The sequence below is a fragment of the Rhodospira trueperi genome (assembly GCF_900101965.1).
In the GTDB taxonomy this organism is placed as follows: Bacteria; Pseudomonadota; Alphaproteobacteria; order Rhodospirillales; family Rhodospirillaceae; genus Rhodospira; species Rhodospira trueperi.
This window is the reverse complement of the sequence record NZ_FNAP01000012.1, coordinates 57,672-115,342: the sequence shown is the minus strand read 5'-3', so window position 1 is coordinate 115,342 and position 57,671 is coordinate 57,672. Positions and strand designations below refer to the sequence as shown.

Annotated in this window: 44 protein-coding genes (1 of these 44 only partly in view); 35 read left to right on the top strand and 9 right to left on the bottom strand. The window is 66.8% G+C overall.

From position 1 onward, the window contains the following. The first annotated feature begins 173 nt into the window (after positions 1-173). A complete protein-coding gene (locus BLS85_RS19640; protein ID WP_176793775.1) occupies positions 174-1,469 on the top strand; it encodes a glycosyltransferase in 1,296 nt (431 codons plus the stop codon). Then, positions 1,466-2,491 (top strand): lysylphosphatidylglycerol synthase transmembrane domain-containing protein, encoded by a 1,026-nt coding sequence (locus BLS85_RS14630; protein WP_092787475.1) that lies wholly within the window; start codon positions 1,466-1,468, stop codon positions 2,489-2,491. Before BLS85_RS19640 ends, BLS85_RS14630 begins: the two co-directional genes overlap by 4 nt. 70 nt (positions 2,492-2,561) lie before the next feature. Here the strand turns inward: BLS85_RS14630 and BLS85_RS14625 are convergent, their stop codons facing one another. Together BLS85_RS14625 and BLS85_RS14620 are read right to left on the bottom strand one after the other, a co-directional pair. Further along, on the bottom strand, positions 2,562-3,977 hold the full coding sequence (locus BLS85_RS14625; protein WP_092787474.1) for a TolC family outer membrane protein: 1,416 nt from the start codon (positions 3,975-3,977) through the stop codon (positions 2,562-2,564). A gap of 645 nt (positions 3,978-4,622) precedes the next feature. After that, positions 4,623-6,755 (bottom strand): HD domain-containing phosphohydrolase, encoded by a 2,133-nt coding sequence (locus BLS85_RS14620; RefSeq protein ID WP_176793773.1) that lies wholly within the window; start codon positions 6,753-6,755, stop codon positions 4,623-4,625. A gap of 317 nt (positions 6,756-7,072) precedes the next feature. On the opposite strand from BLS85_RS14620, the gene BLS85_RS14615 reads away from it, so the two are divergent. The 5 genes from BLS85_RS14615 to BLS85_RS14595 all read left to right on the top strand — a co-directional run bounded on the left by BLS85_RS14615 (position 7,073) and on the right by BLS85_RS14595 (position 14,886). Beyond that, on the top strand, positions 7,073-8,146 hold the full coding sequence (locus BLS85_RS14615) for a helix-turn-helix transcriptional regulator (RefSeq protein ID WP_092787472.1): 1,074 nt from the start codon (positions 7,073-7,075) through the stop codon (positions 8,144-8,146). A 162-nt stretch (positions 8,147-8,308) separates the two neighbouring features. Continuing rightward, the gene (locus BLS85_RS14610; protein ID WP_218128443.1) at positions 8,309-10,834 is read left to right on the top strand and encodes a type I secretion system permease/ATPase; all 2,526 of its coding nucleotides are present in this window, start codon (positions 8,309-8,311) and stop codon (positions 10,832-10,834) included. Beyond that, positions 10,831-12,153 (top strand): HlyD family type I secretion periplasmic adaptor subunit, encoded by a 1,323-nt coding sequence (locus BLS85_RS14605; RefSeq protein WP_092787470.1) that lies wholly within the window; start codon positions 10,831-10,833, stop codon positions 12,151-12,153. Before BLS85_RS14610 ends, BLS85_RS14605 begins: the two co-directional genes overlap by 4 nt. 2 nt (positions 12,154-12,155) lie before the next feature. Continuing rightward, on the top strand, positions 12,156-12,893 hold the full coding sequence (locus BLS85_RS14600) for a hypothetical protein (protein WP_092787469.1): 738 nt from the start codon (positions 12,156-12,158) through the stop codon (positions 12,891-12,893). Positions 12,894-12,933: 40 nt separating this feature from the next. After that, positions 12,934-14,886 carry an HD domain-containing phosphohydrolase gene (locus BLS85_RS14595; RefSeq protein ID WP_176793771.1) on the top strand — a complete coding sequence of 651 codons (1,953 nt, stop codon included), beginning with the start codon at positions 12,934-12,936 and terminating at the stop codon, positions 14,884-14,886. Between the two features lie 70 nt (positions 14,887-14,956). Here BLS85_RS14595 and BLS85_RS14590 read toward each other — a convergent pair whose 3' ends face one another. The 3 genes from BLS85_RS14590 to BLS85_RS14580 all read right to left on the bottom strand — a co-directional run bounded on the left by BLS85_RS14590 (position 14,957) and on the right by BLS85_RS14580 (position 19,621). Further along, positions 14,957-18,283, bottom strand: a complete 3,327-nt coding sequence (locus BLS85_RS14590; RefSeq protein WP_092787467.1) for a PAS domain S-box protein — start codon at positions 18,281-18,283, stop codon at positions 14,957-14,959. A gap of 237 nt (positions 18,284-18,520) precedes the next feature. Continuing rightward, positions 18,521-18,715: a DUF1289 domain-containing protein gene (locus BLS85_RS14585; protein ID WP_092787466.1), complete on the bottom strand. Its 195-nt coding sequence runs from the start codon at positions 18,713-18,715 to the stop codon at positions 18,521-18,523. Between the two features lie 18 nt (positions 18,716-18,733). After that, positions 18,734-19,621 (bottom strand): EipB family protein, encoded by an 888-nt coding sequence (locus BLS85_RS14580; protein WP_176793769.1) that lies wholly within the window; start codon positions 19,619-19,621, stop codon positions 18,734-18,736. A gap of 419 nt (positions 19,622-20,040) precedes the next feature. On the opposite strand from BLS85_RS14580, the gene BLS85_RS14575 reads away from it, so the two are divergent. The 14 genes from BLS85_RS14575 (at position 20,041) to lpxB (ending at position 35,602) form a co-directional block, all read left to right on the top strand. Beyond that, positions 20,041-20,979, top strand: a complete 939-nt coding sequence (locus tag BLS85_RS14575; RefSeq protein WP_092787464.1) for an NAD(P)H-binding protein — start codon at positions 20,041-20,043, stop codon at positions 20,977-20,979. 443 nt (positions 20,980-21,422) lie between these two features. Continuing rightward, a complete protein-coding gene (gene rpsB, locus BLS85_RS14570; protein WP_092787463.1) occupies positions 21,423-22,232 on the top strand; it encodes a 30S ribosomal protein S2 in 810 nt (269 codons plus the stop codon). Positions 22,233-22,392: 160 nt separating this feature from the next. Further along, positions 22,393-23,319, top strand: a complete 927-nt coding sequence (tsf, locus tag BLS85_RS14565; RefSeq protein ID WP_092787462.1) for a translation elongation factor Ts — start codon at positions 22,393-22,395, stop codon at positions 23,317-23,319. A 64-nt stretch (positions 23,320-23,383) separates the two neighbouring features. Beyond that, positions 23,384-24,184 carry a UMP kinase gene (pyrH, locus tag BLS85_RS14560; protein ID WP_092787461.1) on the top strand — a complete coding sequence of 267 codons (801 nt, stop codon included), beginning with the start codon at positions 23,384-23,386 and terminating at the stop codon, positions 24,182-24,184. A gap of 55 nt (positions 24,185-24,239) precedes the next feature. After that, entirely contained in the window at positions 24,240-24,761 is a 522-nt protein-coding gene (gene frr, locus BLS85_RS14555) for a ribosome recycling factor (RefSeq protein WP_218128445.1), read from the top strand. Positions 24,762-24,881: 120 nt separating this feature from the next. Further along, positions 24,882-25,619: an isoprenyl transferase gene (locus tag BLS85_RS14550; RefSeq protein ID WP_092787459.1), complete on the top strand. Its 738-nt coding sequence runs from the start codon at positions 24,882-24,884 to the stop codon at positions 25,617-25,619. Between the two features lie 14 nt (positions 25,620-25,633). Beyond that, positions 25,634-26,437, top strand: a complete 804-nt coding sequence (locus tag BLS85_RS14545; protein ID WP_092787458.1) for a phosphatidate cytidylyltransferase — start codon at positions 25,634-25,636, stop codon at positions 26,435-26,437. Then, on the top strand, positions 26,431-27,621 hold the full coding sequence (locus BLS85_RS14540; protein ID WP_092787457.1) for a 1-deoxy-D-xylulose-5-phosphate reductoisomerase: 1,191 nt from the start codon (positions 26,431-26,433) through the stop codon (positions 27,619-27,621). Before BLS85_RS14545 ends, BLS85_RS14540 begins: the two co-directional genes overlap by 7 nt. A 40-nt stretch (positions 27,622-27,661) precedes the next feature. Further along, positions 27,662-28,810: an RIP metalloprotease RseP gene (gene rseP / locus BLS85_RS14535; RefSeq protein WP_245699247.1), complete on the top strand. Its 1,149-nt coding sequence runs from the start codon at positions 27,662-27,664 to the stop codon at positions 28,808-28,810. A gap of 163 nt (positions 28,811-28,973) precedes the next feature. Continuing rightward, positions 28,974-31,220 carry an outer membrane protein assembly factor BamA gene (gene bamA, locus BLS85_RS14530; RefSeq protein WP_342729462.1) on the top strand — a complete coding sequence of 749 codons (2,247 nt, stop codon included), beginning with the start codon at positions 28,974-28,976 and terminating at the stop codon, positions 31,218-31,220. Between the two features lie 107 nt (positions 31,221-31,327). After that, positions 31,328-31,981, top strand: a complete 654-nt coding sequence (locus BLS85_RS14525; protein WP_176793765.1) for an OmpH/Skp family outer membrane protein — start codon at positions 31,328-31,330, stop codon at positions 31,979-31,981. A gap of 220 nt (positions 31,982-32,201) precedes the next feature. Continuing rightward, positions 32,202-32,672, top strand: coding sequence for a 3-hydroxyacyl-ACP dehydratase FabZ (gene fabZ, locus BLS85_RS14520; protein WP_092787491.1), 471 nt, complete (start codon positions 32,202-32,204; stop codon positions 32,670-32,672). A gap of 61 nt (positions 32,673-32,733) precedes the next feature. Next, complete coding sequence (gene lpxA / locus BLS85_RS14515; protein ID WP_092787455.1) at positions 32,734-33,540, top strand: acyl-ACP--UDP-N-acetylglucosamine O-acyltransferase; 807 nt, start codon at positions 32,734-32,736, stop codon at positions 33,538-33,540. 46 nt (positions 33,541-33,586) lie between these two features. Beyond that, on the top strand, positions 33,587-35,602 hold the full coding sequence (lpxB, locus tag BLS85_RS19725; protein ID WP_342729461.1) for a lipid-A-disaccharide synthase: 2,016 nt from the start codon (positions 33,587-33,589) through the stop codon (positions 35,600-35,602). 135 nt (positions 35,603-35,737) lie between these two features. On the opposite strand, the gene BLS85_RS14505 is transcribed toward lpxB, so the two are convergent. Continuing rightward, a complete protein-coding gene (locus tag BLS85_RS14505) occupies positions 35,738-36,664 on the bottom strand; it encodes an IS1595-like element ISRsp21 family transposase (protein WP_076611897.1) in 927 nt (308 codons plus the stop codon). A gap of 348 nt (positions 36,665-37,012) precedes the next feature. Here BLS85_RS14505 and BLS85_RS14500 point away from each other — a divergent pair, with 348 nt between their 5' ends. The 5 genes from BLS85_RS14500 (at position 37,013) to BLS85_RS14480 (ending at position 42,796) form a co-directional block, all read left to right on the top strand. Then, on the top strand, positions 37,013-37,486 hold the full coding sequence (locus tag BLS85_RS14500) for a response regulator (protein ID WP_143027205.1): 474 nt from the start codon (positions 37,013-37,015) through the stop codon (positions 37,484-37,486). A 131-nt stretch (positions 37,487-37,617) separates the two neighbouring features. Further along, positions 37,618-40,866: an ATP-binding protein gene (locus BLS85_RS14495; protein WP_092787453.1), complete on the top strand. Its 3,249-nt coding sequence runs from the start codon at positions 37,618-37,620 to the stop codon at positions 40,864-40,866. A 21-nt stretch (positions 40,867-40,887) separates the two neighbouring features. After that, entirely contained in the window at positions 40,888-41,277 is a 390-nt protein-coding gene (locus BLS85_RS14490) for a response regulator (RefSeq protein WP_092787452.1), read from the top strand. Positions 41,278-41,285: 8 nt separating this feature from the next. Further along, the gene (locus tag BLS85_RS14485) at positions 41,286-42,470 is read left to right on the top strand and encodes an EAL domain-containing response regulator (protein ID WP_143027204.1); all 1,185 of its coding nucleotides are present in this window, start codon (positions 41,286-41,288) and stop codon (positions 42,468-42,470) included. Further along, on the top strand, positions 42,425-42,796 hold the full coding sequence (locus tag BLS85_RS14480; RefSeq protein ID WP_092787450.1) for a hypothetical protein: 372 nt from the start codon (positions 42,425-42,427) through the stop codon (positions 42,794-42,796). Before BLS85_RS14485 ends, BLS85_RS14480 begins: the two co-directional genes overlap by 46 nt. An 8-nt stretch (positions 42,797-42,804) precedes the next feature. Here BLS85_RS14480 and BLS85_RS14475 read toward each other — a convergent pair whose 3' ends face one another. After that, the gene (locus BLS85_RS14475; RefSeq protein WP_092787449.1) at positions 42,805-43,314 is read right to left on the bottom strand and encodes a hypothetical protein; all 510 of its coding nucleotides are present in this window, start codon (positions 43,312-43,314) and stop codon (positions 42,805-42,807) included. Between the two features lie 240 nt (positions 43,315-43,554). On the opposite strand from BLS85_RS14475, the gene BLS85_RS14470 reads away from it, so the two are divergent. From BLS85_RS14470 to BLS85_RS14440, 7 genes are all read left to right on the top strand, one after another. Further along, positions 43,555-44,475 (top strand): sulfite exporter TauE/SafE family protein, encoded by a 921-nt coding sequence (locus tag BLS85_RS14470; protein ID WP_092787448.1) that lies wholly within the window; start codon positions 43,555-43,557, stop codon positions 44,473-44,475. Next, positions 44,475-45,281, top strand: a complete 807-nt coding sequence (locus BLS85_RS14465; RefSeq protein WP_092787447.1) for a TIGR02186 family protein — start codon at positions 44,475-44,477, stop codon at positions 45,279-45,281. The genes BLS85_RS14470 and BLS85_RS14465 overlap by 1 nt, the downstream gene beginning before the upstream one ends. 42 nt (positions 45,282-45,323) lie before the next feature. Then, complete coding sequence (locus tag BLS85_RS14460) at positions 45,324-45,833, top strand: universal stress protein (RefSeq protein ID WP_092787446.1); 510 nt, start codon at positions 45,324-45,326, stop codon at positions 45,831-45,833. A gap of 22 nt (positions 45,834-45,855) precedes the next feature. Further along, complete coding sequence (locus tag BLS85_RS14455) at positions 45,856-47,364, top strand: NAD(P)H-hydrate dehydratase (protein WP_092787445.1); 1,509 nt, start codon at positions 45,856-45,858, stop codon at positions 47,362-47,364. A 57-nt stretch (positions 47,365-47,421) separates the two neighbouring features. Beyond that, positions 47,422-48,894, top strand: a complete 1,473-nt coding sequence (locus tag BLS85_RS14450; protein WP_092787489.1) for a malonyl-CoA decarboxylase — start codon at positions 47,422-47,424, stop codon at positions 48,892-48,894. Positions 48,895-49,004: 110 nt separating this feature from the next. Continuing rightward, positions 49,005-51,686, top strand: a complete 2,682-nt coding sequence (locus tag BLS85_RS14445; protein WP_092787444.1) for a circularly permuted type 2 ATP-grasp protein — start codon at positions 49,005-49,007, stop codon at positions 51,684-51,686. Then, positions 51,683-52,624, top strand: a complete 942-nt coding sequence (locus BLS85_RS14440; protein WP_092787443.1) for a transglutaminase family protein — start codon at positions 51,683-51,685, stop codon at positions 52,622-52,624. The genes BLS85_RS14445 and BLS85_RS14440 overlap by 4 nt, the downstream gene beginning before the upstream one ends. Positions 52,625-52,632: 8 nt before the next feature. Here the strand turns inward: BLS85_RS14440 and BLS85_RS14435 are convergent, their stop codons facing one another. Both BLS85_RS14435 and BLS85_RS14430 read right to left on the bottom strand, forming a co-directional pair. Next, on the bottom strand, positions 52,633-55,092 hold the full coding sequence (locus tag BLS85_RS14435; protein ID WP_245699246.1) for an HD domain-containing phosphohydrolase: 2,460 nt from the start codon (positions 55,090-55,092) through the stop codon (positions 52,633-52,635). Continuing rightward, positions 55,089-55,892 carry a substrate-binding periplasmic protein gene (locus BLS85_RS14430; RefSeq protein ID WP_092787442.1) on the bottom strand — a complete coding sequence of 268 codons (804 nt, stop codon included), beginning with the start codon at positions 55,890-55,892 and terminating at the stop codon, positions 55,089-55,091. The genes BLS85_RS14435 and BLS85_RS14430 overlap by 4 nt, the downstream gene beginning before the upstream one ends. Before the next feature lie 924 nt (positions 55,893-56,816). Between BLS85_RS14430 and BLS85_RS14425 the strand changes: the two genes are divergently transcribed. Then, a complete protein-coding gene (locus BLS85_RS14425) occupies positions 56,817-57,650 on the top strand; it encodes a hypothetical protein (RefSeq protein WP_143027203.1) in 834 nt (277 codons plus the stop codon). Then, positions 57,647-57,671, top strand: partial view of a hypothetical protein gene (locus tag BLS85_RS14420; protein ID WP_092787440.1) — the start only. It continues 356 nt past the right edge of the window; the window shows 25 of its 381 coding nt (coding positions 1-25); its start codon is at positions 57,647-57,649; its stop codon lies beyond the right edge, outside the window. Before BLS85_RS14425 ends, BLS85_RS14420 begins: the two co-directional genes overlap by 4 nt.

Sequence of the window (57,671 nt, the reverse complement as noted above, 5' to 3'; positions counted from 1 at the left end):
GGGCGGCCCGCCCGCAGGCGGCGGAAGGGGCCAGGATCTTGGCCCCATACTTGGTCCGGACGGCCCAAGGAGGCAAGGGGTGTTGGCGCAGGACGGGCCGTTGCGCGGGGGACCGCCGGCATGGCATGGTCCGCCCGCCCGACGGGGCGCCAACAGACACCTCCGGAACCCTCATGACGACCGCACCGCCATCATCCCGCCCGCTGTCCGTTGCCGTGTTGATCACACTGGCGCGGGGACCAACCGCCGGGGGGCACGTCAAATGCTGGGAACGCTTCGCCGAGGCCGCGGCCACGCTGTCGCCCGATGTTCTGGACCTGACCGTCTACACCATGGCGGAGGGCAAGGACGAGATGGTGGAGCCGCTGGCCGGGCATGTCCGCTTCCATGCCGTGCCGCCGGTGCTGGGCACGGCGCGGTTTCCCTTTCTGGCCCAAGGCGCGGGGCATACCGACCTTGCCCGACATCACGGCCGGCTGGCGCGGCACTTGCGCCGGCACGACGTGTTGCATTGCACCGACACGTTCGCGTTCTCCCGAACCGCGCGGCGCGTGGCGGCGCGCCGGGGCACCGGGTTGACGGCCTCGATCCACACCGACCTGCCGACCTTCACCACGGTTTACTCCCGGGAAATCCTCGCGCGTTGGGTCGGGGCCGGTTGGCTCGGCCGTCGCGTTCTGGAGGATCTCGATCTGCCGGGGCGGCTGGGGCGGCGCGCGGCGCGCAAGGTGGCCCGGTTCGTTGCCGATTGTGATCGGGTGCTGGTCTCACGCGAGCCGGATCGGGCGATGGCCGAGGCCGAACTGGGCGCTGATCGGGTGGGGTGGCTGCGTCGGGGGATCGACCTCGACCGCTTCCATCCCAAGCACCGCGACCGGGCGCGTTTGCGTCTGGATCTGGGTGTGCCGGCGGATCGACCGCTGCTGTTGTTCGTCGGCCGCGCCGACGACAGCAAACGGCTGATGACGCTGGCCCGGGCGGCCCGCCTGCTGCTGGACCGAGGGCAGGCGCCCTACGTTCTGGCGGTGGGCGAAGGGGGGCGCCGCGCCGACGTCATGGCGTTGCTGGGGCCGGACCATGCCTGCGCGCCCGGCCCGTTGCCCCAGGCGGCATTGCCGGCCCTGTATGCCAGCGCGGACGTGTTTGTCTTTCCGTCGGAAAGCGAGGTGTCGCCGAACGTGGTGCTGGAAGCGCGCGCCTGTGGCCTGCCCGTGGTGGTATCGGCGCGCGATGGCGGGGCGCGCTTCGTGCGGGCGCACGGGATGGACGGCGTGCTGGTGGAGGACGCCGACCCAACGGCGTGGGCGGCGGCGATTGAACCGCTTCTGCTGGATGTGGAGGCGCGCCGGGAGATGGGCGTCCGGGCGCGGGCCGTCGTGGAGGCAACGGCGCCGTCCTGGCGTACGGTTTTGGAGGAAGACCTGTTGCCGGTGTGGCGCGCGGCGGCCGAAAACCGGGAGCGGGCATGACGACGCGCGCGCTGCTCCTGCGGCTGATCAAGGCCGCTGTGTCGCTCGGTCTGCTGGGCGTGATCGTCTTCACCGTCGATCTTGGCGCCGTATGGCGGCGGTTGGACGCCGACGTGGCGTTGGCCGGGGTGGCTGCCCTGGTGTTGCTTCAGGGGCAGGCCCTGGGCGCGGCCGCCCGCTGGCGGCTGGTGCTGTCGGCGCTTGACCGCGCGCTCGCGTTCCCGGTGGCGTGGCGCAACGTGCTGCTCGGCCTGTTCGGCAACCAGGCCATGCCCTCCACCATCGGCGGTGATGCCCTGCGCATCTGGAACGGATGGCGTCTGGGGCTGCCGGTGGGGCTGGCCACGCGCTCGCTGATCGTGGATCGGGTGTTCAGCTTTCTGGGGCTGATCGCGCTGTGCGGCGCGGGACTGCCGGTGCTGGCGGGGCGCGCCGACGATCCGCTGGTGGCGAGCGGCCTGCTGACACTGGTGCTGGGTGGCCTGGGGTGTCTGTTGGTGCTGTTGGGGCTGCGCTGGCTGCCGCGGGGGCTGGCGGAGCGTTCGGTCGCGCGTCCGCTCGTGTCCCTGTCGGAGTCGGCGTGGCGTGCCCTGGGCAACCGGCGCGTGACGCCCCCGATTCTTGCGCTGATGCTGGTGCCGCATCTGATCGACATTACGGTGGTGTGGCTGTACGCGCTGGCGCTGGGGCTGGACGCGTCGTGGTGGACCATCGCCCTGGTGTTTCCGCCGGCCATTCTGACCGCCGCCGTGCCGGTTTCGGTCGCCGGGTGGGGCCTGCGCGAGGGCGCTCTGGTGCTGGGCTTCGGGATCGTCGGTCTGCCGGCGGACGCGGCGCTGGCCTGCTCCGTGCTCTACGGGGCCTCGGCGGTGGTCACTGGCCTGATCGGCGGCGTCGTGTGGGCGGCGGGGGACGCCGACGGCTTTGCGGCTTTGCGGCGTTCGGGCGTCCGGGTTCCATCGGCGCGGAGCGACGGGGGGCCGCCGGATATGGGGGAAGACGAACAGAAAAACGGGACATGACCGACAAGGCCATGTCCCGCTGTTCGATGCGTCCAAAGGCCGCCGGAGGGAGGCGACCGATCAGGGACGGTTAGTAGGTCTGGTCCGGGGCCGGACGGTTGACAGCGTCCACCGCGCGCTCACCGAACGAGTAGTCCGGCGTGACACCGGCACCCGCCCGGGCCGTGGCGGCGGCCTCTCCCGGATCGGGCACGCCGAGCGCGTCGGAGAGCGCGCCCATGACGGCGAGGATCCGATAGACCGCGAACTCGGAGACGTACTGGGCGCTGACCAGCGCGCTGCGGGACAGGAACAGTTCGTTCTCGCTGTCGAGCAGGTCGAGCAGGTCGCGCTGGCCGATCAGGAATTCCTGGCGGTAGGTTTCCACCACGTTGGTGTTGGAGGCGACCTGATCGCGCAGGATGTCCACCCGGCTGCGCGCCGCTTCCATGGCGTTCCACGAAATCCGCGCTTCCTCGGCCAAGGCGCGTTCCACGTTCATGGTCTCGGCGCGCTGTTCACCGATGCGGTGTGCCAGTTCGGTGCGGCGGGCGGTGTCGATGCCGCCGTTGAACAGGTTCCAGGTCAGGCGCACCAGGGCGGTGGCGTCGTTGTTGATGCCTTCCACGCCGTCGATGTCGTCGTTGCGGCTGTGCTGCAGTTCCAACTCGATGGTCGGGTAGTAGGCGCCGCCCGCTTCGCGGTGAGCGGCGTGGGCCTCGTCGATCTGAGCGGCGGTCGCCCGCAGGGTCGGACTGTTGTTGACGGCCTGGAAGACCGCTTCGTCAACCGTCCCCGGCATGTAGTCCACCAGCGACGGCGGTTCCGACATGGCGTCCGGCGCGGTGCCCACGATCCGCAGGAACGACGCCTCGGCGTCCCTCACATCCTGTTCCGCGCTGACCACCGCGTCCCTGGCGGCCGCCAGCCGGGTCTCGGTCTGCTGCTGGTCGCCGATGCCGGTTTGCCCGGCATTCACGCGCTGGCTCACCTGAGAGAGGATGTCCTCGTGGACCGCGACGTTGTCGATCGCGATATCGCGCAGTTCGCGGTACCGCAGAACGTCCATGTAGACTTCGGCCGCATCCAGCGACAGGGTTTCGACCCGTTCCTCGACCCGCAGCGCCGCGCCGTCCAGGCGAGAGGCCCGTTGCTCGATCTTGGCCTCGCGGGCGAAGCCGTCGAACAGCAACTGGGTCAGGCGGATCTGGGTGTCGTAGCGAACGAGTTTCTCGTCGTCGATATTGCGCGTTTCCGTCCACTCGGGTCCGACATCTGCGGTGACGTCAAGACGGGGGAAATACAACCCGCGGCCCTGCCTCAGTTCGAAGACCTGGGCGCGCCGGTTTTCCTTGGCGGCCTCGATCTGCGGATTGGTCGACGCGGCCTGGAACGCGGCTTCTTCCAAAGACATGGCACTCGCGGGCAGGGCGCCAAGCAGCCCGAACCCACTCAATGCCGTGGTAACCAAGAACAGGTGCCTTTTCAGGCGCATCATCCCCTCCATCACGATTAAGTCCACCGCCGACACAGCCCGACGCGCGCGTGAGCGCGAAACTTTGATAGCTCCTGGATTTTTATCTCAAACCGTATGGATGTCAACCAAGCAAAAAAAACACAACACTGCGCGAATGGGAATGTTATACTTAGGTGGGCGGAAATACAATGGTTGCTCTTGAAGAATTAAAGCGCAAGCCTATGTCGGATAATTCTCGAAAGGGGCTGATTTCTCGTGTTGTTGAGGTGGCGAAAGACAGAAACTTGTTTTTGTCTCTGACCCAAGGTCGGTTTTTTGTTTGTTTGTCGGGGGCCTCTGTGGCTTCGAAACAAAAAATATCTTTAGTGCCTGTGGCTCTTCGACACGCACCGCCATCGCTAAATCGTGCTGGAGGGGTCCAGAAATCCGTCGTCTGGCGCGACAAATCGCGCAATTGTGGCAAATATGCCATACTCGTGTCCGGGTGTCCTCGCCCGCCTGCTCGCGCCGGCCCGCCATCGCTGAGTCGTAAACCGATTCAGGGTGGTAAGGGGCGCGATGGGGCCCGCCATTGCGGTCGTGTTGCGGGTCTCCGGACACACCAAGGGGGCCGGATACCCGCAACACTTAAACGCGGTTTCGTTGCCAGACGATCCGAAGTGTTCGGGATGCGCCTCAGTCAGCAGGGGTGTCGTCGATGTGACGCCAACGCTCCGCCCCGCCCCGGTTCTGCAGGTAGTTCATCAGAGCGGCGACCGGCCGGACATCGTACTGGGTGTCGACGTTCCCCAGAAGCTGGGAGCAGGCGTCCTCGACCGAGAGGGCACCGCGGAAGGCCCTGGGGCTGACCATGCCGACGAACGCGTTGGCCACGGTGACGATGCGCGCCGTCAACAGGAGGTCGTCGCCGGACAATCCCTGGGGATAGCCGGTCCCGTCCGGGCGTTCCTGCAACTGACGGATGGTCTCGGCCACGGGCAGATCGAAGTGCACCGACCGCAGAAGCTCCGCCGTCTGCACCATGGAATCCCGAATGACCTTCTTCTCGTCCTCTGTCAGGGATTCGGTCTTGGTCAGGATGCTCTCGGGCACGAGGATCTTGCCCAGGTTCATCAGGTTGCCGGTGATGTCGACGGTCCGCACGGTCTGCTCCGGCTCTCCCATTTCGGTGGCGATGGCCACGGACAGTTCGGCCACCCGGTTGGAGTGATTGGCCGAATAGGGGTCGCGCCGGTCCACCAGACTGACCAGGGTGCCGACCAGATCGCGCATGGTGGCCTCGCGCTGGGCGCGTTCGGCCATCAGGTCGGTGATGTCCTCCAACACCATCAGCACGGATCGCGGATGATCGCGGTCGGCCGCCAGCGGGATGTGGTCGGATTTGATCATGCGTTCGGCGCCATCGCGTTCCAGCGCCTGAACCTCGCTGACAGGTTCATTGGTCAGGAACGCCCGGGCATTGAGATCCTTGAACAGGTTGGCGGCATGCGGTCCCATCACGTCCGTCATGGTCCGGCCGACGACCTGATCCGGGGTTAGCCCGGACCCCCAGGCCGCGCCAATGTTGGCAAAGGTGTAGCGACCGCTTTCATCCACCGCCGCGATGGCGGTGGGCTGGCCGTCCGTCACCACGCGGACGAACTTCATGAAGGACTGCAGGCGATCCGACGCGATTCTGTGGCTTGCGGCGATCTTGGCCAGACGAACCGAGGTTCCGTGCCGCCACAGCGCCAGTGCGCCGACAAGAACACCGCCAATCAGCAGCAGGAAGACAATCAGCAGCGACGTCAACCGGGCTTCGGAGGCGGCGAGGGCCTCTTCCTCCGTGATGGAATGGACGAGCAGCCAGTCCGTCCCGGGCACGGCGCGGCTGGTGTACAGGACTGATTTGCCGGCGTGATTGCGACCGAAACCGAACAGGCCGGGATCCTTGAACGCCTGCGCCGCAGCCAACCGTGGCGTTTCGATCGACAACGACTTGCCCATCGGCGGGGTGCCGTCCGACAGGGGGGTGATGTACTCGATCGAGCGGTCGCGGCGCCGGACCAGGAGGGTCTCGGTGGTTTCCCAGATGTTGCCGGGCTGAACCAGAAGCTCGAAGATGGTGCGGTCGAAGGGACGCAGCCCGACAACGAAGCCGATTTCGCCGCCGGCCGTTGCGTTTTGCTGAATGGCGTAGAGCGGCGCGGCGAATCCCAGCAGCGGCTCCCCGGTCGGACCCATCTGCGGCCCGAAGACGGCGGTCCGGCCCTCGGACGCGGTGGCCAGCATGGGGCCGAACCGTCCCGGCAGTTCGGGCATGAAATCGCTGCCCACGATCACGCCGCCGGCCGGATTCACAATGGCCAGCCCCGCGCTCGCCGGGGCCTCGATATTGGCGTCGACGCGGCCGGTTCGGCGGGTCGGAACGAACCCGGCCTGATCCGCCGTGGCGTTGAGCAGATTGCGGACGAAGTTGCCCTCGATCTGGTTAACATCGCCGGCCGTGTCGGCGACCAGATCCATGGCGTAGAGTTGCAGGCTGGCGTTGCTCGACAGCCTTGCGAGGACGGTCGTCTGCTCGTCAAGCCACTGGGCGACCGCGCCGGCGCGGCCGTCGGCCACGATTCCCAGGCGCACCTGCCAGTTCTGAATCTCGCGTTCACGCTCCGCGCCGACGAACGATAGCACCAGGGCCACGCCCACGACCGTGACCACGATCAGGGATGCCACCACGATCACCACGCCCCGCAAAGCCCTCCGATCACCGTCGGCCTGATCCGGGGCGTGGGCCGGGTCCGATCCAATGATCCCGCTGTCGTCGCTCATCGTTGGTTTCTTTCCGATCCGATGCGTCCCGCTTCTGAAGGATCGGGTGCCCCCCCGACACACAGCGAGACCATTGAGCCGATCAGCGTGTGTACCGCACGATCTGCGCGAGGCATGATGCCATGCCTTCGGGAGGCGGGCAACCCGGATGCCGGCTGGAGGGGCGCGCGGGCGGCCCGGACTTAATCCAAGCAGAGGCTGTTTGGATGTGTTAGAATCCGCACCTTGTCTCGGCGCGAAAAGGACGTGACAAGGATCTGTCACCAGTATCCGGACCCGTTCCGGACGGATGGTTGTGGGAAAGAAAGCCTGGACCCATGGCGCAACGGTCTCCGCCGTCATCGACTCTCGTGCTGGCCTTGCTTGCGGACGACCCGACGCCCATCCGAGCGCACCTGGAGGCGGCTGGCGTGCGCTATCGGGTGCTTGAGACGGCCGACCGCATGGCGGAGGTGGGGAAAGACCCCTTGCTGGTTTACCTGGACGAAACCGGTCTTGCGCTCCCGGCTCTGTCCGAGCGGGCCGCAGCGACGACGGCGGTGGTTCGTGGGCTGACGCCCGAGGGCGAGGAAGTGTTGATGCGCGCCGGCTTCGATGAAGTTATGGCGTTTGAGGATCTGACTTCGGTCGGTCTGGCGCGCGGGCTCAACCGGGCACGGGTCCGCCACGCCATGGCCCGCGATGCCGAAGGCGCGCGGCGCACGGCCTACGGCATCCTGGACCGGTTGCCCCTTGGCCTGATCCTGACCCGTCCGGACGGCCGGGTGGCGCATGCGAATGCCCCGGCCCGCCGCATCCTTCAGGATGGGCGAAACCTTGGCCGCACCCGCGACGGCTTCCTGGTCGCGGCCGACACAGGCGCGACGGCCCGACTGCGCGCGGCCATCGCGGCGGTGGCGACCGGTGACCCCGCCGCGCCCGAAGGTGCCATCGCCGTGACACCGGCCGATGGGGGCACCCCGGTTTCGGTCATTCTGGTGCCGGCCGGGCCAGCACATCCCGGTGCGGCCCTGTTCATTGCGGATCCCGAGGCTGGTTTTTCCATCAGCGACGAGCGTTTGATGAGTCTGTACGGCCTGACGCGCTCCGAGGCCCAGATCGTTGCCCGGCTGGCGCGCGGGCAGACGCTGGAGGAGATCGCGGCCGAGCGGGGGCAGCAGGTCACCACAATCCGTACGCAGGTGAAATCGGTGTTTCGCAAAACCAACACCCGACGCCAGTCGGACGTGATAAAGCTTGTGCTGTCCGGGCCGGCGGTGATCACCACGGGCGCAAGGGGGGACGAAACATCGGACGGGTCAGTCCTGTCCGGGTCATCCGGAAACGGACCGGCCGAGCGGGACCCGGTTTGGGGTCTCGGCTCCAGGGCGGATGAGGTTGGCTCTGTCTGAGGGCCAGTCGACGGCCCTACGAACCTTTGGTGGCGCATGGCAATGTTTGGAAAACGCAGCGGCGGCAAGGACACGGCTCCCAAAGCGGGAAAAGGGGCGACCGGCGCGCCCCCCGGCACGGGAGGGGATGCGCCGTCCGGCTCCTCTGGAACTGGCTGGACCGTGCGTCCCACTGCTCTTTCCACGGAGACGGCGGATCCCCTGCTGGCGGCCCTGTTGGCCCTGTGCCGTCTCCACGGCCGACCCCGGTCCGGGGTCTCGCTGACGGCCGGGCTGCCGCTGGAGGACAACCGGCTGACCCCGGACTTGTTTCCGGTGGCGGCCGCGCGCGCCAGACTGAGCGCCCGACTGGTCCGGCGCAGCTTCAGCGCCATTCCGAACCACCTGTTTCCCGTGGTTCTGCTCCTGAAGGGGCGGACCACCTACGTCGTTCTGCGCGAGGTCAAACGAGACCAGTTCGAGGTGCTGCTGCCGGAAACGCAAAGCGGCACGGAGATCGTCTCACGCCGCCAGATCGAGGAGCGGTACGAGGGCTACGCCATTCTGGCGCGGCCGGAAATCTCCTATCGCGGCCAGATGGACGAGCGCCGTGAAGAGCCGCACGGTCACTGGTTCTGGTCCACCCTGCGCAAAATGGCACCCGTCTACTCCTATGTGATCCTGGCGGCCATCATGGTCAACGTTTTCGCGCTGGCGGGCCCATTGTTCACGATGAACGTGTATGATCGTGTGGTGCCCAACCAAGCCCTCGAAACCCTGTGGGTTCTTGCCAGCGGCATCATAATTGTATACGTGTTCGATTTCGCCCTTAAGCTGCTGCGAGCTTACCTGATTGATCACACCGGAAAGCGCGCCGATGTGGTCATGTCGTCGATTATTTTCGGCCATGCCATGAACGTGCGCATGGGAGCCCGCCCCGCCTCGTCGGGCGCTTTCGCCAATAAGCTGAAGGAGTTCGAGGCGGTGCGGGACTTCTTCACCTCTGCCACCGTCGTGGCGTTGGTGGACATTCCGTTCATCTTTCTGTTCATCGCCGTGATTTATCTGCTGGCCGGGCCGGCCGCCTATGTGCCGCTGATCGCGGTGCCCGTGGTGATCATCGGGGGCCTGCTGCTGCAGGCGCCGTTGCGCCAAGCGGTGCGCAAGAACGTGGAGGGGAATGCCCACAAGCACGGCGTTCTGGTCGAGGCCATCTCGGCCCTCGACACCATCAAGAGCCTGGGGGCAGAGGGGCGCATGCAGCGCGACTGGGACGCCTTCAGCGGGGAATCCGCCAGTCTCGGCGCCCGCGTCAAGTTCCTGACCGGCATCGGCGTTCACTATGCGGCGCTGATTCAGCAGGTGGTGACGGTCTGCGTCGTGATCGTCGGCGTCTATCTGATCTCCAACAACGAACTGACCATGGGCGGTCTGATCGCCAGCACCATCCTGACCGGGCGTGTCATGGCCCCGTTGGGACAGGTGGCCGGGCTGGTCTCGCGGTTGCACCACGCCGCGTCGGCCCGCAAGTCGATCGACGAGATCATGGCCCTGCCGGTGGACCGGCCCCGCGGCAAGCAGTTTCTCAGCCGTCCGGCGGCGGCCGGGCGCATCGAACTGCAGAACGTGACCTTCACGTATCCCGGAAGCCAGACACCGGCCTTGCGCAACGTCAGCTTCGCCGTGGATCCCGGCCAACGTTTCGTCATCATGGGGCCGGTCGGGTCCGGCAAGTCCACCATTGCCCGTCTTCTGACGCGGTTGTACGACCCCACCGAAGGGTCGGTGCAGATCGACGGCGCCGATATCCAGCAGATCGATCCGGCGGATATTCGCCGCACCGCCGGCGTCATCCTCCAGGACATCGTTCTGTTCACCGGCACCGTGCGGGAGAACATCGCCATGGGCGCGCCGGAGGCCGACGATGCCATGATTGTCCGGGCGGCGGAGTTGTCGGGCGCGCACGAGTTCATCAGCCGGCATCCGATGGGATATGACATGCCCGTGGGCGAACGGGGCTCGTTCCTGTCCGGCGGCCAGCGACAGGCCGTCGCCCTGGCCCGCGCCCTGCTGCCGGATCCGCCCATCCTGGTGCTGGACGAGCCCACCAGCATGATGGACATGGCAGCCGAGGAGGCCTTCGTGAAGCGGCTGGGGTCGTCGCTGAAGGACAAGGCGCTCATCATCATCACGCACCGTCCGTCGCTTCTGAGTCTCGCCGACAGGCTGCTTCTGCTGCGCCGGGGCGAGGTGGTGGCCGACGGGCCGGTCAAGGACGTGCTGCCGGCGCTGATGCGCGCGGGCGGCGGCGCCGGTGCCGGCGGGCTTGGCGGGATTGCGGCTGCCGGTCGGCCGGGGGGCCGCGCCGTCAAGGGACGCATTGATGCGAGTCGGAAAGGTGCGGGTCAGGGCCAGCCGGCCCCGCGGCAAGGGAGCGGGCCTCCACCGCCGGGACCGGTCGCGCCTGCCGACCCTGCCGCGTCCACGCGCGCGCTTCCGGGTCGGCGCGGCCGGCCGGAGGACGGAGAGAGCGCTGGGCATGACGACAGCGCGGCGGGGGGGCAACGATCACCTTTCGAGGCCCTGGATCGGGTGTTGTCGCCGGAGCTTGAGCCCTTGGACTCCCGGAATGATGCCAGCGAGGGGACAGACGCCGCCCGGGATTCGGCGGGGACCGGCAAGCGGGTGCCAGACGGGAGGAAACGATGAGCGCGTCCTGGCGCGATCTCCGGTATGCGCGTCACCGGGTTCAGGCGGAGACCATCGGGCCGAGCCGGCTGGCCTATGTCGTGGTGGTCCTGGTGGCGGCGTTCTTCGTGATTGCCGTCCTGTGGGCGAAGTACACCGTGATCGATGAGGTGACCCGGGGTGAGGGCCGCGTGATTCCCTCGTCCAAGATTCAGGTCATCCAGAACCTGGAGGGCGGGATCGTCAAGGAAATGCTGGTCCAGCCCGGCGAGCTGGTGGAACCGGGTCAGGTTCTCATGCGGTTGGCCGCCGTCGGCTTCGGTTCGGATCTGGGCGAGTTGGAGGCCCGGCGCCGGACCCTGACCGCTCGGATCGCCCGTCTGACCGCCGAGGCCGTGGGTACCGAGTTGCGCATGCCGGCCGAACTCGCGGCGCAGGATCCCAACGGTGTCCGCGCCGAACGCGAGTTGATGCGGAGCCGGCGTGAAAGCCTGGAGATTCAGATCTCAATTCTGGAAGACCAAGTCGCGCAGCGTCGCCAGGAGCTTCTGGAACTGGAACACAAGGTGGAGCAGGCGCGGGAAAGCCTGAGCCTCATCAACGAGGAAATCTCCATCACCCGCCCCCTGGTGAATAGCGGCGTTGTGCCACGGATCGACCTTCTGCGGCTGCGCCGCGAGGCGAACGACCTGGAGGGCGAGATCGAGGCATCGGAACTGGCGATTCCGCGTGCCGAGGCCGCCATGAAAGAGGCCTCACAGCGGATCGAGGAGAAATATCTGGCCTTTCGGACCGAGGCACAGACCGAACTGAACGAGGCCCGGGCCGAACTGGCCTCCGTCCAGGAGCGCCTGACCGCCGCCCAGGACCGAGTTCAGCGCACGGAGATCCGCTCGCCGGTGCGCGGTGTCGTCAAGACTCTGCATGTGCGGACCATCGGCGGCGTCATCCGGCCGGGCATGGATATCATGGAAATCGTGCCGGTCGACGATACCTTGCTGGTCGAGGCCCGGATCCGGCCTTCGGACATCGGCTTTCTGCGTCCCGGGCTGGAGGCGATGATCAAGTTCACTGCCTATGATTTTTCCATTTACGGGGGGCTTCGCGGCACACTGGAGTCGATCAGCGCCGACTCCATCGTCGATGAAAAGACCGATGAAAGCTATTTCCTAGTGACCCTGCGCACAGACGAAAACAAGCTGACGCGGAAAGGTGAGGAGTTGCCGTTGATGCCGGGCATGGTCGCCAGTGTGGATATCCTGACCGGCAAACGCTCGATCCTCGACTACTTGTTGAAGCCGATCCTGAAGACGCAGTCCCGGGCCCTGACGGAGCGCTAGATATGTCGGTTGTCCGCACGATCCAACGCCGGCTTATGGGGCTCGCCGCCCTGGCGCTCCTGCAGCCGGCTCTGGCGGCGGGGCCGGCTCTGGCGGCGGGACCGGCGCTGGCGGGCGAGGGTGTCCGTCTGGACGATCTGGGCGCCGTGTCCGTGCATGCGGCCGACTTGTCCGCGTTTCCCCTATGGAGAGATGCGCTGGCGGCATTCGAGTCATGGCTGCCGGAGGCGATGGCCTGCCTGGAGGCGCGGTGCGGCGATCTTTCCCTTGTCGAAACGGTTTGGTTGAACCACGTTCGGGGCCTTACACTGCTGCCGCCCGATGCGCAGGCCCGCCGCGTCGTCGGGTTTCTCCGCGATCTGCTGCAGGAACAGCCGGACCCGCCAGCGTCCTCGCGCTCCGGACCCTGGCCGGCCATGCCGGATATTCTGGCCGGGTCCGACCGTGGCGGATTGGCCCTCGCCCTGGCGCGCTACTACTCCCTGCGCGCGGCGGGGCTGGACCCCAAGGCTCTGCGTCTGGTGATGGCGCGCGACACGCTGACACTAGAGACGACCCACGTTGTGCTGGTCGAAACGGCCGCGCATCGCATCGCCATGACACGCTATGGCATGGAAGACCTGGATCGGGGTGGTCGGCTGAGCTTCGTTCCATTGTACGCGGTCAATCATGCGGGTCGATGGGTTTATTTCCCAAAGCCGGCGTTGGCGGATGATCCCGCGTCTTCGGGATCCGACTGATGGACCGGCCCCCGTTTCTGTGACGCGAAGGACACCACGGATGACCGACGCCAAACCCTCCACCGGCGGGTTCCCCGCAATGGCCGAGCAGGACCCGGCCCGCGCGTCCGACGGGGGCACCGTCGGGCCGCCGACCCAATCCGGGCCGCGGCGCTGGGTGATCGGGTTGGCGGTCGTCGTCGGCGCTCTGGTGCTGTCCATCGGTCTGGTTCTCACACAGGCGGCCATGAACGCCGAGCGGATCCGCCTGGAAGAGGGCGCGCGCGCGCGCGCGCAGGCCGTCCTGAGCGGGCGGCTGGACCGTCTGTCGGACTGGCTCGACAGTCGCCGCGAGAGCCTGTCCGCGCTGGCGGGTGGGGAGGCGCTAAGGATCATCGCCACGGAACTGCACACCGCCCGACTGGAGGACCGGGACGCGGAGGTGTCCAGCGAACTGGGCTTCCTGCGTGCGGCGCTGGAGCGTCAGGCAAACGCCTTCGGCGCTGCGGGTCTGATCCTGGCCCATCCCGACGGCGTGCCTTGGTTGGTGGCCGGAAAGGCTGGCGGCGCGCTGGCCGACCGGAGGGGCGACGGCATCGCGGAGGCCTTGCACGAGGGTGGCGCGGTGGTTGCCGCCGACGTCGGCGGATCATCGGACGCGGTCGATGCCCTGGTTCCCGTCTTTTCCCTGCAACAACCGGATCAGGTGGTGGGGCTGATCATCGGGCGGTTTCCGATCACGGAGTTGATCGAGGCGCTGGAGCAGCCCGGCGCCCTGGCCCTGCCCGGAGAGCGGGTCTCGGTCGTCTGGTCGGGAGAGAGCGGCCTCAATCCGGGTCAGTCGGGCGGTGAAGGGGCTGTCATGTCCTTGACCCACGCTCCAAAGGGCCTGCCCTGGGCGTTGCGGTACTCCCGGCCCCGGAAGGCCTATCTGACCGAAAGCCGGGCCACCGGTCTGGCCGGCCAGTTCGTTTCCGCCGCGGCGGCCGTCACGGCCGTCATGCTGATTATGGGGGTGGCCTGGCGTCAGGGCACGCAGAGCAACCGCGCCATGGCGGACCAGTACCGGCGGTTCGCCGATCACATGGCGGCGGAGCATCAGATCCTGGACACCATCGTCGATGGCATCACCGAATACCTGTTCATGATCGACAGCCGGGGTCGGGTTCAGCGTGCCAACGCGGCCGCCCGCACCCTGCTCGGAGTCTCCGCCGATGGGCTGACGGGCCGGACGCTCGCCGACATCTTCGATGACCCCGAGGTTCCGGTCCTTCTGTTGGACCGCACGCCGGAAGGACGTCGGTCGGCGCCCGTGGAATGCGGGTTGGCCGGCGAACGGCGCTGGATCACGGCGGTGCGCAATCGACTGCCGCCAATCGACACGGCCGATGAACGGTGGGTGGTGCTGGTCCAGGACATCACCGACGTCATGCGGGAACGCATCCGCTTGGAGGACCAGCAGAAGACCGTGATCCGGGCTCTGGGGCGGACGGTGTCGGCGGCCGATCCCTATCTGGCGGACCAGGCGGCCCGGTTGGAATGGATCGCGGGCCTGATCGCCGACGAGATGGGAGTCGGCGGTGAGGCGCGTCAGACCATCGAACTGACCGCGCAGGTCTCGCAGATCGGCAAGCTGTTCGTGCCGCGCGATCTTCTGACCAAGGTGGAGCGGTTGACGGACGAAGAGCGTCTGGTCATCCAGTCCCATATCCGCCACGCCAGCACCCTGCTGGACCAATTGAATACCGCACTTCCGATCACGCGCACCCTGCTGGAGGTGACGGAACGGCTGGACGGCTCGGGGTATCCCAACGGTCTGACGGAAGAGGAACTCAGTCTGCCCGGCCGCATCCTGGCCGTTGCCGACGTGTTCAGCGCGCGCACGGCCCGACGGTCCTACCGGTCGGGCGCGACACCGAAGGATATCCTGGAAATCCTGAAAAAGATGCCGGATCGGTACGACGAAGACGTCGTCGCCGCCCTTTCGCGGATCGTCGAATCGGGTCGGTACTAGAGAGAAACAACGCCGCTGGGCGCACTCGACCGCCGCGTTACCGACCCCGACGGACGTCCTGCCACTCGTTTCATCGCCCAGGGTCGGCGACGTCAGTGCCGGACGACGCCGACACGACCCGGCGCGCCGGAAAGGTCAGGGTGACGGTGGTGCCGGCGCTGACGGTGCTGTCAAGGGCGATGGTGCCGCCGTGCAACTCGATCAGCGACTTGACCAGCGCAAGTCCCAGGCCGGTGCCCGGTTCAGTGGTCTCCCGGGTCAAGGTGGACTGGTGGAACGGCTCCAGCACCCTGGACAGTTCGTTGGGCGGAATGCCAATGCCGGTGTCCCGGACCTCGAGGGTGGCGCTTCCGTCTTCCCGGCGGGCCAGTTCGACCGTGATTCGACCGCCGGCCTGGGTGAACTTCAGGGCGTTCGAGACCAGATTGATGACCATCTGCTTGAACGCCCGCACGTCAAAGCAGAGTTCGCTGATCGACTCGTCCACGATAACGTCCAGCGCAAGACTGCGTTGCTCGGCGCGGCGGATCATCATCGACATCGCGGAGTCCAGGGCGTCGTGCGGCTGGAAGCGGCTTTCCTCCAAGGTCAGGCGACCGGACTCGACCTTCGCCATGTCCAGGACATCGTTGATAATTGCCAGCAGATATTCGCCGCTGAGGCGGATATCGCGGACATATTCGGTGTATTGGTGCTGGCCGACCGGTCCGAAAACCTGGTGTTCCATCATTTCGGAGAAGCCAATGATGGCGTTGAGCGGCGTGCGCAATTCGTGGCTCATGCGGGCCAGGAAGGTGGACTTTGCGACACTCGCCTGCTCGGCCAGTTCGCGGGCCTCGCGCAGGTCGCGCTCGCGCGCGATCCGGTCGGAGACGTCCTCCAGGACGGCCACGAGATGGGTCGGGGCGCCGGCGCCGTCGCGCACGGGCGCGATGGCGACCTGAGCCCAGAACGCCCCGCCCAGTTTGGTGAACAGGCACAGCAGGCCGTGGAATCGTTCCTCGTCAGGGCTGGCGTCCGCCAGACGGGCTGCCATGTCGCCGAGATCGGGCTGGCCATGGTTCTCGCCCTGAAGGAAGCGGCAGTTGCGACCGGTCGCCTCTTTTTGGGTATAGCCGGTCATGCGCTCGAACGCCGGATTGCAGTAGACGATGGGCTGATCGCCATCGGCCCGGACAATCAGGATGCCGTTGGCGGCGGCGTCCAGGGCGCGGGTCCGCAATCGCAGGACATCCTCGATCTGCCGGTGTTCCGTCACATCGGTGTTGGTGCCGCGGAATCCCCGCAGCCGTCCCTCGTCGTCGAAAATCGGCAGCCCGCTGGATGCCAGCCGAACCAGGGCGCCGTCCTTCGTTCGGGCCCAGGTTTCCAAGGTCTTGAAGGCCTCGCCGGTCGCGGCGGCGGTCTGCAATGCCGCCTCAAAGCGTTCCGCGTCGTTCTCGATCAGGAAATCGCGCGGCGGTCGTCCCAACAACTCGCGGGGTTGTAGCCCCAGGTTGGCGAAGACCCGGCCGGACACATATGTTAGCAGGCCGTCGCGGTCGATCTCCCACACCCAGTCCGACATGGACTCGACAATATCGCGGAAGCGCCGTTCGGAGGTCCTCAGCCGCTCCTGCAGGCGGTGCGTGTCGGTGAGGTCGTAGGTCACACCCAGCAGACGCAGGGGCGCGCCCGACGCATCGCGCACCGTGTGGGCGAATGCCTTGAGGTGCCGGACCTCTCCGGTCGGCCAGACGACCCGGAAACTGGTGTCAAGCAAGTCGCTATCGGTGATGGCCGCTTGAACCTCCGCTTCGGCGCGAGCGCGGTCGTCTGGGTGGACCCGCTCGGCCCACAGATCGTATCCTCCGACCGGCCGTGCCGCGCCAAAGCCGTACAGAGCGTACATGCGCGCGTCCCAGATCAGCGCCTGCGTTTGCAGATCCAGCTCCCACACCCCGATTCCGGCCGATTCGACCGCGATCCGGAAACGTTCATTCAGGCGCTGGATTTCCTGCCGGGCCTGATAGATTTCGGTCACGTCCCGGAAGACCAGCACCACTCCCTGTATGGCGCCGTTCGGCGTGCGGATCGGCGCGGCGCTGTCGGCAATCTGCCGGTCCGTTCCATCGCGGGCCGTAAGGACCGTGTCGTTGCCCAGTTCAACCGGCTGGCCGCTGGCCAGAACGGCCTGAACCGGGCTTTCGACGGGCGTTCCGGTGCCGGCATTGCGGATGATGAACACCTCATCAAGCGGCCGGCCGGTCGCCTCCGCCGACGTCCATCCGGTCATCGTCTCGGCCACCGGATTCATCTGCGTCACCCGGCCGTCCGGGTCGGTGGTGACGACGGCATCGCCGATGGACAGCAGGGTGGCCCGCAAGCGCTCCTCGCTGGCCGCCAGCTTTCCCTGATGGGCCAGGATGTCGCGATCCGTCCGGCGCAGAATCGTGGACAGAGCCGCCAGGAGCGTGCCCAGGATCAGCACCGTGGCCGCGATGATACCGCCCGCCAGCCAGCGGAAGTCCGTGAGTGCGCCGGTGACGTCGCGGGCGATGACGAGGCGCCCGATCACCGTGCCGTCGGCGTCCCGGTACGGCAGGCTCAGGGCGTGCCATTGCGACGAGTCCGTCTGAAGCCGTTCAAAGACCTCTCCGGGCTCGTCCGGAGCCCCGGCCTCGCCGGTGTGGGTCAGTCTGGGGACGAGTCGCTCCACCTCCGCCCGTGAGGAATACACCAGCACATGCGCCGGGAACCGGCTCCAGTCGGCCGACCGGCCCAGCATGGCCATGCCAACCTCCCAGTCCTCGCGGCGCAGGCGGACCTTGTCGATCAGGATGGCGAGATCAATCTGGTCGATGGTGTGCGCGTGGTCCAGGGCGTCATAGATCTCACGGCCCAGTTCCACGAATCCGATCCGTTTTCCCTCGTTCGTCACCGGGCGCACCACCCGGAGCGTCAGGGTGCCCAGCGGCCCGAGTTCCACCCCCCACGCCGGTGCGTCTGTCCGCGCTGCTTTCTGGCGGGTGAAGCGGGCGATGAGATCGCCATGGCGATCCGGTTGGTGCAGGCGCAGCAGGTTCACGCCATCGGGCAAGTGGATACTGAAATGATTGATGTCATGGTGGTCTCTCAGGGACCGGTACAGCGGGTCGAAAAGCGCCTGAAGGGCGTCCTGATCCTGGTCGATCAGCAGAGGCTTCATGATCGGGGAGCGCGTGATCGAATCGATCAGCATTTCAAGGCCGTCGGCCTGAAGCTCCAGGGTGGCGCGCAGGTCGTCCTGGGTGTCCGAGAACATGTGCCGGGTTTCGGCGTCCAGCGATTCCTTGCGGGCCGTCACCAGAACGCCGCCCAGCAGGGTCACCAGCAGGCTGAGCAGAATCGACAGGGGCGGCAGCAAACGACGCCACACCCGCGCCGCTCCCTCTCGGCCCGGTCGCCCGTTCCGTGGTGCAGGCGACGGACTGGCGTCGCCCCGTTCGCTGTCCCCTCCGGTCAAGCCCCGTACTCCACCCGTTCCCGGCGCCTCGGTCAGGGGCACGGCGCCCTTTCTGCCCCGATCCCGGGGGCAGCCCCTTTTTCGGTGATCGTACAATACCGTCAAGGGAGCCGAGGGAAAATATTGCTTCGTCGGCCGGGCCGGTTGGGTTCATCGTTTGGCGGGGGCGCCGGGCAGCTTGCCCAGGCGGCGCCAGACCGTCCGCTGCTCGGTCGGGCTCATGCGCGTCCAGCGGCGGATTTCCTCAAGGGTTCGCCCACAGCCTGCGCACGTCTGGCCGGTCGCGTCGAGCCGACAGACGGAGACGCAGGGCGAGGGCACGGGATCGTCGTCCGGTTCGGTCATGTCAGGCACACATCCGTCTCAGCAGCCGCCGTCCTCGATGGCCTTCAGGTCTTTCAGGGACGCCCGCAGGCCCATGATGCCGAAGTCTTGGATGACCTCCTCGGCGACGCCGTTGGCGTGATAGCGCAACTGGAGTTCGTATTCGGGCAGGCTGCCCGCACTGTCAGGGGCGAAGAAGCTGAGCACAAGGCGCCAGGACGGCCCCTTGAGGAGCGGATGATCAGGGAGTTCCGATATCTCGCCGGCCGGCACTGCCTGCGTCAGGACGGCCGTGGCCAACGTCGGCCCCTCGGGATCGGAGCCGTCGAACATGGGGGCCGTGAAAATCCGCTGTCCGTCGTGGGCGGCCTGCAGAATGGCGAGGGTGTGCCGCATCGGCAGCAGAACGTCCGGCGCGAGCTCAAGCGTGCTGTCGTCCGGCTTGGAGAAGGTGACCACGCCGCCCCGCCCATCATCGTTCGTGCGCACGCGTCCGTCGATGATCTGATCGACGGTGCCGTTGTTTTCCGAGCGCACGCGGAAGCGGTATTGATCGCCCTCCTTGCTCTCCCACGAGACAAGGGACCATTCGGTGTGAACGGGGGCCCCATAAGAGTAATACAGGTCGAGCGTGGTCCGGCTCTCCATGGTCCAGCCGTCGCATGTATCCACGAACCGGTAGTGCATGTCGCCCCGGGCATCGACGATCGTGCTGCCGGGGGCGCGACTCATCAGCCTGAGTTCGTATCGCGCCTCGTGCGGCGCCAACGGGAACCCCCGCGTGGCATCCTCGGCCGCCGCCAACTTCGCGCCCCCTGTCGTCCCGAGTCCGATCAGCGCCGCCAGCAGGCTGGAGAGCAGCGCGGCAAGGCGATGTCGGGCCGGGGCGGTCGGTCGCGGGGTTACGCTTGCACCGGGGGTCATCATGCCAGGGTTCTCCTGCTTCGTTGGAGTCATCGACCGAAGAGTGGGCGCGCCGCTCAGGCGTCCATGTCTCCAATGTGGGCCGGCCCATCCGCGAAGTCCAAGGAAGAGTGAGGCTTTGCCGGCCGAGCCTCCGGACGCCAAGAAAAAACCGGCGGTGCGTGGGGGAACGCACCGCCGGTCGGGGGACGGAAGAACGCGGGTAGGACGCCTTCTTCTTCTCATCACGCTAGAGATCCTGGGGTGACGCGCATCTTTCTCGTTTATGAAAAAACGTTCATATAAGGCCGACGACGGCACGGATCGTCGGTCCCACAGGGCGTCGCGCCGGGTGTTTGCGAGAGGTCGGTCCTGATCCCTCTTGACATTGGCGCGGTGGGCAGACCGGATCCGGGCCCGGATCCGAGCTGGGAGACAACACCATGTCCGACGAACCCGTGGTCATTCTTGGGGCTGGTGGCCCCGTCGGTCTTCATCTGGCCCGCCTGATGATCGACCGGGGCCGACGGGTGCGCGTGGTCGGGCGGTCGGAGGAGCGGATGACCGCCGTCTTCACCGGCCTGGGCGTGGAGATCGCGCCCGCCGATCTATCCCGGACGGAGGACGCCGCCCGCGTGATGGACGGGGCCTCCTTGGCGTTTGTTTGCGTCGGCATGCCGGTTCGCGATCTGGGCGCGCTTCCCGGCGTGGCCCGGACCATCGCCGAGGCGGCGGGGCGCACCGGAACGCGACTCGTTCAGGTGTCCAACGTCTGGTCTTACCTGCCCGTGCGCGACGCGGACCTGCCGTTGACGGAGATGCACGCCCGCGCGCGTGGCCCCCAGCCGGCCCGCCTGCGACGGGAGGCGGAGGACATTCTGGAGCAGACCGGGGCCTGTATCGCTCACCTGCCCGACTTCTACGGCCCGGATGTGGTCAACAGCCCCGCCCAGAAGGCCATGGGGGATGCCTTGAAGACGCGCCGGGTCAGTTGGATGGGCCGCCGGGACCTGCCACGGCCCTATGCCTATCTGCCGGACGCCGTGCGCATGGTGGCCGATCTGGCCGCCTATCCGGAGGCGTACGGTCAGCGTTGGCTGATTCCGGGCAACGGCGATTTGACCGGGCGCGATCTGGGCTGGATGTGCGAACGGTCCATCGGCCGCGCCGTCGCGGTGTACACCTACGGCCGGGTCAAGTTGACCTTCGCGGCGTCGATGAACGCCGACCTGCGCGACTTTCTGCCGATGGTGCCGTCCTACATGAAACCGATGTCGTTCGACACCGGCAAGCTGGAAGGCTTGATGGGGCCGCAGTCGCTGACCCCACACGAGGTGTCGATCAAGGCGACCCTGACATGGCTTGCCGCGAGGGCGGTCTGAGACCGGCCGTCGAATGAGTTGATTTCATTCGATGGCCGGCCGGCGCGCCTCTGGCGTCGCTTCGCGACGCCGATTCAAGGATGGCCGCCCTTTGGGCGGCCGGCGCGGCGAGAAAAACAAAGACTCAACACCGCCGGCTGGGCGTCGTGAAGGCCGGACGAGTCAATCCTATCGTCGGGCTGTATGACGCGGGTGCGGCGCGCCGGCGCGGACCCCGGCCGGGCCGCGATTCGGTGGTCTCGGGGCTTGTCAAGAGCGTCCTGACGCGGTAGAACGCCGCCCATCAACCCCACACGCGGGAGCGCGGCCCGGGCACCGTTCGGACAAAAGCGAACGGAGCCGACGGGTCGTTCCGGTGTCGGCATGGCGGCGCACAGGCGTGTTTCTCCGTGACGGCTCAAGTCCCGCGGCGGCCTAACCGGAAAAGACAAGGACTTCCGATCATGACCATGCCGTCCTTCACCATGCGCCAGCTCATCGAGGCAGGCTGCCATTTCGGCCACAACACCCGTCGCTGGAACCCCAAGATGGCGCCGTACCTGTTCGGGGTTCGCGACAACGTTCACATCATTGACCTGCAACAGACCGTTCCCATGCTGCACCGTTCCATGGAGGCGGTGCGCGAGGTGGTGGCCGGCGGCGGCCGTGTGCTGTTCGTGGGCACCAAGCGTCAGGCGCAGGAGATCGTGGCCGAGAACGCCCGTCGTTGCGGCCAGTATTTCGTCAATCACCGCTGGCTCGGCGGCATGCTGACGAACTGGAAAACCATCTCGCACTCCATCAAGCGGTTGCGCGAGCTGGAGGAGAAGCTGGAGTCAGGTGAACTGTCGGCCCTGACCAAGAAGGAACTGCTCAACCTGAACCGCGAGAAGGACAAGCTCGACCTTGCCCTGGGCGGCATCAAGGAAATGGGCGGCCTGCCCGACATCCTGTTCATCATCGACACGGTCAAGGAAGATCTGGCCGTCAGTGAGGCCAACAAGCTGGGCATTCCGGTGGTCGCGGTGCTGGACAGCAACAGCGATCCCAAGGGTGTGACCTACCCGATTCCGGGCAACGACGACGCCATTCGGGCGATCCAGACCTATTGTGAGTTGATCAGCGGCGCGGCGCTGGATGGCATTCATGCCGAGATGAGCGCCGCCGGCGTGGACCTGGGCGCCATGGAGACGCCGACCGAACCCGAGGTGGGCAGCACGGAGGCGCCTGAAACGCCGGAACAGCCCGCGTCCGAGCAGGCCGCCGCCGGCTGATCCGGACGGCCCGGACCCGATGATGGCGGCGACCCCGGTTGCCGCCATTGTCATGATGGTGGCCCGTGTGCGCCGCCGCGCGGAATACCCGAACGATTTGCCCGGGCGGCGGCGCCGGGATGGTCCGCCGCCCGCCCATCGCCAGTGAAGAGGAAGAATCATGGCCGAGATCACCGCCTCCATGGTGAAGGACCTGCGCGAACAGACCGGCGCGGGCATGATGGATTGCAAGAAGGCGCTTAACGAATCCGGCGGTGACATGGATGCCGCCGTCGACTGGCTGCGCAAGAAGGGACTCGCTGCCGCCGCCAAGAAGGCCGGCCGGGTTGCCGCCGAGGGACTGGTTGCGGTCAAGACCGACGGCCGGCGCGGCGCCGTTGTGGAGTTGAACGCCGAAACCGATTTCGTCGCCCGCAACGACACCTTCCAGGGTCTTGTCGAGACTCTGGGCGACCTCGTCCTGAGCGAGGGTGACGATCTCGACGCGTTGCGCGGCAAGGCCTTCCCCGGCTCCGGTCGCACCGTGGGCGAGGAGCTGACCCATCAGGTCGCCACAATCGGGGAGAATATGAACCTGCGCCGCGCGGCGGTGTTGGAGGTCGGCGCCGGGATCGTGGCGGGGTACGTCCACAACGCCGTTCGTCCGGGGCTGGGCCGCATCGGCGTTCTGGTGGCGCTGGAGTCCGAAGGTGACGCGGCGCGTCTTGGTGAACTGGGCAAGAACCTGGCCATGCACGTGGCCGCCGCCGCGCCGCAGTACCTGAACCGGGACGAGGTGGACACGGCCGCTCTGGACCGCGAGCGCGCCGTGTTGACCGAGCAGGCCCGCGATTCGGGCAAGCCCGAGAACATCATCGAAAAGATGGTCGAGGGGCGTCTGCGCAAGTACTACGAGGAGATCTGTCTGCTCGATCAGACCTATGTGATGGACAACGAAACCAAGGTGGCCAAGGTGGTCGAGGCCGCCGCCAAGGATATCGGCGCACCGGTGACGTTGAGCGCTTTCGTCCGCTTCAATCTGGGTGAGGGCATCGAGAAGGAAGAGAAGGACTTCGCCGAGGAGGTCGCGCAGCAGCTCAACAAGTAGGGCAGGGGCGCGGACGCGCGCTTCGGATCGGATGGGACGGACACGGACAGGCAAGGACGGTGCGATGACGAAACCCGAAACCCTGACGACGTCCGCTCCGTCCGCCGACGACCCGGATGGAGACGTCGCGTGTGTCCCGGATCCGGCTGCGCGTTCATTCCGCCGTGTGCTGGTGAAGCTGTCCGGCGAGGGGCTGATGGGCGATCAAGGGTACGGGATCGACCTCGAAACGGTTGGTCGCGTGGCCCGGGAGATCAAGGAGGTCAACGACACCGGCGTTGAACTCTGTCTGGTGATCGGCGGCGGCAACATCTTCCGCGGCATGGCCCAGGCCGCCAAGGGCATGGACCGGACCAGCGCGGATTACATGGGAATGCTGGCCACCGTGATGAACGCGCTGGCGGTCCAGAACTTCCTGGAGGCCATCGGGGTGCCCACGCGTGTGCAGTCCGCCATTCCTATGGATACCGTGTGCGAACCCTTCAACCGCCGGCAGGCCGTTCAGCATCTGGACATGGGACGGGTGGTGATCTTCGCCGCCGGTACCGGCAATCCCTTCTTCACCACGGATACTGCCGCCGCGCTGCGGGCGGTGGAAATGAACTGCGATGCCCTGCTGAAGGCCACCCAGGTGGACGGTGTTTACGACTCCGACCCGAAAACCAATCCCGGCGCAAAGCGCTACGCTACCCTGACCTACGGTGAAATGCTGCGCCAGGACCTGCGGGTCATGGATACCTCGGCGATTGCCTTGGCGCGGGACAATGGGATACCAATCCTGGTGTTCTCGTTGGGCGAGGCGGGAGCATTGGGAACTGTTCTGCGCGGCGCCGGGCGGTATACGATCATTCGCGAGGAGACCTGACGTGAGCGACAAACCAGCGGATTTCCCGGCCCTTAAAAAGGACCTCAAGCATCGGATGGACAGTACGCTGGATGTCCTGAAGAAGGAATTCGCGGGTCTGCGCACCGGTCGGGCGCACGCCAGCTTGCTGGACCCGGTGATGGTGGACGCCTACGGGTCGAGCATGCCGCTCAATCAGGTGGCCAACGTCAACGTGCCGGAACCGCGCATGCTGACCGTTCAGGTCTGGGACCGCTCCATGGCCAAGGCGGTGGAAAAGGCCATCCGGGACGCCGGACTGGGCCTCAATCCGGCATCCGAGGGTCAGACCATCCGCGTGCCCATTCCGCCCCTGAACGAGGAACGCCGGGCCGAACTGACCAAGGTGGCCGGCAAGTACGCCGAACATGCCCGCGTCGCTATCCGCAACGTCCGTCGCGATGGCATGGACCATCTGAAGCGGATGGAAAAGGACGGGACCATCTCGCAGGACGAACACAAGAAGCACGGCACCGAGGTGCAGACGCTGACGGACGATGCGATCAAGCACGTCGATGACGCCCTGCATCACAAGGAACAGGAAATCATGCAGGTCTGATCGGGCGTTTGCCCCGACCTTTTCGCGTTGCCGCCTGAACCGGCCGATCCGGGGCGGCTCAGGCGTGGTCCCCGGGACGCGCTTCTGTTTGTGCGCAACCCCATTGGTCTGGACACCGGTATGTCCCATCTTCCCGCCCCCTCCGATGACACGCCCCCGCCACCGCTTCATGTCGCGGTCATCATGGATGGCAACGGGCGGTGGGCGCAGGCGCGGGGATTGCCCCGGGTCGCCGGGCACCGCCGGGGCGCCGAGGCGGTGCGGGCTTGTGTCAAGGGCGCCGCGCGCCACGGCGTGACGCACCTCACCCTGTTTGCGTTTTCCTCCGAGAATTGGCGCCGGCCGCGCGACGAGGTCAGCGCGCTGATGGGCCTGTTGCGCCTGTACCTGCGCAACGAGGTGGCCGAACTTGCCCGCGAGGGTGTGTGTGTCCGCATGATCGGGGAGCGCACCCGGATCGACGCCGACATTCTGGACCTGATTAACGACGCAGAACAGCGCACGGCCGGCAACAGCCGCCTGATTCTGACCGTTGCCCTGAACTACGGCGGTCGCGCGGAAATCGCGCGCGCGGCCCGCCGCCTGGCCACGGCCGCCGCCGCCGGTCACCTGGACCCGGACAGCATCGACGAGGACCGTCTGGGCGCCGAACTGTACGCCCCCGATCTGCCCGACCCGGACCTGCTGATCCGCACCAGCGGCGAACAGCGCATCAGCAATTTCCTGCTGTGGCAACTCGCCTATGCCGAAATGGTCTTTCTCGATGTGGCGTGGCCCGATTTCACCGAGGATCACTTGGCGGGCGCCCTGGTGGACTTCCACCAACGCGACCGGCGCTACGGCGCTCTGTCCGGATAGGAGGGCGTCGCCCCATGAAGGACACGGGCCGGCGCGACCTTCTGCGCAAACGGGTTATGTCGGGCTTGGTCCTGGCAAGCGCCGTTGTTCTGGTGGTCGTACTTGGATGGCCTTGGTTCGACGTCCTGGTGGCTCTGTGCGCGGCCGTCATGGCGTGGGAGTGGAGCACGGTCTGTTGCGGCCGGCGAGGGCTGGCGGGGAGCCTGCTGATCGCCATGGTCGCGACGGCGCCTCTTCTCGTGGTTCCGTTCGGGGGCTGGGCGCTGCTGCCGGTGCTCCTGGGGATGCTGCCGGCGCTGTACCGCGTCAAGGCTGATCGCCGGCGTCCGCTGTGGATCGCCGCCGGAAGTCTCTATATCGGCCTGCCCAGCATCGCCCTCGCCTGGATCCATCTGGACACCGGCTGGGAGACGGTTCTGTGGCTGTTCCTGGTCGTGTGGACCACGGACACCGCAGCGTATGTCGTGGGGAGCAGGGTCGGAGGCCCGTTGTTGTGGCCCCGTCTCAGCCCGCGAAAGACCTGGGCCGGGTTGATCGGTGGCCTGGCCTTCGCCACGGTGGTCGGTGTCCTGGCGGGATGGCTGTTGGGTGCGGCCTCGCCGGGAATCGTTTTGGTGCTGGCCCTTGGTCTGAGCATTGTGTCACAAGGTGGCGATCTGCTGGAATCGGCGTTCAAGCGTCGGTTCCGCGTCAAGGACAGTGGCGGCCTGATTCCGGGGCACGGCGGCCTGCTCGACCGGGCCGACGGCCTGATCGCGGCAACACCGGTGGCGGCGCTGGCCATCATCCTCATGCAGGGGGGACTGACAACGTGGTAAGCAAACCCGGCGGGGAAAAGGACGGACCCCGCACCGTGACCGTTTTGGGCTCAACCGGGTCGATCGGGACCAACACGCTGGATCTGATCGCGCGCGATCCCGACCGGTACAGCGTCGAGGCCCTGACCGCCAACGGCAACGTCGAGGCGCTGGCTGAGCAGGCGCGGCGGTTCGGCGCGCGCATGGCGGTTGTCGCCGACCCGGCCCGCTACGGTGACCTGAAGGCGGCCCTGTCCGGAAGCGGTGTCGAGGCCGCCGCCGGCCCCGAGGCCCTGTGTGAGGCCGCCGCCCGTCCGGCCGACTGGGTCATGGCCGCCATCGTCGGCGCCGCCGGCCTGGAACCCACGCTGGAGGCGGTGCGGCGCGGCGCCACGGTGGCGCTGGCCAACAAGGAATGCCTGGTCTGCGCCGGCACGCTGTTCATGGCGGCGGTCGCCGAACACGGCGCCACCCTGCTGCCGGTGGACAGTGAGCACAACGCCATCTTCCAGGTGTTCGACTTCGAGCAGAAGAGCCGGGTCGAACGCATCATCCTGACCGCATCCGGCGGTCCGTTCCGCACCTGGACCCGCGAGGCGATGGCCGCAGTCACGCCGGAACAGGCGGTGGCCCATCCCAACTGGTCGATGGGCGCCAAGATTTCAGTCGATTCCGCCACCATGATGAACAAGGGCCTGGAGTTCATCGAGGCGCACCACATCTTCGCCATGCCGCCGGAAAAAATCGAGATTCTGGTCCATCCACAGTCCGTCATTCACTCCATGGTGGCCTACGAGGACGGCTCGGTTCTGGCCCAGCTCGGGACCCCCGACATGCGCACGCCGATCGCCTTCACGCTGGGCTGGCCCCACCGCATGGCGGCGCCGACGGCCCGGCTTGACCTGGGCCGTATCGGCACGCTTCAGTTCGAAACCCCGGACCACGACCGCTTCCCGGCGCTGACGCTGGTCCGGGACGTCTTGAAGGCCGGTGGCGCCTGCCCAACTGTTCTGAATGCCGCAAACGAGGTTGCGGTGGCCGCGTTCCTCGGGCGCCGGATCGGGTTCCTGGACATCGCCGCGCTCGTCGACCGCACCGTGGAGCGTGTCGCCGTACCGGCCCCCGTGAGCCTGGAGGACGTTCTGGCCGCCGACCAAGAGGCACGGGCCGTATGCACCGGCCTTGTCGGGGATCTGGCGGCCTGACCCCGGACCATCCTTTCTGATCGCGAAAGACACCCGCATCGTGCCGAGCACTCTCAATGAATTCCTCCCCTTCGTTAGTGGCAGCGTGTTCAACATCGTTGCCGCGCTGGTCGTTCTGACCATCGTCGTGTTTGTGCACGAGATGGGGCACTTCCTGGTCGCCCGCTGGAATCGGGTGCGTGTGGATGTGTTCTCCATCGGCTTTGGGCCGGAACTGTTTGGCGTCAATGATCGTCACGGCACGCGCTGGAAGTTCTCGGCGATTCCCCTGGGCGGCTACGTCAAGTTCTTCGGTGACGAGAACGAAGCCAGTACCGGCGCCGATGACCGCGAGATGACCGAGGAGGAAAAAGCGGTCTCGTTCCACCACAAGCCCGTCTGGCGTCGGGCCGCCGTGGTGGTGGCCGGCCCCGCCGCCAACTACGTTTTCGCCATTGCGCTGTACGCCGGGATTTTCATGTCGGTGGGCATGGCGATTACGCCGCCGATCATTTCCGACGTTCTTCCTGGCAGCGCCGCCGAGGAAGCCGGGCTCCAGCCGGGTGACCGGGTCGTGGCGATGGATGGGAAAGAGGTGTCCCGCTTTGAACAAGTGCAGCACCGCATCCCGTTGACCAACGGCGCCAGCGTGACGCTGGTCGTTGAACGCGACGGGCAACGCGTCGAGACGACGGCCACGCCCCGGATCCAGGAAGTCACGGACGAACTGGGCGAAACGCGTGAGATGGCCGTGCTCGGCATTGCCGCCAGCACCGCGGGTCAGGATAACGTCCGGCTCGGCCCCGGCGAGGCGGTGGGGGAGGCCGTCGCGCATTCGTATTTCCTGGTCGAGGCGACGTTTGTTGCCGTCGGCCAGATCATCGCCGGCGAACGGGGCACGGAGGATCTCGGCGGGCCTTTGCGCATTGCCGAGATGTCCGGCCAAATGGCGGAACTGGGGCTGACAACGTTGCTCTTGTTCATGGCTTTTCTGTCCGTCAATCTCGGCCTCATCAACATTTTGCCCATCCCGGTTCTGGACGGCGGTCATCTGGTGTTCTATGCCATGGAGGCCATTCGGGGCCGGCCCGTGAACGAACGGGCCCAGGAATACAGTTTTCGGATTGGGCTGGCGCTGATCCTCAGCCTGATGGTGTTCGTGACATGGAACGACATCGTGAATTTGATTGATCGGCATCTGACAGGTTGACCGGTGACGTTGGGGCTTTTTTCGCTTAAGGTTGGGGCGTCACTGTATTTTTCCGGGGGATACGTTGAGTACGCGCTGCAGTTCTCTCGCCTCGCTGCTGTTGGCCATGACGGCGGTTTTTGCGGCGATCACATATCCGGCGCCGGCTGTATGGGCGCAGGGCGTGTCGTCCCCGGCTGCGGCACCGGTCGGTGCTCCGGTCATTGAGCGGATTCTTGTCGAGGGCGCCCAGCGCATCGAACCGGATACCATCCGCACCTACCTTCACGTTCAGGAAGGCGATCTCTTCGCGCCGGGTTTGATCGACCGTTCGCTGAAGGACCTGTTCGCCACGGGTCTGTTCGCTGACGTCGCGCTGCGTCGCGAGGGGGGGGATCTTGTCGTGGTGGTGGTGGAAAACCCGATCATCAACCGCGTGGCGTTCGAGGGCAACAAGCGCATCCAGAACGAGGATTTGATTCCTGAGGTGCAGTTGCGCCCGCGCGCCGTCTATACGCGCGCCAAGGTTCAGGAAGACGTCAGGCGGGTCCTCGAGGTCTATCGGCGTTCGGGACGGTATGCCGTGGCCGTCGATCCGAAGATCATCGAACTGCCCCAAAACCGTGTCGATCTGGTGTTCGAGATCGACGAGGGGCCGGCCACCTATGTCCGGCGTATCACCTTCGTCGGCAACAGGGTCTTCAGCGATTCGGACCTGCGCGGCGTGATCTCCACCGAGGAGGAGCGGTGGTACCGTCTTCTGTCCAGTTCCGACACCTTCGATCCGGATCGCCTGACCTATGATCGGGAACTGCTGCGCCGGTACTACCTGGAAAGCGGCTACGCGGACTTCGAGGTGCGGTCCGCCATTGCCGAACTGACCCCGAATCGGGAGAGCTTCTTCATCACCTTCACGGTGACGGAGGGAGACCGCTACCGTGTCGGCACGGTGGAGATCGAAACCTCTCTTGAGGACCTGACGCCCGAGATGTTGCGGCCCGGCCTGGAGATCGAGGAAGGGGACTGGTACAACGCCGAAAAGATCGAGGACACCGTTCAGAACATCACCGAGCGCGTGGGGTCACTCGGTTATGCGTTCGTTGACGTCCGTCCGCGGGTGCAGCGGGATCGCGAAAACAACATCATCAATCTGATCTTTGACGTGCGCGAGGGGCCGCGTGTCTTCGTCGAACGGATCGACATTCAAGGCAACGTGCGGACGTTGGACGAGGTCATCCGCCGCGAAGTCCGCCTTGTCGAGGGCGATGCTTTCAACTCCGCCAAACTGCGGCGGTCCCGTCAGCGCATCCGGGATCTGGGCTTTTTCAAGTCCGTCGAGGTCAACAATGAACCCGTCGTGGACAAGCCCGACCGCACGGTGGTGACCGTGGAGGTCGAGGAGCAGTCGACCGGCGAACTGTCGTTCGGCGTTGGCTGGTCATCGAGCCTGGGCGCCATGGTCGAGATCGGCGTGAGAGAGCGCAATCTGCTGGGTCGGGGCCAGGACCTGTCCGCCCGGGTGAGTTGGGCGGAGCGACGCACGGAACTAGACCTGAGCTTCACCGAACCCTACTTCCTCGACCGACCGATTTCCGCTGGCGTGGACCTGTTCGCCGTTGAAAGGGACCTGGAGGACGAAAGCTCTCACCAGTTGCGCCAAGTGGGCGGCGCCCTGCGGTTCGGCTACCGCTACTCCGACGATTGGCGGCACGACTTCAAGTACACGCTGCAAAGGCAGGAAATCTTCGACGTGGACAGCAGCGCCTCCCTGTTCGTCAAGCAGCAGGAGGGCATTGAGGTTCTGTCCATGGTCGGCCATGCGCTGACGTATGACACCCGGGATTCCCGCCTGATTCCCACCGAGGGATATCGCTTTCAGATTGCCAATGATCTGGCCGGGCTGGGCGGCGATGCCCGTTTCCTGCGCACCGATATGGAGGCGTCGTATCACTATCCGCTCGGCGATGAACTGGATTGGGACCCGGCATGGGTGTTCAGTGTGCGCGGGCATGTGGGATACATCTTCGGTCTGGGTAAGGACGTGTCCATCCGCCATCGATATTTCCTGGGCGGCAACAATCTGCGGGGGTTCGCGGCATCCGGCGCCAGTGCCCGCGATACGGCCACGGGCGATGCCCTGGGTGGCAACTGGATTTCCGATGCGAGCCTTGAAATGCGCGTGCCGACCGGTCTGCCGGAGGAACTGGGACTGGGCGCCAAGGTGTTCACGGATTGGGGCGCGGCCGGTACACCCGACGGGGTGCCGGAAAACCTCATGGATCATGATGTCAGCCTGAGGGGATCGGTCGGCATCGGCTTCCTGTGGTCCTCGCCGCTGGGGCCCGTTAACATCGAGTTGGCGACCCCGGTGCTCAAGCAGACCTACGACGAAGACGAACTGTTCCGGATCAGCTTCGGGTCCCGGTTCTGATGCGGGCGGGCATGCGGCGCCTTTGGTCGGCGCGGCGCTTTCGCCACGGATCGTTCCGTTCTACAGTGTCGCGCAGACGCGTTCCGTCCGGCCGGACCCATCCCGACGTGTCCGCCGAACCGACAAACCATGGTGTAACCGAGGTCATGATGATCCTTTCGCCTTCCCTCGACGCTCTGCCGCGGGGCCTGTTGGCCGCGCTTCTCATGGCGATGGTCCTGGTCAGCCTGCCCGCGCCTCAGGCCCGGGCGCAGGAGACGTTTCCGAATGCCGCGATCGGCATTATCGACATGCAGCGCATCCTGCGGGAGTCGACGGCCGCCCGCGGTGTGGACAGCGACCGGCAGCAGTACCTGGAGACCTACAACAAGGAAACGGCGGCCGAGGAACAAAGCCTGCGCGAGGAACAGCGCGGCCTTGCCATCCCGCCCGATGCGGCCCCGACCCCGGAAATGCAGCAGCAAGTCCAGGCGTTTCGCGGCAAGGTCGCCGCGTTTGAACAACGCGTGGCCGAGCGCCGCCGCAACCTGGAACGGGCGCTGTCGATCGCGCTTTCGGAGGTCCAGAGGACGATTACCGTGATCGCCGACGAGGTGGCGGCGGAGCGCGGGATCAACCTGGTGCTCTACCGCTCTCAGGTGCCGCTGTTCGATCCGCGCATGGAGATGACCGAAGATGTGCTGCAGCGGTTGAATGACCGTCTGCCGTCGGTCGAGTTCCCCGATCCGGCATCCATCGACGAAAACAGCGGAGGGCAGTAGACCGCCGATCCTGTAGGACACGCTTGGGCGCCGACAAACCCGCTCGCACACTTGTCACGGCCGGCGAACGCGATATTGTGGGCCGCGCGGCGGCACCGGATTGACGGCGGAACGCGGGGGTCGCGTCGGGCCTACGGCGGGTGTAAGGGAACGCGGGTTGTGTCACGAGGGTCGGGCCTTGCCGGCTCTGCGGGGCGATGTCAGGAGGGGCATGGACGGTATGGACGACTTCGGCACACACCAGGATAACGGCTTTGTGATTGAGGCGGATCGCATCCTCGATATGATTCCACACCGCTATCCTTTTCTTATGGTGGACAAATTGATCAATGTCCACTTGGGCGAGAGTGCCGTCGGGGTCAAGAACGTCACCAACAACGAACCGCATTTCCAGGGCCATTTCCCGAACAAGGCCGTCATGCCTGGGGTTCTCGTGATTGAGGCCATGGCCCAGACCGCCGCCGTCCTTGTGGTGGCCACGCTGGGTGAGGCCGCCGAGGGCAAACTGGTCTATTTCATGAGCGTGGACTCGGCGCGCTTCCGCAAACCCGTCGTGCCCGGCGACCGGTTGTTGCTGGAGGTCACCAAACAGCGCAACAGGGGCAGCGTGTGGAAGTTCGCGGGCCGTGCCCTGGTGGACGACACCGTGGTGGCCGACGCCACCTATTCGGCCATGATCATGGACAACTAGCCGCCCCCCGCGCCCCCTCGTCCGCCCCAAACACCGTCGTAGAAAAGGGACACCTGTCCGCATGCCCTCCGTGCATCCCAGCGCCATCGTCGATCCCGCCGCCAACTTGGCGGACGATGTCACCGTCGGTCCCTTCTGCACGGTGGGCGCCGAGGTGACACTTGAGGCCGGCGTGACCCTGCTCTCCCATGTCGTGGTGGACGGGCGGACCCGCGTCGGGTCCGGCACGCGGATCTATCCGTTCGCGACCGTGGGACTGCCGCCCCAGGACCTGAAGTTCAAGGGCGAGAAGACCGACCTGGTCATCGGGGCCAACAACGTTGTTCGCGAACATGTGACCATGAACCCCGGCACCGAGGGCGGCGGTGGCCTGACCCGGATCGGGGACGGCGGCCTGTTCATGGTCGGCTGCCACGTGGCCCACGATTGCCACATCGGCGACGGCGTCATCCTGGCCAACAACGTTCTGCTCGCCGGTCACATCCACATCGACGACCATGCCATCCTGGGCGGCGGCAGCGCGGTGCATCAGTTCGTGCGCATCGGCAAGCACGCCATGGTCGGCGGGGTCTCCGGCGTGGAGACCGACGTCATTCCGTTCGGGTCCGTCATGGGCAACCGCGCGCGCTTGCATGGGCTCAATCTGATCGGCCTGAAGCGGCGCGGCTTCTCCCGCGAGGAGATCCAGGCGCTGCGGTCGGCCTACCGCATGCTCTTCGAGGAAGACGGCGTGATCGCCGACCGGGCCGAGGAGGTCGCCGCCAGCTTTGACGGCGTCGCGCCGGTCATGGAGGTGCTGGCGTTCATCCGGGGCAAGTCGGATCGGGGATTGTGCGGGCCGGCGCATCCCGGCACCGAACTGGCCTGACCGCGCCGCGCCGTCCGCCATGCGCTCGCTGTCCCGGGACACGCCCTTGGCCCTGATCGCCGGGCGGGGCGATTTGCCCGTGCGGGTCGCCGCGCGCTGCCGGGCGGAAGGGCGCCCGCTGCATGTGCTCATCATCAAGGGCCATGGCGACCCAGACGCCTATGCCGACCTGGATGTCCCCGTCGTCAGCTACCGGCTGGGGCAGGGCGGGGCGGCGCTGGCGTATGCCCGAAAACATGGCATCTCCGACCTGATCCTGGCCGGCGGCGTGCGCCGGCCCAGCCTGTCCAGCCTCTGGCCCGACGCCTACGCCGCCCGGTTCGTGGCCCGGGTCGGCATGCGCGCCTTGGGGGATGACGGCCTTCTGCGCGCGGTCATGGCCCAGATGGAAGCCGAGGGGCTCAAGGTGCATCCCGCGCACACGATTCTCGATGATGGCCTGGGCGCGGCCGGCCCGCGCGGCCGGCACCGGCCGGACGCGGCGGCGTGGGTCGATATCCGGCGCGGCCGGGCCGTGGCCCATGCCCTGGGCGCGGTGGACGTGGGACAGTCGGTCGTCGTGCAGCAAGGTGTTGTGCTGGGCGTGGAGGCCCTGGAGGGAACCGACGCCCTGCTGGCCCGCTGCGGATCGCTGCGCCTGCCCGGCACTGGTGGCGTTCTGGTGAAGGTCTGCAAGCCCGGGCAGGATCGGCGCGCCGATCTGCCGACCCTTGGCGTTGCGTCGGTCGAGGTGGCCCACGCGGCCGGATTGCGCGGCATTGCCTATGAGGCCGGGGCGGCCCTGTTGCTGGACCAGGCGGCGATGGTCGAGCGGGCCGACGCGCTCGGTCTGTTCCTGATCGGCCTGGAGGCGGAGGCGGCCAAGGCAACGGAAAGGGGGGGGGACGACGGGGACGACCCGCTGATCTACCTGATCGCCGGGGAGCCGTCGGGCGACGCCCTGGCCGCCCGGCTGATGGCGGCGGTGCGCGCGCGCCTGGGGGATCGTGTCCGCTTCGCCGGCATCGGCGGCGAAGCCATGGCCGAACAGGGTCTGGAGAGCCGCATCGACCAGCGCGAACTGGCCATCATGGGGTTCCTGGAGGTGCTGCCGCGCGCCCTGGCGCTGAAGCGCCGCATCGCCGAGACGGTGGCGCACATCGAACGGACCCGCCCGGCCGTCGTCGTCACGGTGGACTCCTGGGGTTTCACCGGGCGCGTGGCCAAGGCCCTGAAGGCACGCGGATCGACGGTGCCGCGCGTTCACTATGTCGCCCCCATGGTCTGGGCGTGGAAGGAAAGCCGCAAGCATGCGGTGGCGGAGCGGGTTGATCACCTGATGACCCTGTGGCCGTTTGAATGCGCGTATTTCAGCCCGCTCGGGCTGGCTTGCACCCACGTCGGCCATGCCGTGATCGAAAGCGGCGCCGACCGGGGCGATGGGGCTGCGTTCCGTCAGCGCCACGGCATTGCGGCCGACGTCCCGATTCTGGTCGTCCTGCCCGGCAGCCGCCGCACCGAGGTCGGGCGGCTGCTGCCGATCTTTCGGGCGGCGGTGGAGCGGCTGGCCGCCGACCGCCCCGGCCTGCGCGTGGTCGTGCCCACGGTCGCGACGGTGGCGGATACGGTGGAAGCGGCCCTGGTTGACTGGCCGGTCCCCGCCCTTGCGGTTCGCGGTGCGGCGGAGAAGCATGACGCCTTCGCGGCCGCCACGGCGGCGCTGGCGGCGTCGGGAACGGTCAGCCTGGAACTGGCCATGGCCGACGTGCCGCATGTGATCGCTTACCGCGTCAATCCGGTCTCGGCGACCCTGTTTCGGCTGATGACGCCGCTGCGGTACGCCGGACCCGTGAACATCCTGATGGATCGTCTGGTGGTGCCGGAACTGTTGCAGAAGGACTGCCGGCCGGGCCGCTTGGCGAAGGCCATGGCGCCGCTGCTCGACGGGGCTTCGTCGGCCGCGCGCCAGCGCGAGGACTTCGCCAAGGCGCGTCGGCGCCTCGTCGGCGAGGCCGGCGCATCCCCCAGCGACCGCGCGGCGGCGGTCATCGCGGCCCACGTTCAGGGTGAGGAATCGCCTTAGAGCGCGTCGCGTGATGCAGAACGCACGCAACGCGCTCTAAGCCGGTTTGTTCCGTTATGGGGCGGTGAGCGCTGGGGCGCCGACCAGCCGTATCGAGTGCCCCGGCGCCGGCGGCTACGGATCATCCAGAAAGGCTTATCCCTTTGTTTCCGGCGCGATCAACATATCGTAGGTGATGGGTCCTTTGGTGGTGACGATGCCCAGGAGGGATCGAAAGGCTGCGTGCCGGGTCCGGCGCCGGTTGAACCGGAAGACGAATTCGTCGAGGTAGGATTGCAGATGCTTCCGCCGCAGACCGTGGTAGACGCCGAGCGCCCAGGTTTTCAGGTTGGAGAACACGCGGTGGACCCAGGGGAGCACGATATGTGCGGCCATCGGGCCGATGACATGGGGGTCGTGGGCGACGTCATCGCTGGCGCTGTATCCGGCCCATCCGTCGGTCTTGAGCGTGGCACCGGACGCGACGGTCTCTTTGACGACACCCTTCAGGGTCTCGCCGGAGAAGTCGGGGATGACGCGCAGGCGGATGCGGCCCGGCCCTCCGTCCATGATCTCGACGGCCCCGGCGACCAACATCTTGCCCTGGTGGCTGCGCCCCTGTCCGCTGGCGGGCGGATCCTCGTGTGTTCTGAAGGGGATGGTGGTCTCATCCATCTCCACGAGGCCGGACAGCGGCGTGCGCTCCGGGTTGACCATGGCGCTGCGCAGCTTGGCGCACAGCAGCCAGGCGGTCTTGTAGGAGCCCAGCCCCAGTTGCGACCGGATCTGGGTGGCCGAGATGCCGTTGGAGTGGGTCGCCATCAGATACGCCGCCCAGAACCACACCGTCAGGGGCAGCTTGCTGCGATGCATGACCGTCCCGGCCGTGACCGAAGTCTGGCAGCCGCAGTCGGCGCACTCCGTGGTCCACGCCTTGGTTTCCAACGCCCAGCCGCGTTTGCCGCCGCACACCGGACAGACGAATCCCTCGGGCCAGCGTTGTCTCGCGAGGTACGCCGCGCAGGCGGCTTCGTCAGAGAACTGGCGTTGGAATTCGAGCAGGGATCGGGGAAACGCGCTCATGATCGGGCTCCGGAAACGGCATTTGTTCACTTTATGTTCTACGCCTTTTCGGGTCACCTGTCACCACATGATGTGGTCCCGGATTCAAAGGGATAAGCCTCCATCCAGATTTCGCATCAAAGGGACGGGATAGCAACGATACTGAGATCGAATTGTTATAACAAATAACATGCAACATACGTCAAGGCGCCGTGTTTGCTGAAGACTCGCGGGAACCAGGGTGCCCTCTTGCATACAATGTACGGAGACTTCGCGTACCATTTTCCTGTTTGACTCGCTGCCCTGGGATGCCAATATTCCCTTTGTGTTGTTCGGTTGCGTGGAAGCACACATGAAAGGGGCAGATCGGTGGCTCGGATCATGGTTGTCGAGGATGACGCGGACCTGCGCGCGGTTGTGGCGCGCGCCCTGGAACGCGCCGGCCACGTGGTGACGTCCCGGGAGGACGGCGCCCGCGCGCTTGAGGATATGGAGGGCGGGTCGCGCTACGACCTGATCCTGACTGATCTGGAAATGCCTGGCCGCACCGGCCTGGAGGTCATCCGGGCCTCCAAGGATCGCGACTCGGCGGTGCCGGTGATCGCCACCTCGGGCAAGGGCCGCCCGGTTCAGGTGGCGCTGGACATCGCCCGCCGTTGCGGCGCCGACGCCGTCATCGCCAAGCCGTTCAAGCTGTCCGTTCTGGTCTCTCTGGTGAACCGCGTCCTGTCCGGGGAACGCCCGGAAGACACCGAGTCGATTGAGGAACTAGAGGACGGCGACGTCGTGGTCATCATGCCGCCCGACCTGCTGGGCGCCAAGCTGCGCCAATCGGAGGGCTAGGACGCCAACCGAACCGTCTGGAGGGGGACGACAGAACAGGCCGTGCCGGTCCGTCGCATGGGAGCCGCGAGGATCGGGGCGCACGACGGATCACGGGCAGTTGAGCGCCCGCCAGCCGGGGATTCGTTACGATGAACGTGCTCTCCAGACAGATGTATTGGTTCCGCAGGCTCGGCCTTGGCGCCAAGACAGGCTTGATCCTGATTGGCTATTCCCTGGTGATGCTCGCGGTGATCGCCGCCGTCGTCTATCGCGATGGGACGCAACAGGCCAATCTGTTGACACGCGAGCGGCTGGCGGGCCTGACCCTGGCCGGCGAGCAGTATATCCGCGAGTTCACGGAGGGCATCCGGCGGGACGTCAGTTTCCTGAGCCACAGCGTTCCGCTCCAGGATATGCTGGCTGCCCTCGCCGCCGGCTCTCCCGGCGAGCTTGCGGCCGCCAGCACTCACATGGAACGTCTGCTCTTGGCCTTCCTTGCGTCCCGGCCGGCCATCTATCAGGCCCGGGTCATTAATGGCGCCACGGGCGATGAGTTGGTGCGCGTCCAGCGCGACCTCATGGCCGGCACCGTGCAGACGGCACCGCTACAGAACAAGCGGCATCGCGACTATTTCGCGGCCATGCTCGCGCAGCCGCCGGGACGCCTGTACGTCTCGACCATCAATCTGAACCGCGAGAACGGCGCGGTGGAGGTGCCCCACCGTCCCAGCATCCGATTCGGCCAGGTCGTGGGCGGCGCGGGCGACCAGCCGCCGGTGATGATCGTCTTCAACGTGGGGTTCCGCCACCTCGCGTTCCGGCTCGCGCAACTGTACGGCGACAGCGCGAAACTGATGTTGTTCAACGACAAGGGGCAGGTGCTCAGTCACCCCGATCCGTCCCTGGAGTTCGATTTCGATACGTCGGCGGGACAGAACGACGGCACTCCGGGGACAACCTTCAAGGATCTCTTCGGCCTGGACTTTGCCACGCTGTTCGCGCCGAAGGAGGGCGAGGTCCAGGCCGACCGCGTCATCCGCCATGACGGTGCCAAGGTCATGTTCCACCGCATGCGCCTGCATCCGTCCAGTGATCGCGCCATTGTGCTCGGGGCCGAACGGGAACGGTCCTTGTATGCCGGCGCGCTGCACTCGGTGCTAGATCATGCGTGGACCCTCGCGGTGGGGTTCCTGGTGTTTGGCCTGATCCTGTTTGCCGTCATGTCCGGCTTCCTGCTGCGCCCGCTGTACCGCCTGGTGGACCAGATCGACGCCTATGAACCCGGCAAGTCCTTGACCCGGCCGGGGGCCGGCTTGCTCGGCCGCCAAGACGAGTTCGGCTATCTGGCGCGGGGTCTGCGCGCCATGTCCCACCGTATCGAGGCACAGATGCGGGCCGCCCGCGAAGCGCGAAACGACATGCGACAGGTGTTCGACGCCGGCACCGACGCCATCGTGCTGGTCTCGGACCTGGGGGTGATCGAGGACGCGAACCGGGCTGTGGAGCGCCTTTTCGGCTGGAAGCGGCATGAGATTCTGGGTCGGCGCTCGGATATCCTGCTGCCTCCCGAGGACGCCCAGATCCTCGATCCCGAGCGCCTGAGGCGGCTGAACGGCGACGAAATCGGCGTCGTGGATCGGGCGTTTTTGACCCGGGCCGTCACGCGCCATGGCCGTATCGTTCCCGTGACCCTCGACATCGCTACATTGGGCGAGCCGCAGTGGCGCCGCTACGTCATCAACCTGCACGACATGAGCGAGGCCGTCGCCCTGGAGACCGCCCGCGAGGCCAGCGCCGCGAAGTCACGCTTCCTGGCCAATATGAGCCACGAACTGCGCACACCGCTGAACGCCGTCACCCTGCACGCCGAGATGATCGTCGACGCGGCCGAGGACAACGGCGATTCCGAAATGCAGGAGGACGCGGCCAACATCAAGAATGCCGCCAACCACCTGCTCGACCTGATCAACGGGATCCTTGATCTCGCGCGGATCGAGTCCGGCCGCCTGGAACTGAGCTCCGAACCCGTGGCCCTGGATGACCTGGTCGAGGAAATCAATGCCTTCGGTGTCACCCTGGCGCGCAAGCAGAACAACGCATTTGAGATTGAGACCAGCGGACTGCCGGCCACGGTCACGCTCGACCGCCTGCGGTTGCGCCAGTGTGTGCTGAACCTCGTCTCCAACGCCGCCAAATTCACGCGCAACGGCCGCATCACCATGCGGATGGAGCGGGGACCGGCGGATCTGATCATCGCCATCAGCGATACCGGCATCGGCATGACTGAGGAGGAGATGGGCCGTATCTTCGGCATGTTCGAGCAGGCGAACACCTATGTTCACGGCAGCCACGGCGGCTCCGGCGTCGGCTTGGCGCTGACCCGCAGCATCATGGACCTGATGGGCGGCGGCGTGCATGTGGAAAGCCGCAAGGGGGAGGGCACAACCTTCGAACTCCGCATTCCCCTGTTGGACGCCCCGCAACAGCGCGATCAGGCCCGCCCGTCATCCGCACAGCCGATGGCGCCGGCCAACGACACCGCGCCTTCGTCCATGGTCATGGTGGTCGACGGCGATGACCAGCGCCGGGCGGCGTTGATGAAAGCGCTGACGAGCGCCGGTCACCGGGTGGTCGGGGCCTCGTCCCCCGAGGATGCCGCCGAGCGCGGCGGCGCGCACCGGCCGGACGCCGTGGTCGCCGTCGGGCTGGACGATCACGGCGCCGCCAATAACATTATTCGTCGGTTCGAAAACCACCCGGCCCTGACCGGGGTTCCCGTCATGACCCTTGAGGACCCGAAAGGGAACGATACCGGAAACGGGGTCCTGTTCCGGAACCTGACCTGCGGACGTGAGCGCCCTGTGAGTGTCGGCGCCGGTCAGGATGTGCTCAATGCCGTTCAGGCTTGCGTGTCCTGCGGATCGGAGGGGGCTGTCGTGGTGGTCGAGGACGACCCGAACATGCTGCACGCCATCGCACGGGCCCTGGACCGCACCGGCCTGCCGGTCATCCGGTTCGACAACGGCTCCGACGCGCTGGCCTTCCTGAGGCGCAGCACCCCGGCGATGGTGCTTCTGGATCTGGCGCTGCCGGGCACCGGCGGCTTCGACATTGTCAGGACCATGCGCGCGTCCGCGCGGTTGGCGACCGTGCCCGTCACCGTCATCACGGGTATCGACCTGACCCTCGCGGAGCAGGCGTGGCTGCGCGAGCACTGCGACAATGTGTTGCGCAAGGGGGACTTCGAACTGGAAGCCCTGACCGAGATGCTCGTCTCCAGTGTCCAAGCCACTCAACTGACCTGCCTCATCAGCGGTCGAAACGTGTTCGAAACAGCGGCCGACCCTGCCTCCCGGCTGCGACAGACCCGGACTCCCGAAGTGGTTTCCGGCGAATAGCGGTCAGAAAGGACCCCAATCATGGCTCATATTCTCCTGGTCGAGGACAACACGGACAATGCCCGCGCCCTGTCGCGCCTGCTGACGCGGCGGGGACACACGGTGGTCTGCGCGGAGACGGGACAGCAGGCCCTGACCGCCGCCAACGACGACGGCCCGGACGTCATCCTCATGGACATCGGCCTGCCCGACATCGATGGGCTGGAGGTCACCCGCCGCATCAAGGCCGATCCGGCGACGTCCGACATTCCGGTGATCGCCCTGACAGCCCATGCCATGGCTGACGACCGCGCGGCCGCCGTTGACGCCGGCTGCGTGGATTTCTCGGCCAAGCCGATCAACCTTCCGGACCTTCTGGGCCGTATCCAAACCGTCCTGGAGACGAGGAACCGCAAAGCCATCAGCGCGTGAGTCAAACCGTGGTGCACGACAACCGATTTCGCGCCCTCGTCATCGATGACGATTCCAGCTTCCGGTCTTTCTTCCTCCGGGCCTGCCCGAAGGTGGGCTGGGTGGCGCTGGCCGTGGAGTCTCCGGATCGGGGACTGGCCGCGGTGTTGTCGTTCGAGCCGCATATCGTGTTCCTCGACCTGACCTTTCCAGACATGGATGGCCTGTCGGTTCTGTCGGAAATGGCCCCGCGCGCCGGCGATACCGCCGTTGCGCTCATCAGCGGCTGCGATCCCGAGGTGCTGCGCTCCGCCCATCGAATCGGCGAGCGTCTGGGCGTGCGCATGCTGCCGCCGCTGCCAAAGCCGGTGACGGTGGAGGATATCCTGGGCCGCCTGACCGCCTTTCGCGCCGACAGCAACACCATCACCCCCGCCGCCATCGCCGAGGCCATGTCCGACGAGGCGCTGTGCCTCGTCTATCAGCCCAAGGTGTCCCTGCGCTCCGGAGAGTACATGGGCGTCGAGGCGCTTGTGCGCTGGCCGGTCAACGACGGCGTCATTTCGCCCGGCCAGTTCGTCCCCGTCGTTGAACGCGACGAGGGGCTGTCCCTGCGCCTGCTGACCTATGTGCTGGATCGCGCGGCGCGCGAGGCCGCCGTATGGAAGACCAATGGGGTCCGCTGTGCCGTGAACATGTCGGCGTTGTGTCTGGCAGATCATACGTTGCCGGACATGCTTTGCCGCACCCTAAAGAAGAACGGCGTTTCCCCCCGGGACTTCGTTCTCGAACTGACCGAGACGGCCGCGCTGCAGGACCCCGACCGGGTGGAACGGGTCCTCACGGCCCTGCGCCTTCGGGGCTTCTCGGTTTCGCTGGACGACTTCGGCACCGGTCATTCCTCGCTGTTGCATTTGCAACGCATGCCGTTCAACGAGATCAAGATCGACCGTACTTTTGTGGCCACGCTGCTTGAGAACCCTCGCTCCGAGCAGATCGTGCGGCTGATGATCAATCTCGGCCAGACCCTGGAGGCGAAAACCGTCGCCGAAGGCATCGAAGCACCGGAAGAAGCGCAAGCCCTGTCGGACATGGCCTGCGATTATGGACAGGGGTATCACTTCGCCCGCCCGCTGGACCCGGCGGGCTTGACACGCTGGAGGGAAGAATGGGCCTGGAAACAGCCGAATTCGCGGGAGGAACCCCCCTCCTAAGCACGCCACTGGAGCACCTGAGGCTCGCCAGCGAGGCCCTCGACCGGCGTGCCGGCGCCGATACCGGGCAGTTGGGCGAGGATGTCGCGGTCGTCTGCGCGCGTCTTAACGATGTGGCCCGTCTGGCCGGGGTGCTGGGGGCCATGGAACGGCCGATGGCGCGGGACGCCCGGGACACGCGCCACGACCTGATGAACGCCCTGGGCGCCATCGACAATTTTTCGGAACTTATCGCACTAGATCACAACCTAGAAGAAGCGCAAGCCGTGCGGGCGGCGGTGCGGGTCATGGTGGACGCGGTGGAGGCCATGCGATCCGCTGGTTGACCGGCGCCTTACGGCGAGAACAGGGCCTCGGGCAGGCCGTACTTTTCCATCCAGTTGTACCAATGCACGTCGGTGGGGCCGATGACGTGATCGACGAGCACCCATTCTCCCTCCTCGTCATCATATCGAACCAGGCCCATGACGACCTCGCTCATCTCACCGTTCTTCCAGGCTTCGGCGAACCGAGGCGTGCTCCACCATTCCAGCGGCTGACCGCCGCGCCGTTGCGGAATGGCCTGGATGTAGGCCCATTCGCCGTCCGTTCGCAGCACCTCGACCACGAAGCGGACAGGGCCTATGGTGGCCTTCTCGATTTCCGGACGCAGGGCATCCAGGATCGGCTTGCGCTCGGCATCGCCCAACTGCGGGGTCCAGTAGGGAGACTCGGCGGGCTCGGCCCCGGAGGACGCGGCCGGATCAGGTCCGTCGAACGGCGACGGATCGCCGGCGCTGGCAATCTGCGGCGTCAGACTCAGAACAAGCATGATGGTGAACAGCAGGCCGGTAACGGCGCGCATGGCTGTAACCTCCAGTGTCAGTATGGAAACGCAGCGGTGCCGATTATGCCCACCTCGACCCCCGCCGCACACCCGAAATCAGGGCTTGCGGCACCATACCATCAAGGCGAGGCCGAAGGACACCTGTGGCGCCGGCTTTTCCCTTGATCGGTCAACGTCCGGCCACCTATTACAACGAGACTGGTCCCGTCGGACTCGCGAGGCCCGTCCTTCCTTTGCACAGGGGACCCAAGACCCACCATGCAGATCTATCTGCCCATCGCCGAGATGTCGGTCAACGTCTTCGTGATCCTCGGCATGGGCTGGGGGATCGGGTTCCTGTCCGGGGCGTTCGGTGTGGGCGGCGGCTTTCTCATGACGCCCATGTTGATGTTTCTGGGCGTTCCGCCCGCGGTCGCGGTGGGGACCGGCGCCAACCAAATCGTGGCCTCGTCCGTGACCGGCGTCATCGCCCACACGCGCCGGGGCAACGTGGACTTCAAGATGGGCGGCGTGCTGCTCGTGGGGGGACTGGTGGGCTCCACGGCCGGGGTGTGGCTGTTTGCCGTGCTGCACCGGCTGGGCCAGATCGATCTGGCCATTTCCCTCAGCTATGTCGTCTTCCTGGGGGTCGTCGGCGGCCTGATGTTCGTGGAAAGCCTTCAGGCCATGGTGCGTGTTCATCGACGCGGGTCGCAGCGGCGCAATGGCGCCGGCCGCCACAACTGGATCCACGGCCTGCCCTTCAAGATGCGCTTCCGCAAGTCGAAGCTCTACATCAGCGCGCTGCTGCCGGCGGCCGTGGGCTTTTTCGTGGGCGTCCTGACGGCCATCATGGGGGTTGGCGGCGGGTTCGTCATGGTTCCGGCGATGATCTACCTGCTCGGCATGCCGACGCAGATCGTGGTGGGGACGTCGCTGTTCCAGATCATCTTCGTCACCGCCAACACCACGTTCCTGCAAGCGACCCTGAACCAGACCGTAGATGTTGTGTTGGCGCTGCTATTGCTGTTGGGGGCCGTCGTCGGCGCCCAGGCCGGCGCCCAGGCCGGCGCCCGCCTGAAGAGCGAACAACTGCGGGTGCTGCTGGCGCTGCTGGTGCTGGGGATGGGCGTCAAGCTGGCCTATGATCTGGTGGCCACGCCGGAGGACGTGTTCACGCTGGTGCTGGAGGCGGCCTGATGCGTCGCGCCCCCCGCCCCGGTTCCGCCGCCCGACGGCTTCCGGTCGCCATCGGCCTGGCCGCCGGCTTGGCCGCCCTCGCCCTGATGACGGCCCTCACGCTCGCCCGGGCCCAACAGCCCATACAGCCGCTTGTCGCCGATCTGTCCAAGCATCTGGTGGCCATCACCACCGCTTTTTCCGGCACCGATGTTCTTCTGTTCGGCGCCACCGACGGTCCCGGCGATGTGGTCCTGGTGGTGCGCGGCCCCTCCACCCGCAAGGTGGTGCGCAAGAAGGCACCGGTGGCGGGCATTATCTGGGCCAATCGCGACAGCGTGACGTTCGAGAACGTGCCGGCCTTCTATCAGGTGTTCGCGAGCCGGCCGCCGGACGAAATCCTGCCGGCGAGTGTTCTATCGCGCCACCAGATCGGAACCGAACACCTGGCCTTTACGTTGGTTGACCGCAGCGTGACGGATTCGTTCGTACCCGGCTTCCGCGCAGCACTGGTGCGGTTGAAACAGAAATTGGGCCTGTACGGCGACCGGGTCTTCCCGGTGACCCTGTTGGCCAACCGCCTGTTCCGGGCCGAGTTGCATTTTCCGGCGAACGTGCCGACGGGGTCCTATTCGGTGGAGGTGTATCTGATCCGTGACGGAGATGTTGTGAGCGCGGAGATCACGCCCCTGATCATCAGCAAGATCGGGGTGGGCGCCGAGATCTTCGACTTCGCCCAGCAGCGCCCGGCCCTGTATGGCCTCGCGGCCATTGTCGTGGCCATCGTGACGGGATGGCTGGCCGCGGTTGCGCTCCAACGTAAATAGGGCGTTGATCCCGACGGCCAGCGTTGCCCAGGAGGTTCCACCATGACAGACACGCCCCCCATCCCGGAGACCAGGGCCTCGACACCCGAGGCGCCGCGAACGTTCCTGGTCGTGGTGGACGACACCGAGGAGATGCGCACGGCCCTGCGCTTCGCCTGCCTGCGTGCCCGGTCCTCCGGCGGTCGGGTCGTTCTGATGCGTGCCATAGAGCCGCCGGACTTCCAGCACTTCGCGTTCATCGGCAACAAGATGCAGTCCGAGGCCCACGAGGATGCGGAAAAGCGCCTGCAACGGCTCGCCGCCGAGGTGCAGAAAACGACCGGTCAGACCCCCATGCTGATGGTGCGGGAAGGCCGGGCCGGCGACCAGATCCTTGAGGTCGTCAAGGAGTGTCCCGAAATCTCCGTTCTGGTGCTGGCGGCGAGTTCGCACAAGGATGGCCCGGGACCGCTCATCACCGGGCTGGCCGGCAGTTTCGGCGCGCGCCTGCGGGTTCCGGTGGTGGTCGTGCCCACCTCCCTGTCGGACGAGGATCTGCAGCGCCTGGCATGACGACGAACCCTGGGGGAACCCGATGGATCGCCAACCCTGGACACTCGAGGCCGGCGGCGCCCTGCTGACGGTCGCCGAAATGACGCGCGCGGACGCGGCGGCGGTGGCCCGGGGCGTGTCCTCGCTGTCTTTGATGGAGGCCGCCGGTTTCTCCGTGGTTCGCGAGATCCGGCGCCGCTGGTCGCCGCGCCCGGTGGCGGTGCTGTGCGGTCCCGGCAACAACGGCGGCGACGGGTTCGTGGTCGCCCGGCGTCTGCGCGCCGCCGGATGGCCGGTTCGGGTTCACCTGATGGGGGATCGGGAGCGCCTGTCCGGCGACGCCGCCGCCAACGCCGTGCGCTGGACCGGCCCCACCGTGCCCCTGGACCTGGGGGCGCTGGATGGCGCGGCCCTGGTGGTGGATGCCCTGTTCGGCGCCGGGCTGTCGCGGTCGGTGGAGGGCGTCGCCGGCTCGGTGCTGTCGGCCCTGACGGCGCGCCCCGCGATTCCGGTGGTGGCCGTGGATGTCCCCAGCGGCCTGGACGGAGACACCGGAGAGGTGCGCGGCGTCGCCGCCCCGGCGGCGCTGACCGTCACCTTCTTCCGGCCCAAGCCCGGCCACCTGCTGGGCCGGGGCCGCGCCCTGTGCGGCGCCTTGGTGGTCGCCGACATCGGTATCCCGGCGGCCGTTCTGGAGGACATCGCGCCGACCGCGTTCGTGAATGGGCCGGCGTTGTGGACTCTGCCGCGCCCGGGGCCGCACGATCACAAGTACACGCGGGGCCATGCCGTGGTGTTCGGCGGCGCGACCATGACCGGCGCCGGGCGGCTGGCGGCGCGGGCGGCCCGCCGCATGGGCGCCGGGCTGCTGAGCGTCGCCGCGCCGTCCGCCGCCCTGTCCCTCTATGCCCAGGACGCCCCGGGCGTGATCTGCCGTCCCCTTGACCGGCCCGAGGATGTCGAGGCCCTGCTGGAGGACCCGCGCCTCAATGCCCTGCTGTGGGGATCGGGCGCCGGACGCGGCCCGCACACCGCCGCGCGCGCGCTGGCGCTGTTGGCCCACGGCCGGCCGACGGTGCTGGACGCCGACGCCCTGACCAGCTTCGCCGACGATCCCGCCGCACTGTTCGACGCGGTCGCCGCGCCGCTTGTCATGACCCCGCACGAGGGCGAGTTCCGTGCCCTGTTCCCCGACCTGACGGACGGCGATCCTCTCGGGCGGGCGCGGCGGGCGGCCCAGCGCTCCGGTGCGGTGGTGGTGCTCAAGGGGCCGGAGACGGTCGTCGCCGCGCCGTCCGGCGAGGCCATCATCAACGTCAACGCGCCGCCCTCGCTGGCTACGGCCGGCAGCGGTGACGTGCTCGCCGGGGCCATTCTCGGCTTGCTGGCCCAGGGCGCGCCGGCGGTGTCGGCGGCGGCCGCCGCCGTCTGGCTGCACGGCGCCGGCGCCCGCCTGGGGCCGCCGGGGCTGATCGCCGAGGATCTGCCCGAGGCCATGGCCCGCGCGGCGGCCGACCTGGACGCCGATCCCCCATGGCCGCCTCCGTCCTGACTTCCTATATGGACATGTGAAGAGAGACGCTTCGAACCGCCGATGTGGGGGACGGGCATGAACAAGGAGGTTTCACCGGGCCTGTTGGGACGGTTGCGCACCTGGGGCACCCTTTGGCGCGACATCGCCGACAAGGTGTCCGGAGCGGACGGTCTGGATTCGCTTAACCCGGACCTGCCGGAAGAGGATGCGCGCAAGATCCGCGCCGGCCTGGATGACTGCCTCGCCGCGCGCGGCGGCGAGGTGTCGGCCCGCGCTCGCGCGGCCACGCTGGGGCGCGCCTATCTGAGCCTGAACGAGCAGGGCCGCGTCCGCTTTCTGGAAATCCTGGCCCGCGAGTACGCCACCGACCATAATCGCGTCCGGGACGCCGCCGCCGCGCTGACGGACGTCGACGGCGAGGACTTCTCCGCGCTGCAACTGGCCGAGGCCCGGGTGCGCGATGCCCTGGAGCCGCCCCGCCTGCGTCTGCTGCGCCAGTTCAACGCGCTGCCGCGCGGCATCAAGTTCCTGGTGGACATGCGGGCGGAGTTGCTGCAACTGGCGCGCGATAATCCGGACCTGCGCGGTCTGGAACGCGACCTGCGCGATCTGCTGGCGGGCTGGTTCGACATCGGGTTTCTGGAGTTGCAGCGGATCACCTGGAACTCGCCGGCCGCCTTCCTGGAGAAGATCATCACCTACGAAGCGGTGCATGAGATCCGCAGTTGGGAGGACCTGAAGGACCGGCTCGACCACGACCGCCGGCTGTATGCCTTCGTGCATCCCAACATGCCGGAGGAGCCGCTGATCTTCGTGCAGGTGGCGCTGGTCAACGGGCTGGCCGGCAACATCCAGGAGGTTCTGGATTCGTCGAGCCCCTCGCTCGACCCGGAGCAGGCCGACACGGCCATCTTTTATTCCATCTCCAACGCCCAGGCCGGGCTGGCGGGCATCAGCTTCGGCAACTTCCTTATCAAGCAGGTGGTGGAGCGGCTGAGCCATTCCTTCCCCAAGGTCACGACCTTCTCGACGTTGTCGCCGATCCCTGGGTTCCGGAACTGGCTTGACCGCCGACTGGCGGAAGGCGAGGTCGGCTTGTTGACACAGCAGGAGCGCAAGGCGTTGGGCCAAGCGCTCGCCGCACACGCGGGCGACGGCGAGACCAGGGGCGGCGCCTCCAAGGGCGACTTCAAGGCCCTGATCGAGGGGGCGGACTGGGTCGGCAGCGAACCGCTGGCCACCGCTCTGAAGGCGCCGCTGACCCGGCTGTGCGCGCGCTACATCGTCAACGAGCGTCGGCCGCCGCGACAGGAGGGCCGCGCCGCCACCGTGCTGGACCCGGTGGCGCACTTCCACCTGACCAACGGCGCGCGGGTGGAGCGGCTGAACTGGCTCGGGGATCGTTCCGAGAAGGGGATGGCCCGATCCGTCGGCCTGATGGTGAACTATCTCTACAAGATCAACGAGATCGAGCGGAACCACGAGGCCTATCAGGGCCAGGGCAAGGTCGCCACCTCGACGGCGATCCGGGGCCTGACGCGGGGGTGATGCCTCAATTCGGCCTCTTGCCCCCATTTCAACGAGTTGCGGTTTGACATTGGCGCGTCCGCGCCGTTCCATGGAACGGCGATCCCCTCCTTTGGGAGCAGACGGACGACATGGGCATTCCCAGGACCTCCGACGCAGGGACAGGGCTTGGCGCGACAGCGACGGCCGACCGCCCTCCGTTGGACGGTCTGACCTGGTTGCGGTACGAGCCGCGCCCCGGGGTCTTCGATGAAATGGTGGCGGCCGACGGCACGGTGCGGCCGCACTGGCGGGACTTGCTGGCGTGGCTCGACGCGCTCGGCCCGGACGAGATGGCCGCGCGGGCGGAACGCGCCCACAGGCTGGTCCGCGACAACGGTGTCACCTACAACATTCACGGCGAGTCGTCCGGATATGATCGGCCGTGGACGCTCGATCCGGTGCCGTTGCTGCTGAACGAGGACGACTGGGGCGAGATCGAGCGCTCCGTGATCCAGCGCGCCACCCTGCTGAACGCGGTGATGGCCGATCTCTACGGCCCGCGCCACCTGTTGACGGAAGGCAGCCTGCCGCCGGCCTTGATCCACGGCAACCCGAACTACATGCGTCCCATGGTGGGGGCGCGCCCGGCCGACGGTGTGTTCCTGCACGTTCTGGCCTTTGATCTCGTGCGCGCCTCCGACGGCCGTTGGTGGGTCATGGACTCGCGCTGCGAGGTGCCCTCGGGTATCGGCTATGCCCTGGAGAACCGGGTCATCATGAACCGGGTGCTGCCTCAGATGATCCAGGACATGCCCGTGCATCGGCTGGCGGCCAGCCTCAGCGCCCTGCGGGAGAGCCTGATCGGGCGGACGCCCATGCCCCGGGAACGGCCGCGCGTGGTGCTGTGGACGCCGGGGCCGTTCAATGAAACCTATTTCGAGCATATCTATCTGACGCGCTACATGGGCTTCACCCTCGTGGAGGGCGAGGACCTGACGGTGCGTGACGGTCGGGTGTTCCTGAAGACGCTGGGCGGGCTGCAACCGGTCGATGTCATCCTGCGGCGCAATGAGAGCAGTTTCTGCGATCCTCTGGAATTGCGGGGCGACTCGACCCTGGGCGCTCCCGGACTGGTGGAGGCGGCGCACGACGGCACGGTCACGCTCGCCAACGCCCTGGGCGCGGGGCTGGTGGAGAGCCCCGGCCTGATGGCTTTTCTGCCGTCGCTGTGTCACCGCCTGCTGGGTCAGGACCTGATCATGCCCTCGGTGGCCACCTGGTGGTGTGGGCAGGCCCGAGAGCGCGGCTATGTCCTGCGCGATCTTGAGAATCTGGTTGTTCGCTCCGCCTTCAACGCCTCTGGTCCGGTCACTCGGGGCGCGGACCTGGACCCGGCCCGGCGCGCGGCCCTTGCGGCCGACATCGAGCGGTCTCCCCACACCTGGGTGGGGCAGGAGGCCGTCAATCTGTCCACGACGCCGGTGTGGACGGAAAGTGGGCTGGAGCCCCGCTCGATGGTGGCGCGGGTCCATGTGTTTGCGCAAGGCGGCGACTATCAGGTCGTGCCGGGTGCTTTGGTGCGCGTCTCCGGCCCGGGCGGGCAGCGCGGTGTGTCCATGCAGCGGGGCGGCGGCAGCAAGGACGCCTGGGTGCTGTCGGACCATCCCGCGCCGCTGCCTTATCGGCCGCGCTCCGCCGGCCAGTCCGTGACCGTGGTGCGTGGGGCGCGGGATCTGCCGTCCCGCGTCGCCGACGATCTGTTCTGGCTGGGCCGCTATGTCGAGCGTTGCGACGCCATCGTCCGCCTGATGCGGGCCATGGTGGGGCGTCTGGCCGAGACTGGGGCGGGATCGCTGGAAACCGGTGTGATCCTGGGTATGCTGTGGCCACTGGGTCATCCGCCCTTCTCGACGCCCGCCGGCCCGGACCCGGCGGAGCGGTATGGCGCGGTCCGCGATATCCTGGAGGCCAATCTGAACCCTCTGAACGGTCGCGGGCTGGCCGCCCTGGTGCTCGACGTTCACCGCGTCGGCCTGCGCGTGCGCGACCGCCTGTCGGTGGACAACTGGCGCGCCATCGACGCCCTGATCGCCGCACTCGGCCTCAGTGGTCACGCCGGCGTCGACGGTTCGGTTCCGGCGCCGAGGCCAGCTCGGCTGACGCCGGAGGACGCCGGTCATCGTCTATCGGACGTGCTGATGCCGCTTCAGGTGCTGGCCGGGTTGGCCAACGAGAACATGACGCGGGGGCTGGGCTGGCGCTTCCTGGATACCGGCCGACGCATCGAACGCTCTTTGCATATTCTGGATCTGTTCGACGGCGTCGCCCGGACCGCCGACGAGGCACGGCATGCCGCCCTCGACGTCGCGCTGGAGGTCTCGGACAGTCACATGACCTACCGCGCGCGCTACCTGGACGCGGCCCAGACCGTGCCGGTGCTCGACATCCTGCTGGCCGACGAGAGCAACCCGCGATCACTGGCCTATCAACTCGCCCGGCTGGGAATGCACATGGACAGCCTCGCGCCCGATCAGGCGTTCGGCCTGCGCACCCACGAACAGCGGCTGGCGGTCCGGCTGCTGGGCATCACGCGCACGGTGGACCTGGACCGCATGCACCTGGGGAACGACACCCCGGCGACGGGGGATGGCCCGCCGCCGGAGCCGGACGAGGCCATGCCGCCGCCGGTCGATCTGCCCAGCCTGCTCCATCTCCTCCGTGGGCTGCTGAACGCGCTGTCGGATTCGCTGGCCCGCCAGTATTTTGCCCACGCGGTCGAGACCCGCCACGGCAGCGGCCTGGGCGCCGGCCCGGAGGACACCGGCCCATGAGCGCGCCCTGCCCGATGAGCTACCGTATTCGGCACCGGACCACCTATACCTATACCGCGCCGGTGACCATCAGCCACCATGCGGGGCGCCTGATTCCGCGCTCATTCGCGACCCAGCGGGTTCACGGCGCGTCGGCCTCCATCCATCCGACGCCCACGCACCGAGGCCGGCGCATCGACTTTTTCGGCAATGTGCTGACGACCTTCACCCTGGTGGAGCCTTACCGGACACTCGCCGTCACCGCCGCGTCGCACGTCTCGGTGCAGCCCCCCGACCTTCCGGACCCGGCGCGCACGCCGCCTTGGGAGCGGGTGGTGGAACGCCTGTCGCTGGGGCTGGGCGCCGATATCGTCGAGAACGGTCAGTACACGTTCGAATCTCCGCTGATCGTCGTGTCGGACACGTTGCGCGACTACGCCCGGCCGAGCTTCCCGCCGGGGCGACCCATTCTGGAAGGCGTGGTGGACCTGTGCGCCCGCATGCACGGCGATTTCGTCTATGACCCCACGGCCACCACCATCGCGACGCCGCTCGCCCAGGTCATGCGCGACCGGCGCGGCGTATGTCAGGACTTCGCCCACATCATGATCGGGGCGTTGCGCGCGCTGGGGCTCGCGGCCCGCTATGTCAGCGGCTATGTCCTCACCCGCATGCCGGACGGTGGCCCCCGCCTGGAAGGCGGCGACGCCAGCCACGCCTGGGTGTCGGTCTTCGTGCCCATGCCGGAGGCTCCGAACGGCGGCTGGATCGACGTCGATCCCACCAACAACAAGCTGGTCACCCATGAACACGTCGTGGTCGCCTGGGGTCGGGACTTCGACGACGTTTCGCCCATCAAGGGCGTGATGCTGGGCGGGGGCGGCGGCGCGCCGGACGTCTCGGTGGACATGACCCCGCTTCACCCCGACGGATCGGTGATGACGGCGGCGGGCGGTTGAGACGGGCGTCATCCGGTTACTGAAGATTTATACAGGTTTATGTCGACGGCGTCGATCTGTTCCGGGCGCAGGTGGGTTTCGGCATACGTGCGCCACACGCCAGAGCGCAGGAAAAGATCGAACAGCTCCGCGTCGATGTGGTTGTCATTGCGCATGAAGCTCATGATCTTCAGCGCCTCTGAGACCGTTTTCGGGGTCTTGTAGGGACGGTCGGCGGCGGTCAGGGCCTCGAAGATGTCGGCGATGGCCATGATGCGCGCCGGAATCGACATGGTCGCCCCCTCCAGCCCACGCGGATAACCGGTGCCGTCCATCTTTTCGTGGTGACCTCCGGCGTATTCCGGCACCCGGCGCAGATGCTTGGGCAGCGGCAGGCTTTCCAGCATCATGATGGTCTGGATCATGTGATCGTTGATCTTGAAGCGTTCTTCCTCGGTCAGGGTGCCGCGCCGGACGGAGAGATTGTACAGTTCTCCGAAATTGAACTGCTTGTCCGGGGCGGTCATGGTGAATCCGTAGGAGTTGTCCGCGGTGATGGGTGGGACGTTGTCGGGCCAGGGCACGCTGTGCTCCGGCTTGTCGTCCAGCAGACGTTCCTCGCTCGGGGGCGAGGAGGGGGGCACGCCGTCCAGCCGCTGTTCCTCGCCCAGCGACAGTCCCAGTCGGTCGTCGAAATGCCGGATCCAGGTGCGGGCGGCGATGGTCTTGAGGCGGTCGATGCGCGCATCGTCCATGAACTCGCCGCCGATGTTGCACGCGGCGACGAAGGCGAAATCGTCCTGCAACGCCGCCTGCGCCTGTTCACGGTCGCGCCGCGCCGCCTCGGGGTCCGTGCCGGCCAGCAGGGCGCGGCATTCGGTGATCTCGGCGTCCCGCCACAGAACCTCGAACCGCGTGCGGATCTCGTGGATGCGGTTGACGATGGTTTCCAGCTTGGTGGCCTTGTCGATGACGTATTCGGGGCTGGTCACCTTGCCGCAGTCGTGCAGCCAACTGGCGATGTGCAGTTCGTACCACTCGGCCTGGGTCAGGTTGAAATCGCGGAAGGTCTCGGTGTCCGCGCAAGCGGCTTCGGTCAACAGACGGGTGATTTCCGGCACGCGCGAACAGTGTCCGCCGGTGTAGGGTGACTTGGCGTCGATCGCCCCGGCCATCAATTCGATGAAGGAATCCAGCAGGTGGCGTTGCGCCTCAAGGAGCATCTGGTTCTCCAGCGCGACACCGGCCTGGGCGCCCAGGGCGCGGGCGATGGAGGCCCGCGGCGCATCGAAGGCCACCACGCGCCCGGTCTCCGGGTCGCTGGCGTTGATGAGTTGCAGGACGCCGATGATGTCGTTCTGGCGGTTGGTGAGCGGCACCGCGAGCAAAGAGGTGGTGCGGTAAGTGTTGGCCGCGTCGAAGGCTTGCGGACCGGTGAAGTCGAACGCCTCGGCGTTGTAGACGTCCGGAATGTTGACCCCAACCCCCGTCAGGGCCGCATGGACCGCCACGTTGGCGTTGTTCGGCTGGCCGTCCGGCAGGTGCAGCGGCAGCGGGGCAAAGGGGATGGGGTCGCCCTCCGCGCCGCCGAGTCGGATGTCGAGGCTGCGGTTGAGGATGATGGCGAACTCCAGCCGGTCTTCTTCCTCGTTCAACAGGTAGACGGTGCCGCCGTCGCTGTGGCACAGGTCGCAGGCCGCTTCCAGAATGGTTTCCGTCAGGCGTTTTGGGTTGTGCTCGGACCCCATCAGGATGCCCAGGTCGATCAGTCGGGCGTGGGAGCCCTGGAGATCGGCGCGGCGCCGTTCCATGGCGTTGAAGGCGTCGATCACGGCGCCCAGTTCATCCGGCGACTCATGCTCGACCCTGCGCGGCTGGCCGACCTCCGGGTCGATGCACATCGCCCTGTACAGGCGATCCAGCGGACGGAACACAAGCCGGCCGGTGGTGACGACCACCAGGGCGATCAGGACCGCCAGGACCACGCCGATGGTGATGGCGTCGGTGATGATGCTCCGCGTGAGGGCCTGCCGGACCCGACTGTCATCGAACGCGACGTGCAGGTCTCCCACGACCGTGCTGCCGTCGATCTCGCGCTTGATGATCGGTACGCTCCGCGTCAAGACCGACGAGTCTCGGTCGAGGGCCTCGACCGGCCCATGAGCCGCGACCACGTCTCCGAATGTGTTGCGAACCTCAATGGCCAGCAGGTCCGGGTGTCCGCTCATCACCGACACCAGAGAGTCTGTCAGGCCATCATCGTACACCCACATGGGAGCGGCGAGGACGGGGGCGTTGGTGGACACGAAGATCTCAAGGCGCTGTTCGAGGGCCGCCATGGCCTGGCGGTTGACGCGCCATTCCATGCCCGCGAACAGGGTGAGCAGCACCAGCACAAGAACGGGGACGTAGACGGCCAGCAGGCGGAAACGGAGCGTGCCCCGCCGTCTGAGCGACGCGGTCGGGCCTGATGCTGTCCTTGGGTTCATTCGTCAGCCTCCGGATCCGCGGCGAGGGCGGCGTTGAGTCGCGCCAGTGTCGCCGCCCCGACACTGCCGCTGCATAACAGGTGGCGGGTGTTGCCGGGCGGGCTGTCCTCGAAGGTCACGGACAACAGATCCTGCCCCGCCTCCCCGAACGCGTCGATGAGCGCTTCGGCCTCGTCGGCGCCCGTGATGATGTAGTCGAACCGTCCGCCAAGCATCATGCGGACCAATCCCGCGTCGTCCTGGGAACTGGTGGACCGGGGCGGTCCCAGATCCTCAATCAGGCCGTCGATCACGGGGCCATGGGAATATCCGAGCTTGCTTCCCAGGCGCAGCGATGAATCGGCGAACAACGCGCGCAGGGAGGTGTGCCCGAGCACATCCATATTGTCCGCTCGCGTCAGAACCACCTGGGAACGGTCGCGGTAGACGGGGTCGCTGAATAGCCCGATGTGTTCGCGGCTGTCGGTTCGGAACCAGCCGACGGCGCACACTGGTTCGCGGTCGGCCTCGACCGTGCGCAGATGACCGTTGGGCTCCATCTCCCGCCATGTGAAGGCAATGCCGGCCTGCTCCAGGGCCCGCGCGACCGGGCCGGCCACGCGCCCCCCGAAGCCCCCCTGTTCCAGGCGTTCGTAATAGGGTGGGCGCGTGAAGACCAACAGGGCGATGGGCGCGGGGGCCTCCGTCCCGGCCTCCTCCGCTTGAGCGGATCGGGGGATCGGGAGGCCCGCAACGACAAGGCCCAGAGCGACCGCGAAAAGGGGGCGGCGGAATGATGGTCTGATGACACCACACGTCATGATCCGTCCCCACCCTGCCGCAATGTCGGAGCGCGCATCCTACCATAGTTCCGCATAGGCGCCACCGGTCCGAAGAGAGGGGCCGGAGTCATCGAGACCGCGTTTGGCGGACTTCAAGCCAATTGCCTGCCGGCTGGTCTGGAAAATCGCTCCCGCGACAGCATTCCGGTCATGGCGGTCATTTTGGGCGGTCGTTTTGGAATGGTCGCTTCAGCCCCCGGCGGCGTCGTTCAAGGCCTGTTGACCAAGGCGCGTGAAGTCCGGTGAGCCCCCGCTTCCCATGGCGAGCGCGAAGTCTGTGATGTGCAGAAGGTTCCTGTCACAAGGCAAAGTCTGGAATCCGGTCCTGCAGATCGATCCTGTGCCAACATTAGGCCATTTCATCCGGTCAGAGCCGACCTCAGCCCGGATCACTTTCCCGTGACCGGATTATGACCGGGGACTCTCTTGGTCAGGACGGAGTATTATTGTCAAATACAGAAATGGCAAAAAATCACGCAATCAGAGTAAAGCGCTCGGGGGGTGTCGGTCGGGCTGGAGTTGCGCTGCCGTCATGGCTTGGCCAAAAAGCATGAATTGGGGGCGTCTGGCGCTTGTGATGGGGGAGATGCAAATTGTTTTTTCTAGTTTCGACGTGACATCTGCGGCTGCCCCGGAAATCATTGACAATTGTCATGGCCGCAACGGCGACGGACTCGTATCGTTACAACCGTCGCCATCTGTTTTATTGTGCGCTGCGGCATAACGGCTTTGCATCGCACAACTGGCGAGCCCTACCACTGTTACGCCCCGCGTTAGCATCGGTCTTGCGGGAGCGAAGCTGGGAGGGCGCCCGCGCCCGGGCGCAGTCCGTTGATGCGCAATGAACGTTGGTTGAAGAGCGCGAACGCAAAACCCCGGTGCCCTGATCCGGTGGCCGTCTCCGTGTCGATCATTGATCACGGGTTGCGTTTGCTGAAGATGGACGCCACGGCGTCCGCGCGGATCGGCTTGACCGGCCTTCACATCTGCCCGAGCCATCCCTTCGCGGCGCAGATCTGGCTGGCCGGGCATGATGGTGTTCATGCCATCGAGACGTTGCCATCGGTCGAACCGGATCCGTTGGCCCCGCTCGACGTCAGCCGCGCCACGATGCTGGCGCGCTACTTCCCCCATCCGGATGAACCGTCATTCGCCGCCCTGTCGGACGATGAGCGGACGGTTCGCCTTGACCCGGGATTCACCGCCACAGGCGCCCCCGATGGCGCGTTGACGCGGGACCTGTTCGACACCCCGCTGTTCGCCGTCGGTATCCTGCGGTTGGCCCGCGCGGCCGATGGCACGGCGCTGAGCGTGGCGGCCGTGTCGGGCGCGCCGGAGGGCTGGCGCGCGCTGTGTCCGCTGTTCGATGCGCTGATCACCGTGCTGACCTTCACGCACAGAGTTCAGCCGGCGGCGGTCACACCACGTCGGAGACCGGGCGAATTCGGTCTGCATGTCGTGCTGCCGGCGGTGCCGACCCCGAGCGATCCGGCCCCCACGAAACCGGGCGCCGCGTTGACCGCGTTTGTGGCGGCGGCTGGCGCCGGCGACGGGTGCCCGGACGACGCTCCCGCCCGCTGGTGGGAGGCCGGCCGCTGGGACCAGGAGCCCGACGCGGTGCCATGCGCCTGTCACGCCGCGCACGACGAGGACGGCGCGCTCCACGGGCACCATGGTCACCACCCCCATTCCCACACCGACACAAGGGCGGCAAAAACCGCCGGGAGCCCACCGTGACCGCTGACCCCATCGGCCGCC

What these genes read in the sequence shown, in the direction of transcription:
- BLS85_RS19640 (WP_176793775.1), top strand. Translation starts at nt 174, where the DNA reads ATGACGACCGCACCGCCATCATCCCGCCCGCTGTCCGTTGCCGTGTTG.
- BLS85_RS14630 (WP_092787475.1), top strand. Translation starts at nt 1,466, where the DNA reads ATGACGACGCGCGCGCTGCTCCTGCGGCTGATCAAGGCCGCTGTGTCG.
- BLS85_RS14625 (WP_092787474.1), bottom strand. Translation starts at nt 3,977, where the DNA reads ATGGAGGGGATGATGCGCCTGAAAAGGCACCTGTTCTTGGTTACCACG.
- BLS85_RS14620 (WP_176793773.1), bottom strand. Translation starts at nt 6,755, where the DNA reads ATGAGCGACGACAGCGGGATCATTGGATCGGACCCGGCCCACGCCCCG.
- BLS85_RS14615 (WP_092787472.1), top strand. Translation starts at nt 7,073, where the DNA reads ATGGCGCAACGGTCTCCGCCGTCATCGACTCTCGTGCTGGCCTTGCTT.
- BLS85_RS14605 (WP_092787470.1), top strand. Translation starts at nt 10,831, where the DNA reads ATGAGCGCGTCCTGGCGCGATCTCCGGTATGCGCGTCACCGGGTTCAG.
- BLS85_RS14600 (WP_092787469.1), top strand. Translation starts at nt 12,156, where the DNA reads ATGTCGGTTGTCCGCACGATCCAACGCCGGCTTATGGGGCTCGCCGCC.
- BLS85_RS14595 (WP_176793771.1), top strand. Translation starts at nt 12,934, where the DNA reads ATGACCGACGCCAAACCCTCCACCGGCGGGTTCCCCGCAATGGCCGAG.
- BLS85_RS14585 (WP_092787466.1), bottom strand. Translation starts at nt 18,715, where the DNA reads ATGACCGAACCGGACGACGATCCCGTGCCCTCGCCCTGCGTCTCCGTC.
- BLS85_RS14580 (WP_176793769.1), bottom strand. Translation starts at nt 19,621, where the DNA reads ATGATGACCCCCGGTGCAAGCGTAACCCCGCGACCGACCGCCCCGGCC.
- BLS85_RS14575 (WP_092787464.1), top strand. Translation starts at nt 20,041, where the DNA reads ATGTCCGACGAACCCGTGGTCATTCTTGGGGCTGGTGGCCCCGTCGGT.
- rpsB (WP_092787463.1), top strand. Translation starts at nt 21,423, where the DNA reads ATGACCATGCCGTCCTTCACCATGCGCCAGCTCATCGAGGCAGGCTGC.
- tsf (WP_092787462.1), top strand. Translation starts at nt 22,393, where the DNA reads ATGGCCGAGATCACCGCCTCCATGGTGAAGGACCTGCGCGAACAGACC.
- pyrH (WP_092787461.1), top strand. Translation starts at nt 23,384, where the DNA reads ATGACGAAACCCGAAACCCTGACGACGTCCGCTCCGTCCGCCGACGAC.
- frr (WP_218128445.1), top strand. Translation starts at nt 24,240, where the DNA reads ATGGACAGTACGCTGGATGTCCTGAAGAAGGAATTCGCGGGTCTGCGC.
- BLS85_RS14550 (WP_092787459.1), top strand. Translation starts at nt 24,882, where the DNA reads ATGTCCCATCTTCCCGCCCCCTCCGATGACACGCCCCCGCCACCGCTT.
- BLS85_RS14545 (WP_092787458.1), top strand. Translation starts at nt 25,634, where the DNA reads ATGAAGGACACGGGCCGGCGCGACCTTCTGCGCAAACGGGTTATGTCG.
- fabZ (WP_092787491.1), top strand. Translation starts at nt 32,202, where the DNA reads ATGGACGACTTCGGCACACACCAGGATAACGGCTTTGTGATTGAGGCG.
- lpxA (WP_092787455.1), top strand. Translation starts at nt 32,734, where the DNA reads ATGCCCTCCGTGCATCCCAGCGCCATCGTCGATCCCGCCGCCAACTTG.
- BLS85_RS14505 (WP_076611897.1), bottom strand. Translation starts at nt 36,664, where the DNA reads ATGAGCGCGTTTCCCCGATCCCTGCTCGAATTCCAACGCCAGTTCTCT.
- BLS85_RS14495 (WP_092787453.1), top strand. Translation starts at nt 37,618, where the DNA reads ATGAACGTGCTCTCCAGACAGATGTATTGGTTCCGCAGGCTCGGCCTT.
- BLS85_RS14490 (WP_092787452.1), top strand. Translation starts at nt 40,888, where the DNA reads ATGGCTCATATTCTCCTGGTCGAGGACAACACGGACAATGCCCGCGCC.
- BLS85_RS14480 (WP_092787450.1), top strand. Translation starts at nt 42,425, where the DNA reads ATGGGCCTGGAAACAGCCGAATTCGCGGGAGGAACCCCCCTCCTAAGC.
- BLS85_RS14475 (WP_092787449.1), bottom strand. Translation starts at nt 43,314, where the DNA reads ATGCGCGCCGTTACCGGCCTGCTGTTCACCATCATGCTTGTTCTGAGT.
- BLS85_RS14470 (WP_092787448.1), top strand. Translation starts at nt 43,555, where the DNA reads ATGCAGATCTATCTGCCCATCGCCGAGATGTCGGTCAACGTCTTCGTG.
- BLS85_RS14465 (WP_092787447.1), top strand. Translation starts at nt 44,475, where the DNA reads ATGCGTCGCGCCCCCCGCCCCGGTTCCGCCGCCCGACGGCTTCCGGTC.
- BLS85_RS14460 (WP_092787446.1), top strand. Translation starts at nt 45,324, where the DNA reads ATGACAGACACGCCCCCCATCCCGGAGACCAGGGCCTCGACACCCGAG.
- BLS85_RS14455 (WP_092787445.1), top strand. Translation starts at nt 45,856, where the DNA reads ATGGATCGCCAACCCTGGACACTCGAGGCCGGCGGCGCCCTGCTGACG.
- BLS85_RS14450 (WP_092787489.1), top strand. Translation starts at nt 47,422, where the DNA reads ATGAACAAGGAGGTTTCACCGGGCCTGTTGGGACGGTTGCGCACCTGG.
- BLS85_RS14445 (WP_092787444.1), top strand. Translation starts at nt 49,005, where the DNA reads ATGGGCATTCCCAGGACCTCCGACGCAGGGACAGGGCTTGGCGCGACA.
- BLS85_RS14440 (WP_092787443.1), top strand. Translation starts at nt 51,683, where the DNA reads ATGAGCGCGCCCTGCCCGATGAGCTACCGTATTCGGCACCGGACCACC.
- BLS85_RS14435 (WP_245699246.1), bottom strand. Translation starts at nt 55,092, where the DNA reads ATGAACCCAAGGACAGCATCAGGCCCGACCGCGTCGCTCAGACGGCGG.
- BLS85_RS14430 (WP_092787442.1), bottom strand. Translation starts at nt 55,892, where the DNA reads ATGACGTGTGGTGTCATCAGACCATCATTCCGCCGCCCCCTTTTCGCG.